General features: G+C 70.6%; 50 protein-coding genes and 1 riboswitch (1 of these 51 cut by a window edge). Of the genes, 26 read left to right on the top strand and 24 right to left on the bottom strand.

All coding sequences use genetic code 11. From position 1 onward, the window contains the following. Nucleotides 1-222 carry the 5' portion of a YibE/F family protein gene (locus ACFYMM_RS10115; protein WP_388385372.1) on the bottom strand. 1,242 nt of this gene lie to the left of the window's left edge, so the window shows 222 of its 1,464 coding nt (coding positions 1-222); the start codon lies at nt 220-222; its stop codon lies off the left edge, out of view. A 71-nt stretch (nt 223-293) separates the two neighbouring features. Then, nucleotides 294-472, top strand: a riboswitch (TPP riboswitch). Between ACFYMM_RS10115 and thiC the strand changes: the two genes are divergently transcribed. Beyond that, nucleotides 465-2,249, top strand: coding sequence for a phosphomethylpyrimidine synthase ThiC (gene thiC, locus ACFYMM_RS10110; RefSeq protein ID WP_388385371.1), 1,785 nt, complete (start codon nt 465-467; stop codon nt 2,247-2,249). Its footprint overlaps the riboswitch before it by 8 nt. Nucleotides 2,250-2,373: 124 nt before the next feature. Here thiC and ACFYMM_RS10105 read toward each other — a convergent pair whose 3' ends face one another. From ACFYMM_RS10105 to ACFYMM_RS10095, 3 genes are all read right to left on the bottom strand, one after another. Then, nucleotides 2,374-3,243 carry a hypothetical protein gene (locus ACFYMM_RS10105; protein WP_388385370.1) on the bottom strand — a complete coding sequence of 290 codons (870 nt, stop codon included), beginning with the start codon at nt 3,241-3,243 and terminating at the stop codon, nt 2,374-2,376. A 181-nt stretch (nt 3,244-3,424) separates the two neighbouring features. Continuing rightward, complete coding sequence (locus tag ACFYMM_RS10100) at nt 3,425-4,519, bottom strand: metallophosphoesterase (protein WP_388385369.1); 1,095 nt, start codon at nt 4,517-4,519, stop codon at nt 3,425-3,427. A 307-nt stretch (nt 4,520-4,826) separates the two neighbouring features. Then, complete coding sequence (locus ACFYMM_RS10095) at nt 4,827-5,939, bottom strand: LacI family DNA-binding transcriptional regulator (protein ID WP_388385368.1); 1,113 nt, start codon at nt 5,937-5,939, stop codon at nt 4,827-4,829. A gap of 419 nt (nt 5,940-6,358) precedes the next feature. Here ACFYMM_RS10095 and hisC point away from each other — a divergent pair, with 419 nt between their 5' ends. The 4 genes from hisC (at nt 6,359) to cydD (ending at nt 13,815) form a co-directional block, all read left to right on the top strand. Continuing rightward, nucleotides 6,359-7,438, top strand: coding sequence for a histidinol-phosphate transaminase (gene hisC, locus ACFYMM_RS10090; RefSeq protein WP_388385367.1), 1,080 nt, complete (start codon nt 6,359-6,361; stop codon nt 7,436-7,438). A 314-nt stretch (nt 7,439-7,752) separates the two neighbouring features. Beyond that, on the top strand, nt 7,753-9,261 hold the full coding sequence (locus ACFYMM_RS10085) for a cytochrome ubiquinol oxidase subunit I (protein ID WP_388385366.1): 1,509 nt from the start codon (nt 7,753-7,755) through the stop codon (nt 9,259-9,261). A gap of 26 nt (nt 9,262-9,287) precedes the next feature. Beyond that, complete coding sequence (gene cydB, locus ACFYMM_RS10080; protein ID WP_388385365.1) at nt 9,288-10,292, top strand: cytochrome d ubiquinol oxidase subunit II; 1,005 nt, start codon at nt 9,288-9,290, stop codon at nt 10,290-10,292. 22 nt (nt 10,293-10,314) lie between these two features. After that, nucleotides 10,315-13,815: a thiol reductant ABC exporter subunit CydD gene (cydD, locus tag ACFYMM_RS10075; RefSeq protein WP_388385364.1), complete on the top strand. Its 3,501-nt coding sequence runs from the start codon at nt 10,315-10,317 to the stop codon at nt 13,813-13,815. A gap of 30 nt (nt 13,816-13,845) precedes the next feature. Here cydD and ACFYMM_RS10070 read toward each other — a convergent pair whose 3' ends face one another. The 3 genes from ACFYMM_RS10070 to ACFYMM_RS10060 form a co-directional block, all read right to left on the bottom strand. Continuing rightward, entirely contained in the window at nt 13,846-14,733 is an 888-nt protein-coding gene (locus tag ACFYMM_RS10070; protein WP_388385363.1) for an HAD-IIB family hydrolase, read from the bottom strand. Between the two features lie 158 nt (nt 14,734-14,891). Next, nucleotides 14,892-16,790, bottom strand: a complete 1,899-nt coding sequence (locus ACFYMM_RS10065) for an ABC transporter ATP-binding protein (RefSeq protein ID WP_388385362.1) — start codon at nt 16,788-16,790, stop codon at nt 14,892-14,894. After that, a complete protein-coding gene (locus ACFYMM_RS10060; RefSeq protein WP_388385361.1) occupies nt 16,787-18,520 on the bottom strand; it encodes an ABC transporter ATP-binding protein in 1,734 nt (577 codons plus the stop codon). Before ACFYMM_RS10060 ends, ACFYMM_RS10065 begins: the two co-directional genes overlap by 4 nt. 369 nt (nt 18,521-18,889) lie before the next feature. On the opposite strand from ACFYMM_RS10060, the gene lxmK reads away from it, so the two are divergent. The 8 genes from lxmK to ACFYMM_RS10020 all read left to right on the top strand — a co-directional run bounded on the left by lxmK (nt 18,890) and on the right by ACFYMM_RS10020 (nt 26,912). Beyond that, entirely contained in the window at nt 18,890-20,002 is a 1,113-nt protein-coding gene (gene lxmK, locus ACFYMM_RS10055) for a class V lanthionine synthetase subunit LxmK (RefSeq protein WP_388385360.1), read from the top strand. Then, complete coding sequence (locus tag ACFYMM_RS10050; RefSeq protein ID WP_388385359.1) at nt 19,999-20,964, top strand: T3SS effector HopA1 family protein; 966 nt, start codon at nt 19,999-20,001, stop codon at nt 20,962-20,964. The genes lxmK and ACFYMM_RS10050 overlap by 4 nt, the downstream gene beginning before the upstream one ends. Before the next feature lie 148 nt (nt 20,965-21,112). Then, on the top strand, nt 21,113-21,322 hold the full coding sequence (locus ACFYMM_RS10045) for an LxmA leader domain family RiPP (RefSeq protein ID WP_388385358.1): 210 nt from the start codon (nt 21,113-21,115) through the stop codon (nt 21,320-21,322). A 100-nt stretch (nt 21,323-21,422) separates the two neighbouring features. Beyond that, on the top strand, nt 21,423-21,626 hold the full coding sequence (locus ACFYMM_RS10040; protein ID WP_388385357.1) for a hypothetical protein: 204 nt from the start codon (nt 21,423-21,425) through the stop codon (nt 21,624-21,626). 148 nt (nt 21,627-21,774) lie between these two features. Then, on the top strand, nt 21,775-22,737 hold the full coding sequence (locus ACFYMM_RS10035; protein WP_388385356.1) for an LLM class flavin-dependent oxidoreductase: 963 nt from the start codon (nt 21,775-21,777) through the stop codon (nt 22,735-22,737). Beyond that, nucleotides 22,734-23,351 carry a flavoprotein gene (locus tag ACFYMM_RS10030; protein WP_388385355.1) on the top strand — a complete coding sequence of 206 codons (618 nt, stop codon included), beginning with the start codon at nt 22,734-22,736 and terminating at the stop codon, nt 23,349-23,351. Before ACFYMM_RS10035 ends, ACFYMM_RS10030 begins: the two co-directional genes overlap by 4 nt. Beyond that, nucleotides 23,348-24,226, top strand: a complete 879-nt coding sequence (locus ACFYMM_RS10025; RefSeq protein ID WP_388385354.1) for a hypothetical protein — start codon at nt 23,348-23,350, stop codon at nt 24,224-24,226. Before ACFYMM_RS10030 ends, ACFYMM_RS10025 begins: the two co-directional genes overlap by 4 nt. A 67-nt stretch (nt 24,227-24,293) precedes the next feature. Beyond that, a complete protein-coding gene (locus tag ACFYMM_RS10020) occupies nt 24,294-26,912 on the top strand; it encodes an insulinase family protein (protein ID WP_388385353.1) in 2,619 nt (872 codons plus the stop codon). 45 nt (nt 26,913-26,957) lie between these two features. On the opposite strand, the gene ACFYMM_RS10015 is transcribed toward ACFYMM_RS10020, so the two are convergent. Both ACFYMM_RS10015 and ACFYMM_RS10010 read right to left on the bottom strand, forming a co-directional pair. After that, nucleotides 26,958-27,299 (bottom strand): transcriptional regulator, encoded by a 342-nt coding sequence (locus ACFYMM_RS10015; protein ID WP_388385352.1) that lies wholly within the window; start codon nt 27,297-27,299, stop codon nt 26,958-26,960. Beyond that, nucleotides 27,296-27,763, bottom strand: a complete 468-nt coding sequence (locus ACFYMM_RS10010; protein ID WP_388385351.1) for a hypothetical protein — start codon at nt 27,761-27,763, stop codon at nt 27,296-27,298. The genes ACFYMM_RS10015 and ACFYMM_RS10010 overlap by 4 nt, the downstream gene beginning before the upstream one ends. 219 nt (nt 27,764-27,982) lie before the next feature. Between ACFYMM_RS10010 and ACFYMM_RS10005 the strand changes: the two genes are divergently transcribed. Both ACFYMM_RS10005 and ACFYMM_RS10000 read left to right on the top strand, forming a co-directional pair. Next, a complete protein-coding gene (locus ACFYMM_RS10005; protein WP_388385350.1) occupies nt 27,983-28,924 on the top strand; it encodes an ABC transporter ATP-binding protein in 942 nt (313 codons plus the stop codon). Then, nucleotides 28,921-29,754: an ABC transporter permease gene (locus tag ACFYMM_RS10000; RefSeq protein WP_388385349.1), complete on the top strand. Its 834-nt coding sequence runs from the start codon at nt 28,921-28,923 to the stop codon at nt 29,752-29,754. The genes ACFYMM_RS10005 and ACFYMM_RS10000 overlap by 4 nt, the downstream gene beginning before the upstream one ends. Nucleotides 29,755-29,803: 49 nt before the next feature. Here the strand turns inward: ACFYMM_RS10000 and ACFYMM_RS09995 are convergent, their stop codons facing one another. Further along, entirely contained in the window at nt 29,804-30,502 is a 699-nt protein-coding gene (locus ACFYMM_RS09995) for a hypothetical protein (RefSeq protein WP_388385348.1), read from the bottom strand. A gap of 281 nt (nt 30,503-30,783) precedes the next feature. Between ACFYMM_RS09995 and ACFYMM_RS09990 the strand changes: the two genes are divergently transcribed. Together ACFYMM_RS09990 and ACFYMM_RS09985 are read left to right on the top strand one after the other, a co-directional pair. Next, nucleotides 30,784-31,095, top strand: coding sequence for a hypothetical protein (locus ACFYMM_RS09990; protein ID WP_388385347.1), 312 nt, complete (start codon nt 30,784-30,786; stop codon nt 31,093-31,095). A 91-nt stretch (nt 31,096-31,186) separates the two neighbouring features. Continuing rightward, nucleotides 31,187-32,089, top strand: a complete 903-nt coding sequence (locus ACFYMM_RS09985; RefSeq protein WP_388385346.1) for an LLM class flavin-dependent oxidoreductase — start codon at nt 31,187-31,189, stop codon at nt 32,087-32,089. Nucleotides 32,090-32,123: 34 nt separating this feature from the next. Here the strand turns inward: ACFYMM_RS09985 and ACFYMM_RS09980 are convergent, their stop codons facing one another. Together ACFYMM_RS09980 and ACFYMM_RS09975 are read right to left on the bottom strand one after the other, a co-directional pair. Then, complete coding sequence (locus ACFYMM_RS09980) at nt 32,124-32,687, bottom strand: RNA 2'-phosphotransferase (RefSeq protein WP_388385345.1); 564 nt, start codon at nt 32,685-32,687, stop codon at nt 32,124-32,126. A gap of 121 nt (nt 32,688-32,808) precedes the next feature. Next, a complete protein-coding gene (locus tag ACFYMM_RS09975; protein ID WP_388385344.1) occupies nt 32,809-34,563 on the bottom strand; it encodes an SDR family oxidoreductase in 1,755 nt (584 codons plus the stop codon). A gap of 305 nt (nt 34,564-34,868) precedes the next feature. Between ACFYMM_RS09975 and ACFYMM_RS09970 the strand changes: the two genes are divergently transcribed. The 5 genes from ACFYMM_RS09970 (at nt 34,869) to ACFYMM_RS09950 (ending at nt 38,676) form a co-directional block, all read left to right on the top strand. After that, entirely contained in the window at nt 34,869-35,834 is a 966-nt protein-coding gene (locus ACFYMM_RS09970; RefSeq protein WP_388385781.1) for an ABC transporter ATP-binding protein, read from the top strand. Next, nucleotides 35,824-36,732: an ABC transporter permease gene (locus tag ACFYMM_RS09965; protein WP_388385343.1), complete on the top strand. Its 909-nt coding sequence runs from the start codon at nt 35,824-35,826 to the stop codon at nt 36,730-36,732. Before ACFYMM_RS09970 ends, ACFYMM_RS09965 begins: the two co-directional genes overlap by 11 nt. Further along, nucleotides 36,732-37,643, top strand: a complete 912-nt coding sequence (locus ACFYMM_RS09960) for an ABC transporter ATP-binding protein (RefSeq protein ID WP_388385342.1) — start codon at nt 36,732-36,734, stop codon at nt 37,641-37,643. The genes ACFYMM_RS09965 and ACFYMM_RS09960 overlap by 1 nt, the downstream gene beginning before the upstream one ends. Before the next feature lie 10 nt (nt 37,644-37,653). Beyond that, the gene (locus ACFYMM_RS09955; RefSeq protein WP_388385341.1) at nt 37,654-38,373 is read left to right on the top strand and encodes an ABC transporter permease subunit; all 720 of its coding nucleotides are present in this window, start codon (nt 37,654-37,656) and stop codon (nt 38,371-38,373) included. A gap of 84 nt (nt 38,374-38,457) precedes the next feature. Next, nucleotides 38,458-38,676, top strand: a complete 219-nt coding sequence (locus tag ACFYMM_RS09950) for a hypothetical protein (RefSeq protein ID WP_388385340.1) — start codon at nt 38,458-38,460, stop codon at nt 38,674-38,676. A gap of 46 nt (nt 38,677-38,722) precedes the next feature. On the opposite strand, the gene ACFYMM_RS09945 is transcribed toward ACFYMM_RS09950, so the two are convergent. From ACFYMM_RS09945 to ACFYMM_RS09905, 9 genes are all read right to left on the bottom strand, one after another. Continuing rightward, nucleotides 38,723-39,526: an HAD family hydrolase gene (locus ACFYMM_RS09945; RefSeq protein WP_388385339.1), complete on the bottom strand. Its 804-nt coding sequence runs from the start codon at nt 39,524-39,526 to the stop codon at nt 38,723-38,725. Beyond that, a complete protein-coding gene (serS, locus tag ACFYMM_RS09940) occupies nt 39,523-40,800 on the bottom strand; it encodes a serine--tRNA ligase (RefSeq protein ID WP_388385338.1) in 1,278 nt (425 codons plus the stop codon). The genes ACFYMM_RS09945 and serS overlap by 4 nt, the downstream gene beginning before the upstream one ends. A 528-nt stretch (nt 40,801-41,328) precedes the next feature. Continuing rightward, nucleotides 41,329-42,261 carry a prephenate dehydratase gene (gene pheA / locus ACFYMM_RS09935; RefSeq protein WP_388385337.1) on the bottom strand — a complete coding sequence of 311 codons (933 nt, stop codon included), beginning with the start codon at nt 42,259-42,261 and terminating at the stop codon, nt 41,329-41,331. Between the two features lie 80 nt (nt 42,262-42,341). Continuing rightward, complete coding sequence (efeB, locus tag ACFYMM_RS09930; protein WP_388385336.1) at nt 42,342-43,640, bottom strand: iron uptake transporter deferrochelatase/peroxidase subunit; 1,299 nt, start codon at nt 43,638-43,640, stop codon at nt 42,342-42,344. Between the two features lie 8 nt (nt 43,641-43,648). Next, entirely contained in the window at nt 43,649-45,721 is a 2,073-nt protein-coding gene (locus ACFYMM_RS09925) for a copper resistance CopC/CopD family protein (RefSeq protein ID WP_388385335.1), read from the bottom strand. Between the two features lie 13 nt (nt 45,722-45,734). Beyond that, nucleotides 45,735-46,199: a copper chaperone PCu(A)C gene (locus ACFYMM_RS09920; protein ID WP_388385334.1), complete on the bottom strand. Its 465-nt coding sequence runs from the start codon at nt 46,197-46,199 to the stop codon at nt 45,735-45,737. Continuing rightward, nucleotides 46,196-46,849 carry an SCO family protein gene (locus ACFYMM_RS09915; protein ID WP_388385333.1) on the bottom strand — a complete coding sequence of 218 codons (654 nt, stop codon included), beginning with the start codon at nt 46,847-46,849 and terminating at the stop codon, nt 46,196-46,198. The genes ACFYMM_RS09920 and ACFYMM_RS09915 overlap by 4 nt, the downstream gene beginning before the upstream one ends. Nucleotides 46,850-46,973: 124 nt before the next feature. Beyond that, entirely contained in the window at nt 46,974-47,717 is a 744-nt protein-coding gene (locus ACFYMM_RS09910) for a YcnI family protein (protein WP_388385332.1), read from the bottom strand. A 145-nt stretch (nt 47,718-47,862) separates the two neighbouring features. Further along, nucleotides 47,863-48,783 (bottom strand): hypothetical protein, encoded by a 921-nt coding sequence (locus tag ACFYMM_RS09905; RefSeq protein ID WP_388385331.1) that lies wholly within the window; start codon nt 48,781-48,783, stop codon nt 47,863-47,865. Between the two features lie 222 nt (nt 48,784-49,005). On the opposite strand from ACFYMM_RS09905, the gene ACFYMM_RS09900 reads away from it, so the two are divergent. Both ACFYMM_RS09900 and ACFYMM_RS09895 read left to right on the top strand, forming a co-directional pair. Then, nucleotides 49,006-49,452, top strand: a complete 447-nt coding sequence (locus tag ACFYMM_RS09900) for an ATP-binding protein (RefSeq protein ID WP_388385330.1) — start codon at nt 49,006-49,008, stop codon at nt 49,450-49,452. Between the two features lie 66 nt (nt 49,453-49,518). Beyond that, nucleotides 49,519-50,100: a GNAT family N-acetyltransferase gene (locus tag ACFYMM_RS09895; RefSeq protein WP_388385329.1), complete on the top strand. Its 582-nt coding sequence runs from the start codon at nt 49,519-49,521 to the stop codon at nt 50,098-50,100. A 102-nt stretch (nt 50,101-50,202) separates the two neighbouring features. Here the strand turns inward: ACFYMM_RS09895 and ACFYMM_RS09890 are convergent, their stop codons facing one another. The 3 genes from ACFYMM_RS09890 to ACFYMM_RS09880 all read right to left on the bottom strand — a co-directional run bounded on the left by ACFYMM_RS09890 (nt 50,203) and on the right by ACFYMM_RS09880 (nt 54,780). After that, nucleotides 50,203-51,567: a PLP-dependent aminotransferase family protein gene (locus tag ACFYMM_RS09890; protein ID WP_388385328.1), complete on the bottom strand. Its 1,365-nt coding sequence runs from the start codon at nt 51,565-51,567 to the stop codon at nt 50,203-50,205. A gap of 96 nt (nt 51,568-51,663) precedes the next feature. Further along, the gene (locus tag ACFYMM_RS09885; protein WP_388385327.1) at nt 51,664-53,157 is read right to left on the bottom strand and encodes an aminopeptidase P family protein; all 1,494 of its coding nucleotides are present in this window, start codon (nt 53,155-53,157) and stop codon (nt 51,664-51,666) included. A 204-nt stretch (nt 53,158-53,361) separates the two neighbouring features. Beyond that, nucleotides 53,362-54,780 (bottom strand): PP2C family protein-serine/threonine phosphatase, encoded by a 1,419-nt coding sequence (locus ACFYMM_RS09880; RefSeq protein WP_388385326.1) that lies wholly within the window; start codon nt 54,778-54,780, stop codon nt 53,362-53,364. A gap of 638 nt (nt 54,781-55,418) precedes the next feature. Between ACFYMM_RS09880 and ACFYMM_RS09875 the strand changes: the two genes are divergently transcribed. Both ACFYMM_RS09875 and ACFYMM_RS09870 read left to right on the top strand, forming a co-directional pair. Next, entirely contained in the window at nt 55,419-56,084 is a 666-nt protein-coding gene (locus ACFYMM_RS09875) for a bifunctional DNA primase/polymerase (RefSeq protein WP_388385325.1), read from the top strand. Between the two features lie 55 nt (nt 56,085-56,139). Beyond that, nucleotides 56,140-56,706 (top strand): hypothetical protein, encoded by a 567-nt coding sequence (locus tag ACFYMM_RS09870; protein WP_388385324.1) that lies wholly within the window; start codon nt 56,140-56,142, stop codon nt 56,704-56,706. The last annotated feature ends 331 nt before the right edge of the window (nt 56,707-57,037 follow it).

The raw sequence follows: 57,037 nt of genomic DNA, 5'->3' as shown, positions 1-57,037 counted from the left end.
CAGGTGCTTGGAGACCGGCGCGGACGGTCCATGACTGTGACTGTGCGAGTGGCCGTGGCCCCCACCCTGCCGATGGCCGTGCTTCTCGCCTGGTCCATGGTCATGGTCGTGTCCCCGACCGTGGCTCTGATGCTGCTCATGGCCGTGTCCGCCGCCCTCTCCCGGGCCGTCCCCGCGCGGCGGCTCGGGCGGCGGATACGGGTACTGCTGTGTGGTGGTCACCGCCAGATCATCGCAACAACGGCGGGGGCCCCCTGTTCACCGCGCCCGAATTGACGCTAGCGTGGAGGCACCTTTGCACACGCGGGAGCTCGGAGCACCGGGCTGAGAGGGCGCTGACCTCCGTATTCGCGATGTTTCACGTGGAACGAAGTGATGTTTCACATGAAACGCCGCCTGACGGAAGCCGCTGCGTCGACCGCCGAACCTGTTACCGGGTAATGCCGGCGTAGGGAGTAGGTCTCATGACCAACAAGGACGTACGCACGCCTGCCTCCACGCAGAACGCGACCAGCGAGGAGGCCGGGAAGTCCATCGGCTGGCACAAGGGGTATGTCGAGGGTTCACGCCCCGATCTGCGCGTGCCGGTCCGCCAGGTGCACCTCACCAACGGGCAGTCGGTCACGTTGTACGACACATCCGGCCCGTACACCGATCCGCTCGTCGACACCGACGTCCGCAGGGGCCTGTCGCCGTTGCGGGAGAACTGGATCATCGCCCGCGGTGATACCGAGGAGTACGCTGGCCGTCCCGTCCGTCCCGAGGACGACGGGGTCAAGCACACCTCACCGCGCGGGGGCCTGCGCAACCTCGACGCGGTCTTCCCCGGACGGCCCCGTCAGCCGCGCCGGGGCCGGCCCGGAACAGCGGTCACCCAGCTCGCGTACGCCCGCGGGGGCGAGGTCACGCCCGAGATGGAGTTCGTGGCCATCCGGGAGAACGTTTCCCCGGAGGTCGTCCGCGAGGAGATCGCGGCCGGCCGCGCGGTGCTGCCGGCCAATGTCAACCACCCGGAGATCGAGCCGATGATCATCGGCAAGCGATTCCTGGTGAAGGTCAACGCGAACATCGGCAATTCAGCGGTCACGTCCTCCATCGAGGAGGAGGTCGAGAAGATGACCTGGGCGACCCGCTGGGGCGCCGACACGGTCATGGACCTCTCCACCGGCCGGAACATCCACACCACCCGGGAGTGGGTGCTGCGCAACTCCCCCGTCCCCATCGGCACGGTGCCGCTCTACCAGGCACTGGAAAAGGTCGACGGCAAGGCCGAGGAACTGACCTGGGAGATCTACAAGGACACGGTCATCGAGCAGGCCGAACAGGGCGTGGACTACATGACCGTTCACGCGGGCGTCCGGCTGCCGTACGTCCCGCTCACCGCCAACCGCAAGACCGGCATCGTCTCGCGTGGCGGCTCGATCATGGCGGCCTGGTGCCTGGCGCACCACAAGGAGTCGTTCCTGTACGAGAATTTCGAGGAACTGTGCGAAATTCTCGCCACGTACGACGTGACGTACTCGCTCGGTGACGGCCTTCGGCCGGGCTCGATCGCGGACGCCAACGACGAGGCACAGTTCGCGGAGTTGCGCACCCTCGGGGAACTCAACACGATCGCCAAGCGTTTCAACGTACAGACCATGATCGAGGGCCCGGGCCACGTCCCGATGCACAAGATCAAGGAGAACATCGACCTTCAGCAGGAGATCTGCGATGAAGCTCCGTTCTATACGCTCGGCCCGCTGACCACCGACGTCGCGCCCGCGTACGACCACATCACCTCCGGCATCGGCGCCGCGATGATCGCCTGGTGGGGCACGGCCATGCTCTGCTACGTGACGCCCAAGGAGCACCTTGGCCTGCCCAACCGGGACGACGTCAAGACCGGCGTGATCACCTACAAGATCGCGGCCCACGCGGCGGACCTCGCCAAGGGACATCCGGGTGCGCAGCAGTGGGACGACGCGCTGTCGGACGCCCGCTTCGAGTTCCGGTGGGAGGACCAGTTCAACCTCGCCCTCGACCCCGACACGGCACGGGAGTTCCATGACGAGACCCTGCCGGCCGAGCCCGCCAAGACGGCGCACTTCTGCTCCATGTGCGGGCCGAAGTTCTGTTCGATGAAGATCTCCCAGGACATCCGCCGCGAACACGGCGGAAACCGGGCCGAGATCGAGGAGGGCATGGCTCAGAAGTCGAAGGAGTTCGCCGCCGCGGGCAACCGGGTCTACCTGCCTCTCGCGGACTGACTCCGTCGCACCTGGCGGCCGCACAGGCCCTGTCGGGCGTCCGGCCTGGGCCTGTGTGCCTGGGCCGGACGGGGCGCCGGAGCCCCCGAGGAGGGGCACGCGCCCGTGGGTGGGGCGCGCGCCGTCACTCCGGCTGGTGTTCCGGCCCTCCGAACTCCGGGCTGGTGTAGTCCGGGCTGGTGAAGCTGGGGCGCGAGCCGGTCCCGGAGCCCTCGTCCGGGCTGCTGAAGCCGGGGCGGTCGTAGCCGAGGCGCGGCATACGGCTGGTCGGGGCCGGCGAGGCCGGGTGGTGGTGCAGTGTCGTCGTGCCGGGGTCGGCGAGCGCCTCCCGCAGGAACGGCAGGATGCCGCGCTCCAGCAGGGCCTCCCGCCAGGCGTCCCTGGCCCTGGCCACATCGCCGCCCTCCTCGCCGTAGGGTCCGGTCTCCAGCGAGGGGTGGTTGTGCAGGGCGGTGAGCAGCAGACCGACGGCGGCGACCAGGATCGCGGCGGCGGTCACGGCACCGAACACCCAGCCGGCGGTCAGCATGGTCTGGGCGAACGCCGGCTCGGGGTCGAGCATCTTCAGGATGTAGCCGACGAGCAGGAAGATCGCCGCGGCGGTTCCCGCGAGGACGGGGGCGAGGACGGCGAGTACGGCGACGACGCCCGCGCCGCTGGTCTCGGCTGCCTCGCTCAGGGTGGTGGCGAGCCCCATCGCGCCCGTGCCCGGTTCCGTGGAGCCGGACTCGTCGGCGGTCGGCAGGGTGGACGACGCCGGGCGGCGCAGTTCCTCGCGGACCTTCACATAGTGCTGGTACTCGGTCGCCGCGGCCGCCGTGATGAGTGCGGTGGCGTTGAGCGCCATGGTGCGCAGCTGTTCTGAATTGAGCCGCTGTCCGACACCGGCCAGTTCCGGACGGTGTGGTGCGGAGCGCAGCGCCTCACCGAGGATCCGCTCGTATTCCTGGCGGTCCTCGCTCAGCAGGTGCTGCGGAACGCTGTTCATGTGCATCCCCCGATGCTCCGTAGGGCTAGGGCTCGCACGCCGGCGAGCCGTCGGGCAGAAACGGAGGGGAGCCTGCTACGGATAAGCCGATGGTAGAGCCGTGACGGCACGCGGTGACAGGGGGTTGCCGGAAATTGCGTGCCGACCTGCGCGGACCTTCGCGGGGACGACTCTGTCCGGGGAAGCCTCAGCTGTCCAGCGGCAGTTGCTGGACCAGCAGCTTTCCGGCCATGGTCACTCCGCCGTCCATCGCGATGGCGAGCCCCTCGGCGTAGACGTGCGGTCCTTCGACCACCGGGCCGCCGGTGTCCTCCCCTTCCTCGGAGCCGACTTCGCCCAGCAGGTACGGAATGGGGCTGTGGCCGTGAACGACACGGGTGCCGCCGTACGTATCGAGAAGGGAGCGAACGGCGTCTGCGCCGCCCTCGTCGCGGAAGGAGAAGCGCTTGGTGAACTTGCGGAACAGGTCCCAGCACTCGTCCGCGTCGTTGCGGGTGAGCGTCTCGCGGACGGTGTCGTTGACCGCCTCGATCGAGTCGCCGTAGTCGAGGTAGGCGGTGGTGTCGGAATGCACGAGCAGATAGCCGTCGACCATCTCGACGGCGTCGAGCCGGGCCATCCACTGCAGATGGTGGTCCTGGAGGCGGTCCATGTCGGTCTTCTGGCCGCCGTTGAGGAGCCATGCCGCCTGGAACGTGGCCGTACCCGCACCGGAGTTGACGGGGGTGTCGCCGAACCGCTTGGCGCCGAGCAGCAGCAGCTCGTGGTTGCCCATCAGGGCCTTGCAGTAGCCGCCGGCCGCGGCTGCCTCCGCCGACAGCCGCATGACCAGGTCGATGACGCCGATGCCGTCGGGGCCGCGGTCGGTGAAGTCGCCCAGGAACCACAGCCGAGCGGTGCCGGCGCACCACTGGCCGGCACCGTCGATGAGCCCTTGCTCCTGGAGGGCGGCGACCAGCTCGTCGAGATAGCCGTGGACGTCCCCGACGACGTACAGCGGGCCGGGGCCGGTCACGGGCTGCTGGGGCACGTGCGGGGCAGCAGCCGGTTCGACCGGGACCTGCACCGTGTCACCCCGATTGATGACGGGCAGGTCGCGCTGAGTGGGTGTGTACCCCTCCGGGTACGGCTCGGGGTACGCCTCCTCGACGGGCGGGGCGGTGTCGCCGGGGTGGGTGCCGTGGGCGTACGGACCGGTCTCGTGGACGTACGCGGGCACCCGGAAGTCGCGCAACGTCGCCGTCCGCTCCGCCTCGGGTCCCTGACCGGCCCCCTGAGTCATCAGACCCCTCCACCATCGCGCCGCATCTGCACCGCTTCGGACTGCCTGGTCGCAGCGGCCCGCGGTGTCGTGCGCCCATCATAGGAATCCGCGTCGCGCCGTGTGATGACCCAGGGGTGGTGAATCGGAGCAAGACTCCGGTTCACCGCGGCTTTCGCCCCGTTTGGGCAGGGGTTCGACCCCGTGCCGATCGGCTGACGGCGATCCGCCGACCACCGTCACCGTGTCTGGCGACCACCGTCACCGCGTCCGTCGGCCGCTGTCACGTCGTCCGCCGGCCGCCGATATCCGGCGGCCGGCGGGTGGACTATCCCTTTTCCGGGGTTCGTGGCGGGCTCACCGTCGTACGCGGCGGCCGGCGCTGGGACGAGGTGCGCACGATCAGTTCGGTCGGTATCACCTGCTCGACCGGCCGGTCCGAATCGACCCCCTCGATGGCGTCGATGAGGAGCTGGACCACCGCCGTCCCGATGCGGCGCGGCTTCAGCGAGAGGGTGGTGATGGGCGGCTCGGTGTTGGCGTAGACCGTGGACTCGCTGCAGCACACCAGCAGCAGGTCCTCGGGGACGCGCAGTCCGTAGCGGCGGGCGGCGGCGAGCAGGTCGGTGCCGTTGGGGTCGAAGAGGCCGTAGACGGCGTCCGGCCGGTCCGGGCGGGCGAGCAGCCGGTCGGCGGCCACGGCGCCCGCGCACGGGTCGTGCGCCGGGTATGCCTCGTACACCGGATCCTGGCCGACGCGTTCGCACCAGTGCAGGTAGGCGGTGGTCGACAGATGGGTGTACGTGTCCGTGGTCGTGCCCGTGAGCAGGCCGATCCGGCGGGCGCCCGCGTCGGCGAGGTGGTCGAGGATGCCGAGGACCGCGGCCTCGTGGTCGTTGTCCACCCACGCGGTGACCGGGAGCGAGCCGGCCGGGCGGCCGTCGGAGACGACCGGCAGGCCCTGCCGGACGAGTTCGCTGACCACCGGGTCCTGGTCGGAGGGGTCGATGACGACCGTGCCGTCCAGGGCGACGTTCGACCACACGTCGTGCCGCGAGGTCGCGGGCAGGATGACGAGGGCGTAGCCGCGGGCGAGCGCGGCCGAGGTGGCGGCTCGCGCCATCTCGGCGAAGTACGCGAACTCCGTGAAGGTGAAAGGTTCATCCCCGTACGTCGTCACGGTAAGGCCGATCAGGCCCGACTTGCCGGTACGGAGGGTGCGGGCGGCGGCCGAGGGTCGGTACCCCAGCCGGTCGGCGACCTCGCGGACGTGGCGCCGGGTGGCATCCGGGAGCCGGCCCTTGCCGTTGAGGGCGTCGGAGACGGTCGTGATGGAGACTCCGGCGGCGGCGGCCACGTCTCTGATGCCCGCCCGACCCGGTCGGCTGCCTCGACGTGAGGTTTCCGCGCGGCTCACCTGGTGCTTCCCTGCTGCTGTCATGGCGAGCCGATAGTAGGGCTCATGCGGTGGGGTAGGGCGGACGCATATGCACGCGTTGACAGGCACGTTTCTGCATGGTCATTCCCCAGCAACTGCCTTTGAATTCAAGGAAGTTAAGCGCTCCCATGGCAGGACGTGACGTGTCGACGCACACGAGCCTGCCAACCGTCCGATGTTTCGAAGAGGTCTCAACTCACCTGCACGGGGGATGCGCGCCAGGGCGTGAGCCACCGGCGCGTAGATATATGTATGGCACGCCCCCCGATACGTACGCCTTCGTACGGTCATGCCCTCGATGCCCCTGGGGGCGATCGGGTTCGCTGCACACCTGTACGCACTGGGGCCGAATCCTCATAAGGTGAGCAGCATTGGATGCCGGCGGCGTTGACGGTCCGCCGGTGGTCGCGAGGAGGACTGCGGTGAGCGAGACGAGCCCCAAGCTGCGCGCGGAGCTGGAGGGTATCCCCACCTACAAGCCGGGCAAGCCTGCCGCGGCCGGCGGCCCCGTCGCCTACAAGCTGTCCTCCAACGAGAACCCCTATCCGCCGTTGCCCGGCGTGATGGAGAGCGTGACCGCGGCGGCATGCGTCTTCAACCGCTACCCGGACATGGCGTGCACCGGCCTGATGAACGAGTTGGCGGAACGCTTCGCCGTCCCGCTCTCCCACCTGGCCACCGGCACCGGTTCGGTCGGCGTCGCCCAGCAGCTGATACAGGCGACCAGTGGGCCCGGCGACGAGGTCATCTACGCATGGCGGTCGTTCGAGGCGTACCCGATCATCACGCAGATCAGCGGCGCCCGGTCGGTGCAGGTGCCGCTCACGCCCGGCGATGTGCACGACCTGGACGCCATGGCGGACGCGATCACCGACCGGACCCGTCTGATCTTCGTCTGCAACCCCAATAACCCGACGGGCACGGTCGTGCGGCGGGCGGAACTGGAACGCTTCCTGGACCGGGTGCCCAGTGATGTCCTGGTGGTGCTGGACGAGGCGTACCGGGAGTTCATCCGCGACATCGAGGTGCCTGACGGCGTCGAGCTGTACCGGAACCGGCCCAACGTCTGCGTCCTCAGGACGTTCTCCAAGGCGTACGGGCTCGCTGGTCTGCGCGTCGGTTTCGCTATCGCACACGAGCCGGTGGCGGCGGCGCTGCGCAAGACGGCGGTGCCGTTCGGTGTGAGCCAGATCGCACAGGAGGCGGCGATCGCCTCGCTGCGTGCCGAGGACGAGCTGCTGGGCCGGGTCGGCTCGCTGGTGTGCGAGCGCACCCGTGTGGTCGACACGCTGCGGGCCCAGGGCTGGACCGTGCCGGAGACCCAGGCGAACTTCGTGTGGCTGCGGCTGGGGGAGCGGACGGCCGCGTTCGCGGCGGCCTGTGAGGAGCACGGTGTCGTGGTCCGGCCGTTCCCGGGCGAGGGTGTGCGGGTCACGGTCGGGGAGACCGAGGCGAACGACATCTTCCTGAAGGTCACGGAGGGGTTCCGCAAGGAGCTGTAGCTGTGTAGCGCTCGTCGTAGTGCTCGTCTTCGTCCAGCTTCACGCGTACGGGGGTGCCGCCCCGGCACGGTCGCCAGACCGCCCGGTCCGGCGCCCCCGTCCATGCGCCCAGGCGCACTGTCGACCCGGAGCACCAGGGCACCCAGAGCGCCGCAGCGCCAGCTCGATGACCTGCCACGCGCCTGTTTCACGTGAAACAGGCGCCCGCGACAGCGGCCCGGCGACCCCCCGTTTCCATGTCGAAAATCGGTAGGTCATAATGGCTTGTGAATGTGAACGCATTCACAAGCCTGTCGAGTAAGGAGACTGGCGACGTGGAGTTGGCTTTGGCGCCAGAGACACTGGCACGCTGGCAGTTCGGCATCACCACCGTCTACCACTTCCTGTTCGTTCCGCTGACGATCTCCCTGGCCGCCCTCACGGCCGGCCTGCAGACCGCCTGGGTGCGCACGGAGAAGGAGAAGTACCTCAGGGCGACGAAGTTCTGGGGCAAGCTCTTCCTGATCAACATCGCGATGGGTGTGGTCACCGGCATCGTGCAGGAGTTCCAGTTCGGCATGAACTGGTCGGACTACTCCCGCTTCGTCGGTGACATCTTCGGCGCCCCGCTCGCCTTCGAGGCGTTGATCGCCTTCTTCTTCGAGTCCACCTTCATCGGCCTGTGGATCTTCGGCTGGGACAAGCTGCCCAAGAAGATCCACCTGGCCTGCATCTGGATGGTGTCGATCGGAACGATCCTGTCGGCCTACTTCATCCTCGCGGCCAACTCGTGGATGCAGCACCCCGTCGGCTACCGGATCAACAAGGCGAAGGGACGCGCGGAACTCACCGACTTCTGGGCCGTCCTGACCCAGAACACCGCCCTCAGCCAGGCCTTCCACACGCTCTCCGCGGCCTTCCTCACCGGTGGCGCGTTCATGGTCGGTATCGCCGCCTACCACCTGGCCCGCAAGAAGAACATCCGTGAGATGAAGACCTCACTGCGGCTGGGCCTCATCACCGTGGTCATCGCCGGACTGCTCACCGCGGTCAGCGGTGACACCCTCGGCAAGGTCATGTTCAAGCAGCAGCCGATGAAGATGGCCGCCGCCGAGGCGCTGTGGGACGGTCAGAAGCCGGCACCGTTCTCGATCTTCGCCTACGGCGATGTGGACAAGGGCCACAACACGGTCGCCATCGAGATCCCGGGCCTGTTGTCCTTCCTCGCCAACGACGACTTCACCTCGTACGTCCCCGGCATCAACGACGTCAACAAGGCCGAGCAGCAGAAGTTCGGACCCGGCGACTACCGGCCCAACATCCCGGTCGCCTTCTGGGGTTTCCGCTGGATGATCGGCTTCGGCATGGCGTCCTTCGCCATCGGCCTGGCCGGACTCTGGCTGACCCGCAAGAAGTTCATGCTGCCCCAGCACCTGCGGGTCGGCGACGACGAGGTGCCGCACCTGGTCCTGTTCCGGAACAAGGCACTGGGCCCGAAGCTCACCACCTGGTACTGGCGCATCGCGATCTGGACCCTGGCCTTCCCGCTGATCGCCAACTCCTGGGGCTGGATCTTCACCGAGATGGGCCGCCAGCCCTGGGTCGTCTACGGCGTCCTGCAGACCCGGCACGCGGTCTCCCCCGGTGTCTCCCAGGGCGAGGTCATCACCTCGATGATCGTCTTCACCTCGCTGTACGCCATCCTCGCCGTCGTCGAGGTCAAGCTGCTCGCCAAGTACGTCAAGGCCGGCCCGCCCGAGCTGACGGAAGCCGACCTCAACCCGCCCACGAAGATCGGCGGCGACACCCGTGACGCCGACAAGCCGATGGCCTTCTCGTACTAGGCCCCGGGTCAAGGGAGCGCACTGTCATGCAACTACACGACGTCTGGTTCGTCCTGATCGCCGTCCTGTGGACCGGCTACTTCTTCCTGGAGGGCTTCGACTTCGGGGTCGGCATCCTCACCAAGCTGCTGGCCCGCGACCGGCCGGAGAAGCGGGTGCTGATCAACACCATCGGACCCGTCTGGGACGGCAACGAGGTCTGGCTGCTCTCGGCGGGCGGTGCGACCTTCGCCGCCTTTCCCGAGTGGTACGCCACCCTCTTCTCCGGCTTCTACCTGCCCCTGCTGGTCATCCTGGTCTGTCTCATCGTGCGGGGCGTCGCCTTCGAGTACCGGGCCAAGCGGCCCGAGGAGAACTGGCAGCACAACTGGGAGACGGCGATCTTCTGGACCTCGCTGGTCCCGGCGTTCCTGTGGGGCGTCGCCTTCGGGAACATCGTGCGGGGCGTGAAGATCGACCAGCACTTCGAGTACACCGGCGGCTTGGTGGACCTGCTCAACCCGTACGCCCTGCTCGGCGGCCTGGTCACGCTGACGCTGTTCACCTTTCACGGTGCGGTGTTCACGGCCCTCAAGACCGTCGGGGACATCCGGCTGCGGGCGCGCAGGCTCGCTGCCCGGACCGGTCTCCTCACCGCCGGGCTGGCGCTGGTCTTCCTGCTGTGGACACAGGCCCACAGCGGTGACGGCAAGAGCCTGGTCGCCCTGATCATGGCGGTCGCGGCACTGCTCGCGGCACTCGTCGCGAATCAGGCGGGACGCGAGGGATGGTCGTTCGCCCTGTCCGGGATCACCATCGTGGCGACCGTGGCGATGCTCTTCCTGTCGCTCTTCCCGAACGTCATGCCCTCCACGCTCAACAGTGACTGGAGCCTCACGGTCACCAACGCCTCGTCGAGCCCGTACACCCTGAGGATCATGACCTGGTGCGCGGCGATCGCCACGCCGATCGTCATGCTCTACCAGGGGTGGACCTACTGGGTGTTCCGCAAGCGGATCGGTACCCAGCACATCGCCGAAGCCGCGCACTGAGTCCGCCAGGGGTGTGTTTCACGTGGAACCAATCGATCCGCGGCTGCTGCGATACGCCCGCGCCACCCGGCTCTTCCTGGTGGCGGTCGTCGGCCTGGGTGCCGTCGGGGCGGGACTCCTCATCGCCCAGGCCATGCTCATCTCCGAGGTGGTGGTCGGAGCCTTCCAGCACGGCCACCCGGCAGCGGAGTTGCGCACCCCCCTGCTGTTGCTGGTGGCCGTGGCGGCCGGCCGGGGCCTGGTCTCCTGGCTCACCGAACTCGCCGCGCACCGGGCGAGTGCGGCGGTGAAGTCCGAGCTGCGCGGGCGGCTCCTGGACCGTGCGGCAGCGCTCGGCCCGGGCTGGGTGAGCGGCCGGCGGACCGGTTCGCTGGTCACCCTGGCCACGCGGGGGGTCGACGCCCTCGACGACTACTTCTCGCGCTACCTGCCGCAGCTGGGACTCGCGGTGGTCGTGCCGGCGGCGGTACTGGCACGGATCGTCACCGAGGACTGGGTGTCGGCGGCGATCATCGTGGGCACCCTGCCGCTCATCCCCCTCTTCATGATGCTGATCGGCTGGGCCACCCAGTCCCGGGCCGATCGGCAGTGGCGGCTGCTGTCCCGGCTGTCCGGGCACTTCCTGGACGTCGTCGCCGGGCTGCCCACGCTGAAGGTGTTCGGCCGGGCCAAGGCGCAGGCCGAGTCCATCCGCCGGATCACCGGTGAGTACCGGCAGGCGACCATGCGGACCCTGCGCATCGCCTTCCTGTCCTCCTTCGCGCTGGAGCTGCTGGCCACGCTGTCGGTGGCGCTGGTCGCCGTGACCATCGGCATGCGGCTCGTCCACGGGGACATGGACCTGTACACCGGACTGGTCATCCTGGTGCTGGCACCCGAGGCGTATCTGCCGCTGCGCCAGGTGGGCGCGCAGTTCCACGCGGCGGCGGAGGGGCTGGCCGCGGCCGAGGAGATCTTCGCCGTGCTGGAGACGCCCGTTCCGGCGTCCGGCTCGGGCGCGGTGCCGACGGGAGCCCTGACCTTCGAGGGAGTGCGGGTGCGGTACCCGGGGCGGTCCTCGGACGCGGTCAGCGGCGCGTCCTTCACCGTCGCCCCCGGTGAGACCGTCGCGCTGGTCGGACCGAGTGGTGTGGGCAAGTCGACGCTGCTGAACGTCCTGCTGGGATTCGTACGGCCCACCGAGGGCCGGGTGCGCATCGGCGCGGCCGATCTCGCCGACGTGGATCTGGAGCGGTGGCGGGCCCGGATCGCCTGGGTGCCGCAGCGACCGCACCTGTATGCCGGGACGATCGCCGAGAACGTCCGGCTGGCCCGGCCCGACGCCGCCGACGACGCCGTACGGCAAGCGCTGCGGGACGCGGGGGCGCTGGACTTCGTGGACGCCCTGCCCGAGGGCGCCGGCACGGTGCTCGGGGAGGACGGGGCCGGACTGTCCGCCGGTCAGCGCCAGCGGCTCGCGCTGGCCCGGGCGTTCCTGGCCGACCGGCCCGTGCTGCTGCTCGACGAGCCGACGGCCGCGCTGGACGGGGCGACCGAGGCCGACATCGTCGCGGCGGTGCGACGGCTGGCGGTGGGGCGCACGGTCCTGCTCGTGGTGCACCGGCCGGCGTTGCTGGACGTGGCGGACCGGGTGGTCCGGCTGAAGGAGACCGGCTCTCCCGCCTCGGCGGCCGCGGTCTCCCGTCCCGGCCTTCCGGGCACGCGCTCCGTCGAGGTGGCGTCGGACGGCGGCCCTCTCGCGGCCGGGTCCGGCACCGACGTCGCGAAGTCACACCGGGGCGTCCTCGCCCGCGTCCGGGCGCTGTCCGGGCCCCGGCGTGGCCGGCTCCTGCTCGCGCTGCTGCTGGGAAGTCTGGCGCTGGGCAGTGCCGTAGGGCTGATGGCCACCTCCGGATGGCTGATCTCGCGGGCCTCGCAGCAGCCGCCCGTGCTGTATCTGATGGTGGCCGTGACGGCGACGCGGGCCTTCGGGATCGGGCGCGCCGTCTTCCGGTACGCCGAGCGGCTGGTGTCGCACGACGCGGTGCTGCGGATGCTCGCCGACACCCGGGTCGCCGTGTACCGGCGGCTGGAACGGCTGGCGCCCGCCGGTCTGCGTACCGCCCGCCGGGGTGATCTGCTGACCCGGCTGGTCGCCGACGTGGACGCGATCCAGGACTACTGGCTGCGCTGGCTGCTGCCCGCCGGGGTCGCGGTGGCCGTCTCCGCCGCCTCCGTCGCCTTCATGGCGTGGCTGTTGCCCGAGGCAGGTGCCGTCCTCGCGGCGGGTCTGCTGGCGGCTGGCGTCGGTGTGCCGCTGCTGACCACCGGGGTGGCCCGGCGCGCCGAACTGCGGCTGGCGCCCGCCCGTGGGCTCCTCGCGACCCGGGTGACCGACCTGCTCACCGGTACCGCCGAACTGACGGTCGCGGGCGCGCTGCCCGCCCGTACGGACGCGGCCCGGCGGGCGGACGGGACGCTCACCCGCATCGCCTCGCGTTCCGCGGCCGCCACCGCGCTCGGCGACGGGCTCACCGCGCTGCTCTGCGGCCTGACCGTCGCGGCCACCGCGCTGGTGGGCGCACAGGCGGTCGCCGGGGGCCGGCTGAGCGGAGTGGCGATGGCCGTTCTCGTCCTCACCCCCCTGGCCGTCTTCGAAGCCGTGCTCGGTCTGCCGCTGGCCGCGCGGTACCGGCAGCGGGTGCGCAGGAGCGCGGAACGCGTGTACGAGGTGCTGGACGCCGCCGAGCCCGTGCGCGAGCCGGAACGGCCCCGGCAGGCGCCCGCCTCGCCCTTCCCGGTCGCGGTCAGGGGTCTGGCCGCCCGCCATGCGGGGCAGCACCGGGAGGCGGTCGCCGGGATCGACCTCACGCTGACGCAGGGCCGCCGGGTCGCCGTGGTCGGGCCGTCCGGGTCCGGTAAGACGACCCTCGCGCAGGTGCTGCTCAGGTTCCTCGATCCGGACGCGGGCTCCTACACCCTCGCGGGCGTGGACGCGTGCGCGCTCGACGGTGACGACGTACGACGCCTGGTGGGCCTGTGTGCCCAGGACGCGCACCTCTTCGACAGCTCGGTCCGCGAGAACCTGCTGCTCGCGAGGAGGGATGCCACCGAGGCCGACCTGCGTGACGCACTGGGCCGGGTCCGGCTGCTCGACTGGGTGGACGGGCTGCCCGACGGGCTGGACACGTTCGTCGGGGAGCACGGGGCGAGGGCGTCCGGCGGACAGCGGCAGCGGCTGGCGCTGGCCCGCGCACTGCTCGCGGACTTCCCCGTCCTCGTCCTGGACGAGCCCGCCGAGCACCTGGACCTGCCCACGGCCGACGCGCTCACCGCCGATCTGCTGGCCGCCACCGAGGGCCGTACGACGCTGCTCATCACCCACCGGCTGGCGGGACTCGACGCCGTGGACGAGGTGATGGTGCTCGACGAGGGGCGGGTGGTGCAGCGGGGGCCGTACGCGGACCTGGTCGCCGTGGACGGGCCGCTGCGTGCGATGGCGGAGCGGGAGGCGGAGGCGGAGTCGCTGGTGGGGGCGCGGTAACGGGGGGAGCGGGCGCTGCGCCCACGGGCGCTACACCCGTTGGGCCAGCATCCGCTCGATCACCACGGCCACGCCGTCGTCGTTGTTGGCGACCGTCCGGCCGGAGGCGGCGGCGATCACGTCCGGGTGGGCGTTGCCCATCGCGTAGGACTGGCCGGCCCAGGTCAGCATCTCGACGTCGTTGGGCATGTCGCCGAAGGCGACGACCTCTTCGTGCGAGATGCCGCGTTCGGCGCAGCACAGGGCCAGCGTGCTGGCCTTGGAGACGCCGGGCCCGCTGAGTTCGAGCAGGGCGCTGGGGCTGGACCGGGTGACGTTGGCCCGTTCGGCGACGGCCAGGCGGGCGAGGGTGAGGAAGGCGTCGGGGTCGAGATCCGGGTGGTAGGCGAGGATCTTGAGGACGGGCTCGTCGGCGCCGGGGCCGCCGGCCGCGAGGAGTTTCTCGGCGGGCAGGAGGTTGTCGGGTATCTCCATGTGCAGCTTGGGATAGTCCGGCTCCTGGTGGAAGCCGTATGTCTGTTCCACGGCGAACACCGTGCCGGGCGCCGCCTCGCGCAGCAGGCGTACGGCGTCGAGCGCGTTCTCGCGGGCCAGCTCGCGGATCTTCACGAAGCGGTGGGCGCCGGGGCCGCCGTGCAGGTCGACCACGGCGGCGCCGTTGCCGCAGATGGCCAGGCCGTGTCCGTGCACATGGTCGCTGACGACGCCCATCCAGCGGGCCGGGCGGCCGGTGACGAAGAAGACCTCGATGCCCGCCTCCTCGGCGGCGGCCAGCGCGGCGACGGTTCTCGGGGAGACGGACTTGTCGTCGCGCAGCAGGGTGCCGTCGAGATCGGTGGCGATCAGCCGTGGCGGGAGGGCGGCGGCCGGGGTCTCGGGCTGTCGAGTCGCTGAGGTCACCGGGCCATTCTCGCGCATATGCCCGCACGGTCGTGCGGGAGTTCGCACAGATGAGTCACAGTGGCGTCACGCATCGCGTCCGGACCGGCTCAGCGCGGCCGGGTCGGCCGCCGCGTATGCCTCGGACCCTGCGCATGCCGTCGGTGTCATGCACCGCCCCCGGCGGCGCCCCCCGCTCAGACCACCGCTCGACCTGGTGGCTGTGCGAACTGCGCTTCGTGGAGCCGCGCGTATGCGCCTCCCGCCGAGAGCAGCATGTCGTGAGTGCCGTGTTCGACGATCCTGCCCGATTCCATGACGAGGATGACGTCCGCGTTGCGGATGGTCGACAGCCGGTGGGCGATGACGAAGCTCGTGCGTCCCGTTCTCAGTTCGGCGAGGGCCTGTTGGATGAAGGCCTCGGTGCGGGTGTCCACCGAGCTGGTCGCTTCGTCCAGGACGAGGATCTCGGGCTCGGCGAGATAGGCCCGGGCTATGGTGATCAGCTGCTTCTCGCCGGCGGAGACATGGGAGCCTTCGTCGTCCATGACGGTGTCGTAGCCGTCGGGCAGCGTGCGCACGAACCGGTCGACGTGCGTGGCCTTGGCCGCCTCGACGATTTTGTCGATGGGGGTGTCCGGGGCGCCGTAGGCGATGTTCTCGGCGATGGTGCCGCCGAAGAGCCAGGTGTCCTGGAGGACCATGCCGATGTGTGAGCGCAGTTCCTCGCGTGGCATCGCGGCGGTGTCGACGTCGTCGAGGGTGATGCGGCCGCTGTCGACCTCGTAGAAGCGCATCAGCAGATTCACCAAGGTGGTCTTGCCCGCGCCCGTCGGACCGACGATGGCCACCGTCTGGCCGGGGCGCACGACGAAGGAGAGATCCTCGATCAGCGGCTTGTCGGCCTCGTATCGGAAGGAGACGTTCTCGAAGGCGACCTTGCCGCGGACGGGCTTGCGGAGCACCGTGCCGACCACGTCGGCAGCCTGTTCGTCGGCGTCGAGGAGTTCGAAGACGCGCTCCGCGGAGGCCACGCCGGACTGCACCATGTTCGCCATCGACGCCAACTGTGCGAGTGGCTGGCCGAACTGCCGTGCGTACTGCACGAACGCCTGCACGTCACCGATCGACAGCGCACCGGCGGCGACCCGCAGGCCGCCCACGACGGCGACCATCACGTAGGTGAGGTTGCCGATGAACATCATCGCCGGCTGGATCAGACCGGAGGTGAACTGGGCCTGGTGACTGGCCCGGAAGAGCTCTTCGTTCTCCTCCCGGAACGTTTCCGCCGCTTCCCGCTGCCGGCCGAAGACCTCCACCAGCATGTGGCCGGTGTACATCTCCTCTATGTGGCTGTTGAGTCTGCCCGTCGACTGCCACTGCGCGACGAAGTGGGGCTGTGCCCGCTTGCCGACCTTGGCGGTGAGCACGACCGACACCGGCACGGTCACCAGTGCGACGAGGGCCAGCAGCCAGGAGATCCAGAACATCATCGCCAGCACTCCGACGAGCGTCAGCAGCGAGGCGACGATGTGGCCGAGGGTCTGCTGCAGCGTCGTGGCGATGTTGTCGATGTCATTGGTCGCGCGGGAGAGCACCTCACCCCGCGGCTTCGTGTCGAAGTAGCTCAGTGGCAGCCGCCCGAGCTTCCCCTCGACCTCCTCGCGCAGCCGGAACACCGCCCGCTGCACCACCGTGGTGACGGTACGGGCCTGGATGTAGCCGAGGACCGACGCCACGGCGTAGATCAGCAGCGCCCACAGCAGGATCCGGCCGAGCGCGTCGAAATCGACTCCGTGGCCCGGTACGACGTCCAGCCGCCCGATCATGTCGGCAAGGGTCCGCTGCCCGTGCGCACGCAGGGTTCCGACCGCCTGTTCCTTGGTGATCCCGGCGGGCAGCCGCCGTCCCACCACTCCCGCGAAGATCAGGTCGGTCGCACGGCCGAGGATCTTCGGCCCGACGACGGAAAGGGCCACGCTGCCGGTGGCCAGCGCCAAGGAGCCGACCAGCAGCGGCCGTTCGGGACGCACTGTGCGGACGAGCCGTTCGAGGGTTCCGAGTGTCCGGGGCGTGCCCTGCGCCGGATGGCTCATGCGGCTTCCTCCTCGGTGAGCTGGGAGAGAACGATCTCTCGGTAGGTCTCGTTGGTTTCCCTGAGGGCGCAGTGGGTTCCGGTGCCGACCACGCGTCCCTCGTCGAGCACGACGATGCGGTCGGCATCGCGGATGGTCGCCACGCGCTGGGCGACGATCAGCACGGTCGCGTCACCGGTTTCACGGGCGAGAGCGGCCCGCAGGCGAGCGTCGGTGACCTGGTCGAGCGCGGAGAAGGAGTCGTCGAAGAGGTAGATCTGCGACTTGCACACCAGGGCCCGGGCGATGGCCAGCCGCTGGCGCTGGCCACCGGAGACGTTGGAACCGCCCTGCGCGATGGGCGCGTCGAGCCCCTTGCCCGTCGCTTCGACGAAGTCGCGTGCCTGCGCGACGTCGAGGGCGTGCCAGAGTTCCTCGTCGGTGGCGTCCGGGCGGCCGTAGCGGAGGTTCGAGGCGACGGTCCCGGAGAAGAGGTAGGGCTGCTGGGGCACGATGGACACGGCCGCGGAGCGTGTGGCGGAGTCCAGTTCACGTACGTCCACGCCGTCGATACGGACGGTGCCGGATGTGGCGTCGAACAGACGCACCGCCAGGCCGACCAGCGTGGACTTGCCGCTGCCCGTCGAGCCGATGACGGCGGTGACCTCCCCGGGCCGGGCGTCGAAGGAGATGTCCTTGAGCACGGGCTCGTCGGCCCCCGGATAGCGGAACCCGACGCCGGTGAACTCCAGACGGCACGGCCCCCGCAACTCCGTGACCGGTACGGGGGGCGGCTGGACGCTGGAGTCCGTCGACAGGACCTCGTGGATGCGCTCGGCGCACACCTCGGCGCGCGGCACCATCATGAACATGACGGTGGCCATCATGACCGCCATGAGGATCTGGCTCAGATAGCTCAGGAACGCCGTGAGCGCACCGATCTGCATGTGCCCTTCGTCGATGCGGCGGCCGCCGAACCACACCACGGCGATGCCGGCGCCGTTGATCACCAGCATGACGGCGGGGGACATGAGTGCCATGAGCCGTCCGGTGCTCAGGGACATGTCGCGCAGGCCGGTGTTGGTGCCGGTGAAGCGTTCGCGTTCGTGCCGGTCCCGGACGAAGGCCCGGATCACCCGGACGCCGGTGATCTGTTCCCGCAGCACGCGGTTGACCTGGTCGATCTGCTCCTGCAGCCCGCGGACCAGCGGGCGCATGCCGCGAAGAACCAGCACCACGACGACGGTGAGCACCGGCACGACCAGCAGGAGAAGAGCGGACAGCGGCACGTCCTGACGGAGTGCCATGACGATGCCGCCGACGCACATGACGGGCGCCGTCACCATCAGCGTGAGCGCCATGAGCACCAGCATCTGGACCTGCTGGACGTCGTTGGTGGTCCGGGTGATCAGGGAGGCGGCCCCGAAGCGGCTCAGCTCGGCACCGGAGAAGGACTGGACACGCCCGAAGACGGCGGCACGCAGGTCGCGACCGACAGCCGCGGAGATGCGGGCACCGAGCAGGACGGCACCGAGAAGACAGACGATCTGCAGCAGGGTCACCGCGGTCATGACCCCGCCGGTACGCAGCACGTACGCCGTGTCGCCCTTCACGATGCCTTTGTCGACGATGTCCGCGTTGAGGGACGGGAGGAAGAGCGTCGCGAGAGTCTGGGCCAGCTGGAACAGCACGAGCAGTGTCATCGGCCGGACATAGGGCTGTAGATGGGGCCGTGCGAGTCTGATGAGCACGCGAATACTTTCAGGATCGGATGGATCGGACCTGAGCGCCGATGTGTGGACGGTGGCCGGACGCAGGCGTCTCATCGGCTCCGGCACGGGGCGTTCCCGTCGCCGGATGCCACGTTAAATTGCCCGGGCTGCCCAGGAAACGGGAATCCGCGCCGTATGGCTGGCATTGCGGTGCCACGCGGTGGCAGCGACATGCCAGCCTGGAATGTGGCGCAGCGGTGCGGGCAGCTGACAGTGTTGTCCGTGCACGATGGTGCACGGGGGATATTCATGGGGGCTCTCGCGCATGGTGCGGCCGACGCTGCTGCCATGCGACTTCCCCGACCCTCGCATGATTCGGCTGCAGGTGTCTGTAAGCGCTCGGGGGAAATGATGGCGAAGGTCGGGTACGCTCCGTCGGACCTCGATTCCGTTCCGGAAGTGGATTCGCTGCTGGAGCGTCTTGGTCTCGGGGCGTTCGACAGGGGGACGCTCGCGTCCGCACCGGGACGCAACGATGCGTGGACCGGGACCACGACCGGGGGACACAAGGTCTTCGCCAAGCGGCTCCGGGGCCCCGAGGACGACGTACGCGGACGCCTGGCCAGACTGCTCGCGTTCGAGAGCTTCGCAGGTGGCGGGCGACTGGGCGCCCTGAACCACCCCGTCATGCTGGGCAGCGACCTCGCCGCCGGGCTGGTCGTCTTCGAGTGCGTCGACGGTGCGCGCAACGGCGCGGAGCTGATGGTCGACCAGACCTTCGACGACGCCCTCGCGTTTTCCGCCGGTCAGGCGATCGGCAGTGTGCACGCCACTGATCCCGGTGCCGCGGAGTTGGAGACCGAACCGCCCTCCCTTCCTGCCCCGCATCTTCTTCGCGGAATTCCGGAGAGCATTTTCGGCAATATGAGCTTCGGGCAGATTTCGGCGTGGACTCTGATGCAGAACGACCCAGAGCTGATCGAGGGGGTGGAATCGCTCCTCGATGCGGAGCGTCGTGCGGAAAAGGTACCGGCACACTGCGATCTGAGAGTGGACCAGTTCCTTGTCCGTAATGACGTGCTGTATATAGCAGACTGGGAGGAATTTCGCCTCGCGGATGCCGCCCGCGATGTCGGCGGGTTCGCTGGAGAATGGCTCTACCGGTCGATCCTCGACATTGTCACGACACGTGGAGAGGCGGAGGGCGGCTCGGCTTTCGTGGACTTCGAGCTGACGCACGATCTGATCGTCAGCCGCGGTGTCGAGAAGCTGGAGCGACTCCGTCCGCGTATCGAGCACTTCTGGCGCGGTTATCGCAGCGTACGCCCGCAGGCCGGTGCCGGCCTGCGGGAACGCGCGACGGCCTTCGCCGGCTGGCACGCGCTGGACCGGCTCATGGCAAGTGCGTCCCGGACCTCCCGTCTTTCCGGGATCGAGCGGGCCGCCGCCGGAGTGGGGCGGGCTGCCCTGCTCGCCCCCGCGAGGTTCGCCACCACTCTTGGACTGGAGGAGACCGTATGACGGCCACGGACACCCTGTCGCTGCCCGGGCAGCTCCACCGGGTACTGGACCAGGTGCGGATCGCCGAAGAAGTCACGGCCGCCACCGTGGGGGACCGGGAGATCGAGGCGGACAACGCACGCGATCTGCAAAGGCTGCTCTCGGCCGCGCTGTACGACGTTCTCCATGCCGGCATGGACGCCGAGCCCGGACCACTTCCGTTCCACATCCGGTCACCGGAGTTCGAAAGGCGGCTCGCCGGTGCCGTTCCCCACCGGTCGACCCAGGCGCCGGCGGTCGTCTGCGCCACTCCCGGGGCAGGGGACGACTCGGTTCTCCTCCGGCGCGACGGCGTGCGGGTGTGGACGGCACGGGACAAGGTGCTGACTCCCGGCCCGCTGGTCGAGGGGCAGCACGTCATGGTCTCGGCCGCGGCGGCCAGGCCCGCCCTGTCTCCGGGGTTCTTCCTGGTCGACGGCTCGCAGCCGGTGCTGCGACGTGGCCCGGTGCTGCGGGTCTACGTCCATCTCACCGATCCGGAAAGTGCCGTGGAAACGTGGCGCGCCGCTCTGCGGCTCCTGGAGGACGGGCAGGCGCACTACCGGGCGAAGGTCTTGTCCAGCGGGCGGTTGTACCCGCGCCGGGATGCGCTGGTGGTGTACCTGCGGGACGGATCGTGGGACCTCGCGGGAGTCCTGGCGGAAGCGCTGGACGGCCGGCCGGGCATCGGAGACGGCGTCTCGCTGTTCGCCCGCCCGCTGGCGAAGGGCGTCGCCGCGGCCTGGGAGCCCAGCGACCGGCGCACGGGCATGCAGGGGCTGAGTTTCGGCCAGCACCGGGCGGGCGTGCTCGCCCACGCCCTGATCGACCATGCGAAGGGCGCGGGCCCGCTGCACGAGAAGGTCGCCGAACGGTTCGCCGAAGCCGGAATCGCCTTGGGGGACCTGGCGGCCAATACCGATTCACCGGAGGGCGTCATCTGACGCGTCCGTATCGGTCACACCGTTCGCCATCACTGTCGGCACAGAACCGGCTTGGAGCGGTTGCAGGGAGCGAGTGCACGCGCTGCCTGCTTCCGGCCCAAACGGGTCCGGAACGAAAAACACAAGTGATCAACAAAAGGGGACGACAATGAACCACAATGCCGCCACCATGGAGCTGGTCGCCGGTTACGGCGCGTACGCCGACGTCGCCGAGCTGAACGCCGCCGCGGCCTCGGACGCGCCCGCGACCACCTTCGTCTGCGTCTCCGTCATCTCCCTGGAGAGCTCGGGCGCGTGCGCCAGTGCGGCCTCCGCCGCCGCGAGCGTCATCACCTCCACCTTCGACAAGGGCTGCTGACACCCCGTCGAAGAACACCTCGCCGGCGTGCCACGCGCCGAGGGCGAGGAACCCATTACCCCCTGCCGGTCGCCCCGGCTTCACGAAAGCAGGTTTCACCATGACGCAGAACACGATCGCCATGGAGCTCGTGTCCAGCTACGGCGCGTACGTCAGCGCGGACGGCCTGGCCGCCGACGCCCTGACCGACGCCCCGGCCACCACGCCGGCCTGTGTCGCCAGCGTCGTCTACACCGTCGAGAGCGCCGCCGCGGGCTTCTCGGTCTCGCAGGCCGTCACGGCCACGTTCGACCACGGCTGCTGAACGGACCGTTGCCGGACAGATGCTGGTGAGCCGCAGCGGGTGCCGGTGGAGACGGCGCCCGCTGCGGCGGTCTGCGTGAGTTCAGGGCTTCCCGGAAAACTCTTCCTCAAGCCACGCGGCCGACGCCAGAAATACTTGGAGAACTTCCGTGGCTGTGATTTCCGTACTCGTTCCCTTTGTGCCGCACCGGCCCGAGCATATCGTTCCGTATGCGGCATACCTGCAGTGGAGCCCGGCGCACCGCCTGTGGCAGGGACAATCGACGCTGGTGGAGGCCGGTCAGGCATTCGCCTTTGCGGCGGGCGCGGGGTTCCGGGTGCCGGTCGGGACAGGCGTGACCCTGATGCCGCTGCGCCACCCCTATGAAGCCGCGCTGCAGGCCAGGTCACTCGCCGCCACGACGGGCCACCCGGTGGTGGCGGGATTCGGGCCCGCCGCGGCGGTGTTCCAGCAGGGTCTGATGGGCGCCCCCTATGCCAGCCAGTTGACGGCCGTCGCCGAATACGTGTCCGCGGTACGGGGCCTGCTCGGAACCGACGGTGTCGAGCAGCAGGGCGAGTACTTCCCGATGCGTACGGGTCTGCATCCCCTGCCGACACCGCCGGTGGAGGTGGGGCTCGGCGTGCTCCGGCCCCGCATGGCGCGCGTCGCCGGGGAGCTCGCCGATGTCGCGATCACCTGGCTGACCCCCGCGGACTATGTCCGGGACGTGGTGTCGCCCAGCCTGCGCGAAGGTGCGGAGCGCGCGGACCGCAAGGCTCCGCGTGTGGTGTCGATCGTGCCGATGGCGGTGAGCCGTCCGGACCGCGATCCGGTACGGCTCGCCCGCGCCAGCAACACGGGCCACCTGACCATGCCGCACTACCGTGACATGCTGCGCAGGGCCGGTATCGAGACGGACCCCGCCGACCTCGTCGCCGGCGCCAAGGGACTGCTGGACGGAGGGGCCTTCCTCTACGGACCGGTCGAGGAACTGGCCGAGCGCATCCGGTACTTCTGGGCGTCCGGAGTCGACGAGGTCGTCGTCAACCTCACCGGGGTGTACGCCACGTACGGTCCCCAGACCGCGCTCCACGAGCTCGACGAGATCGTGCGGGAGGCGGCTCCGTGACCGTCGCCGGAGCGGCGGGCCTGTCGCCGCTGGGCCTGTCCCGGCTCCTTCTGGTGGTCACGGGGTCCTCGTCGGCCGCGACCATGCCCTTCTGGCTCAACTGGCTCGGCGAGATCCACCCCAAGACCGAGGTCAAGGTCGTACTGACGCGCAGCGCGCAGCGGTTCGTCACCCGGCAGGGCATGTCGGGCCACCGGTCGGGAGAGGCACTCGTCGACGTCTGGCCGGACGACGACGGCTGCGCCCGGCACGTCGAATGGGCCGAATGGGCCGAAGGGTTCCTGGTCTACCCGGCGACCTTCCACTTCCTCGCGAGGCTCGCGCTCGGCCTCGCCGACAGCCCGGCCCTGCTGGCCGCCCAGTGCACCACCGCGCCGCTGGTCGTGGCACCGGCCCTGCCGCCGGGCGGCTGGCAGAGCCCCGCGTGCGTCCACCATGTGACGGCCCTGTCGGCTCGCCCCGACACGGTCGTGCTCCCGCCGCGTCCAGGGATCAGCAAGACCACCGGACGCCCGGACGCCTGGGCTCCGGGGCTCTTCCCGCACGCCATGGACGAGTTGCAGCGCCTGCGCCATGAGCGGGCCGCCCGTCCCGGTGAGGAGGCGGACGGATGACGCCCGCGGAGGCGGGCGCCCGCAGCCCTGTCCGCTCGTACGGCACGGGGCTGCTGCGCACCACCGTACGACCCGGCCCCGAGGGCGGATGGCTGTGGCGCCGTCAGCCCGGGCCGCAGGCGCCGCGGGCCTTCGCCGCCGTGCCGGCCGCCCTCACCGGGCCGATCGCGGACCTCGGCGGCAACGGTCCGGACCGGCTGGTCCCGGGCCGGGAGGACGGCGCCGGACGCCGCTACCTGGTGACCGGCGAGGAGTCGCTGGCCGCCCGGCTGCTGCGGGACGGTCCCACGGCGGAAGCGGAGACAGCACTGCAGGGCGTCGGCACCCTGCTCGCCCGCCTGCACCGGCTGCCCCCTCCCGTCGGCGTCCCGTCCGATCGACAGGCCGGCCTGGACCGCCTCGCCCACTGGCTGTCGCGAGAGGCGGACGCGGGCCCGGCACGCGAACTCCTGCGCACGTCCCTCGGCGAGGACCGGTGGGGCGTCCTTCGCGCGTGGTATTCCGAGACGGTCGCCGACACCCGGCACGTGCTCTCCCACGGCGGCCCCTCCCTCGGCGCGGCCGTCATGGGCACGGCAGGGGTGGAACTGCTGACCGGCGAGGACCTGTGCCTGGCCCCGTGGTACGCGGACCTGGGCTGGGTGGCCGGAGAGCTGGTGGAACTCGCCTGGCAGCAGGGAGGCGACCACACACGCTGGCAGGCACTGCTGACAGCCCTCTACACCGGCTACGGCCGCGATCTCGGAGCCCGCTGGAACCGGGCCGCGGCCCTGCGCACCGCGCTTCACCTGTACGACTTCAGCTCCTACGTGGCGTGGCGGCCACAGCAGGTCCGTCGCTACGCCGGATTCCTGTCCTTTCTCATCGACCTGTGATGACGAGGCCCGAACTGTGACGACGAGACGCCAACCGACAGCCGACGAGCCGGGTGCACCGGGGCCGGTGCGCACGGTCCTGCCCAACGGACTGCGGCTCCTGCTGGCGCCCGCGCCCGAGCTGCCCCGCGTGGCCGTCTGTGTCACCTACGGGGTGGGTTTCCGCTCGGAGCGCCCCGGCGAGGAAGGACTGGCCCACCTCTTCGAGCATCTGATGTTCCGGGGCAGCGCGAGCCTGCCCGACGGCCGGTTCTACGAGCACGTCCGCCGGCTGGGCAGCGAAGCCAACGGAACCACGCACCAGGACTACACGGACTACTACCAGGTGGTCCCGTCGGCCGGCCTGGAACTCGCGCTCTTCAGCGAAGCGGACCGCATGCGCGCACCGCGGTTCACGGCACGCGTCCTCGCCGAACAGCTGGAGGGCGTCGAGGCCGAGATCAGGGAGCGCACCGTCGACCGCCCGCTCGGCGGATTTCCCTGGCCGCTGCTCCCCCAGGCCCTCTTCAGCACGCACCGTGACGCCCATGACGGATACGGCGACCCCGAACGGCTGAAGCGGACGACACTGCAGGACTGCGCCGACTTCTTCGACGCGCATTACTCCCCCGGCAACGCGGTTCTCACCCTGGTGGGCGGATTCGATCCCGGGGAAGCGCTCCTCCTGGCCGAACGGCACTTCGGTGGTATACCGCCGCGCCCCCGTCCGCCGCGCCCGGAGCCGGCCGAGCGGGCCGAGCGGGCCGAGCGGGCCGAGCCGGCCGCCGGCAGCGGCTCCGTCCTGACCTGCGCCGAACCGGGGATACCCGGCACCGCGGTCGCCCTGGGGTATCAGCTCCCAGGGCCGGAAAAAGGCCTGGACCGGTACCTCGCCACCATGGTCGTCGCCGGAATGCTGAGCGGGGGCGGCGCGCGCGACGACGCGGGACGCGCCTGGAGGACGAGCGGCAGCTGCGGTTTCTTCGGCCCGTTCGACGCCGTGAGCCCGGACGCGCTCGTCGTCGCCGGGCTGCTGCCGGGCGCAGCGGCGCCCGAGGAGTTCACGACGGCCGTGCGGTCGTCCCTCGCACGGTGGGCCGACGGGGACGTCTCCTGCGAGGACGTGGACGCGGTGCGCCGCCGCCTGCGCGTGGAGCACGTGCGGTCCCACAGCGATCTGCGCGCCCGCGGTCGCGCCCTGGGGCGTCTGGAACTCCTGTACGGGCGGGCGGAACTGCTCGACGAGATACCGGACCGCCTCGCGACCGTGCGCGCCGATGACGTGGCCGGCGCCGCGCGGGCTCTCGCGACGGCGCGGCAGGGGCTGCTGGTGATCGAGCCCGCACCCGTGCGGAGACGGCCGGCACCCTCCGGTGCGATCGGGGAGCCGGACGGGCGGCGGGGACTTCGGGCCGGCCGTGCGGCCGGGAGGGCGGCAGGGCGGGCGGCGGCCGGTGAGGGCCAAGGGCCCCTTCCGGTACCTGCGATGGGGAAGTTCCGGCACGCCGTGTTCCGCTCCGCCGGGGACGAGTTGCTGCCCGACGGGCTGCGCGTCGTGGCCGTAGAAGACCCCCGGGGAACCGTGGCCGAGGTTCGGCTGCGGGTTCCGCTCGGCTCACTCGGCCTGACCGGACCACATGCCGTCAGGGACCTCCTGGGCCACCTCGCGGGACCCGCCGTCCTGGGCGCCCTTCCCCCCGCGTCCGGCGCGGCATGTGTGGTGCGGACGAGCCCGGACGGGCAGTGGCTGGAGGCCCTGGCCCATGCTCCGCATGACGAGCTGGAGGCGGGGCTGGCAGCGGTCGCGACCGTGGTGGCGGCCGTCGCCGCGGACGGGCTTGGGCCGGTGACTGACGCGGGGGACGTCGCGGCGGCATCCGGTGCCGAGTTCGGGCAGCTCTTGGAACGGGCCCTGTGGGAGGGGGGACGGAACCAGGACGGGCCGAACGAGGCCGTCCGTCCCGGCCTTCACGGCGGCTGTCTTGTCGTCGTGGGCGCACTGTCCGCGGGCGCGGCGCTGAGCCTGGCGAGGCGGCTGCTGCCCTCGTCCCGCGCCGCCGGTTCCGCTCGTGCCCGCACCCGAATGCCCTGGAAAACCGGCGAGTTGGCCGAGACGGACCAGCCGGGCTCGGCGCAGGCCGGTTTCCTCCTCTGCTCCCCGGAAACGGCCGGCGCCGAGGAGGAGGCCGCGCGCTATCTCACCACCGCCCTCTTCGGCGGCTACTACGGATCACGGCTGGCCGCGGCACTCGGCGGCCCGGGAACGCCTGCCGGGGAGATTCTCGTCGGGCGCGATCGCTTCGTGGGCCTGCGGCGAGCTTGGGTACGGGGGCGCGCGACGGGTGCGGAGGCGGCGAGGCTGCTGGACGTCGTATGCCGCGAGACGGACCGTTTGGCGCACGAACCTCCCCGGGCGGCCGAGCTCGCACAGGCGGCGGAGTTCTGTGCCGCGCAGATGACGTCCGCCTTCGACTCCCCGGGGGCGCTCGCCGATGCCCTCGCCCGGTTCGGAGCACTGGGCTGGCCGCCCGAGTCGATCACCACGCTTCCCGGAAGACTGCGCACGGTCACGCCCCAACAGGTCTGCGAGGCGGCTCAGCGGCTCTTTGGGCACGAGTCGCTCGGCGGAGCCGTGCTGGGCGACCGCACGGCCCGGGAGGAACTGAACTCCGTGTGGGCACGGTGGCACCGTGGATGGAGCGCATGACGTACGGAACGCCCCCGGCCGCTGCAGGCGTCCGGAGGACGCCTTCTAGCCGCCCGCCGCGGAGTCCAGGGACGCTCCGAGCGCCGCCGCGCCGGCTGCGATCTCCTGCAGCGCGGCCAGATGGCCGGTGAGCGCCTCCCTGCCCTCGGCGCTCAGGCGAAGCCAGGTTCTGGCCCGCTTCCCGACGTAGCCCTTGCGCACGTGGATGTACGAGGCCGCCTCCAGACGGGCGACCACTTTGCTCAGGGCGGATTCGGACATCCCGCACCCCTCGCGGACGGCCCGGAACTCCGCCTCCGCGCAGCCGGAGAGGAACGCCATCACCGCGAGCCGGGTCGGGTGATGAATCAGCTCGTTGAGCACCGGAGGGCGTGGGCCGGCGTTCACGCGGGCCTGGCCATGGAGCGCTCCCGGTGCAGCACCAGCCAGTTCACCAGGCCGCCGCTGACGCCGACGGTGATGAGCAGACCTCCCGGTCCGAAGGCGAAGAACAGCACGAAGGCCAGGACGAGCGGCGCGAGGTACGCCGCCGCGAGACGGCGCCCGCTGGTGCACCGGGGGACGGTCTGGATGATTCCCGGCCGGCGTTCGATCCACTGGGCGAGGACGCACTGGACCGCGAGCAGCAGGGCGCCGGCGAACTGGAACCCCGTGGTGAGCTGCCAGGGCGCGGTGCGGACGACCCACTGCAGGCCGATCAGGACGAACCCGGCGGCGAACAGCAGGCCGTTGGCGGCCGGATACCACGCGGGGATCGGCCGGGGCCGTTCCGCGGCCGCGGCCCTGGCGGTCTCGGCGATGCGCAGTGCCGCCGCGGCGCTCGCGGCACTGTGGGCGGGTGTTTCATCCATCGGCAAGCCTCCGAAGTCCGGTGCGGGACTGACACTTGCAAGACTGACATTTACATTCCTGCTAGGCAAGTACTAGCGTGACAGGCATGCAGGTTGGTGCGCAGCCACGACCAGGCGTGCGCACAGCCGCACCGCACCAGGAGACGCAAGCAAAATGGGGGATACACCTATGTTCCACGGGCTCGACAAGGGCACCGGTCACAGGCCGGGACACGGGGCATGACGGTGCCCGCGGACACCGCTCCGCCGACCGACGACACCACGTACGACCTCGCGATACGCACCGCCGGGCTGCGGATGCGGTACGGACAGCGCGATGTACTCGACGGACTGGATCTCGAGGTCCGCCGCGGTGAGCTGTTCGCGCTGCTCGGCCCGAACGGCGCGGGCAAGAGCACCACGATCGAGATCCTCGAAGGCTACCGACGCCGTTCCGCGGGCACCGTCGAGGTGCTCGGACTGGACCCGGAGCGGGACGTCCCCTCTTGGCGGGCGCGGATCGGCATCGTGCTCCAGTCCAGCCGGGACCACGGCCGCTGGCAGGTCGGGGAGATGCTCGACCACTTCGCCCGGCACTATGCCGACCCCTTCGACGCGCCGGAGCTGATGGAGCGGGTGGGCCTGGCGGCCCAGGCCCACCAGCCGCTGAGCACGCTCTCCGGCGGTCAGCGCCGGCGGCTGGACGTCGCCATGGGCATCATCGGCCGCCCCGATCTGGTGTTCCTGGACGAGCCGACAACGGGCTTCGACCCCGAGGCACGCCGCGACTTCCACGAGCTCATCGCGGAACTGCGCGACGAACGCGGCATGACCATCGTGCTCACGACGCACGACATGACAGAGGCCCAGACGCTCGCGGACCGCATCGGCATCCTGCAGACCGGCCGCCTCACCGCCGTCGGCACGCTCGGCGAACTCGCGGCGGCGGCCAGCGCCAGGTCCGAGGTCCGGTGGACGGACAGGGACGGAGTGGCGCGACGGCGGCTCACCGAGGACCCGTCGCGGACCGTCTGGGAACTGCACCAGCACTTCGACGGCCCGATACCCGGAATCGAGGTGCGGCGTCCCACACTCGAGGACACCTACCTCGGCATGGTCGGTACCGATCTGCCCGAGGCGGCCGACACCGCCGTCACCGCCGCTCGTACGGAGGCATCGTGAACACCTTCCGCCTCGGCCTGCAGCGCGGCGCGATCGAGCTGCGCCAGATACTGCGCACCCGCAAGGACTTCTACGCGTACCTGTCGACCCCCGCGCTCTTCCTGGGCATCAGCTATTGGCGGTCCGGCGGCCACCAGGGAGGGATGACGCAACTGACCCTGGCCGGCGGCATCGCCTCGACCATCTTCATGTTCGGCCTGATGACGGTGCCGCAGTTCCTCTTCGGCGACCGCGAGGACGGGACCCTGCTGCGGCTGCGCGGCATCCCCGGAGGGATGACGGCCTACCTGGTGGGCAAGGCGCTGTTCGTCCTGGTCAATCTGCTCGTCTCGGTCGTGCTGCTGCTCGTGGGCGGCGCCCTAATGCTGGGAGCCGATCTGCCCGGCGGTCCGGGGCAGTGGGTCACCCTGTGCTGGGTGGTGTTCCTGGGCATCGCCGCCGTGGTGCCGATGGGCACGGCCATCGGGGCCGTACTGCCCGCGGCGCGGGAGGCCCTGGCTCTCTACATCATGCCTGTCATGGGCCTGATGTTCGTCTCCGGCGCCTTCTCACCGCTGCGGAACCTGCCGTCCTGGCTGCAGGACTTCGCCTCGGTCTTCCCGCTGCGCTGGATCGCCCAGGGGGTGCGCTCGTCCCTGCTGCCCGACAGTGCCAAGGCCATGGAGCCGACAGGGAGCTGGCAGCACCTGCCCATGCTCGGCGTGCTCGCCGTCTGGGTTGCCCTGGGCTTTGTGCTGGCTCCCCGGTTGCTGCGCCGGATGACCAGCCGCGAGTCCGGCAGCCGGCTCTCGGAACGCGAGCAGAGGCGACTGGCCAAAACGGCCTACTGACGAAGCGGCCGGTCCCGCACAGAACAGTGCAGGACCGGCCGATTCATCATCAGGCGCTGATGTACTCACGCGCGACGAGTGCGGCTTCGGTACGGCTCGACACACCGAGGCGCTCATAGAGGTCGGCCACGCGCCGGTGGAACGTCCGAAGCGAGACGCCCAGCTCACGGGCACGGGCCAGGTCCTTGCCCGGCTTGAGGATGAGAGCGAGGAGTTCTTGGTCGGCGGGTGTCAGACAACAGGACTCCTCCGCGACCTGCCCGAGTCCGCCGGCCTGCTCCCACGCCTGCGAAAAGAGGTCCCGCACGACGGTCACCAGATCGGGCTCCCTCGTCACCACCGCGCCGTCCTCCGGATCTTCGGAGTTCGTACAGAAAACGGCTGAACGGTTGTCGCAGATCAGCAGATTGCTTTTGAGTTCCGCAGCGATCCGCACCCCGGCGCCGGCGGCGCTGATCTGGCGGGCGTACGCGAGAGCCGATGCGTCCTTCAGCACGCTGGGGTCAAGCAGATAACGTATCCTCACGCCGCGTCTGAGCCACCGGAACGTCAGGTATTCATAAAGCTCCCAGCCGGTAGGTGTCAGCCGGTCCAGCCGGAGAGCGCCGAGCACTTCGTAATGGGTGACGAAGGCCACGTTCTCGATATGGTCGCGTATTTCTGCGGATCCCCTCAGGCGGTGTACCCGTACACCGCCTTGGTGACCCTCTGTCGGCACTGCAGCGGTATCCGCATAAAGCGGTTCCATGACAGACATTGTTCCCCCTGAGGCCCGTTGGGGCCTTGAATGCGACTCGGTCTGGTCAGGACCCTTCCGCTCGATCGCAATGAGCCGGAATCAGTCTCCGGGATCATACCGAGTCATCGATCGTCCTTCCAGTGTTCCCTCCTGTGGTTCACAGGTATTTGACCGTTTTGCGCGCAGTGTCGCAGGTAAGTATGTGTTGCGTACCGTTGTTATCCAGGTCGAACGGTCGGGAGATGGCCTATCATGCCGACTGTTCCCGAATGAGTGAAAGGATTCCGTCAGTGATCTATCTGCCATTGCCGAACCGCCCCACGCCGCCCGATCTCACACCCGTCGTAAAAGCCATTCAGGATGCGCTCAACAACGCCGACGACACAGAGCGTCCGGGATTGCGAAAGGCGCTCGACATCGTGGACGAGTTCGCCTCGGCCGACCGGTCCCCGGCCACGGAGGAATGGGCGCGAAAGGCACTTGCCGTCGCCGGGGTCGACCCTTCCACCAAGGAGATCAAGGCGGTTCAGGCGCTCCGGGCGGCACGGCCGAGCCTGGGAATCAAGGAAGCCACCGCTCTGGTCCGGTCTCTGAGGTCGTAGTTCCCCCGATTCGGCATCGAGCCGGCCTTCCTGAACCCCCGCTGCCGGACCCCGCGACGAGCACTCCTGATACCGACGTAGGCTCGGTGGCATGAGCCTGCGCCTGAGCACCGTGATCCTCCCCGTCGACCGTTGGCACCAGGGCGGACGCGCCGCATGGCAGCGTGCCGAAGAGCTGGGTTTTCACGCCGCGTACACCTACGACCACCTTTCCTGGCGCAGCTTCCGGGACGGCCCTTGGTTCGGCGCGCTGCCGACCCTCACCGCCGCCGCCACTGCCACGGACCGTCTGCGCCTGGGCACTCTCGTCACGTCGCCCAATTTCAGGCACCCCGTGACGCTCGCCAAGGAACTGATCACCCTGGACGACATCTCGGGCGGCCGGATCACGCTCGGCATCGGGGCCGGCGGCAGCGGCTTCGACGCCACCGCGCTCGGCCAGGAGCCGTGGACCCCGAAGGAGCGGGCGGGCCGCTTCGGCGAGTTCGTGGCGCTGCTCGACCGGCTGCTCACCGAGGACGCGGTGTCGGAGCAGGGCACGTTCTACTCGGCCGGCGAGGCCCGGAACATACCCGGCTGCGTCCAGCACCCGCGGTTGCCGTTCGCGGTGGCGGCGACCGGGCCCCGCGGGCTGAAGCTGGCCGCGAGGTACGGACAGGCGTGGGTGACGACCGGCGACCCGAAGCTGTACGAGGACGGGACCCCGGAGCAGTCGGTGGAGGCCCTGCGCGGTCAGGTCGAGAAACTCGGCGCGGCCTGCGAGGCGAGTGGCCGGGACGCGGCGGAGCTGGAGAAGGTCCTGCTCACCGGCTTCACCCCGGACCGGAGCCGTCCGCTGGAGTCCGTGGACGCCTTCGTCGACTTCGCCGGACGCCACCGCGAGCTCGGCTTCACCGAGATCGTGATCCACTGGCCGATCCCGGACTCCGACTTCGCCGCCGACCAGGCTGTCTTCGAGAAGATCGCCACCGAGGCCGTCACCCAGCTCGGCTGAGCCGGCATCGCCGCCGGCGGACCCCTGCGGCCTCTCAGCGCGGTGCGGGAAACCGCAGGTACCGGGCCGGTACCGCTTGGGTCAGCCATACCCCGTTCGCGCTGACGTGGAAGACATGGCCGTCGCGGTGCATGGCACCGGCGTCGACCGCGAGGACGACCGGCCGGCCGCGCCGGGCGCCGACCCGGGACGCGGTCTCGCGGTCCGTCGACAGATGCACGTCGTGCCTGTTCATGGGCCTCAGGCCGGTGACCCGGATCGAGTCCAGGTTGCGGGCGACGGTGCCGTGGTAGAGGTACGGCGGCGGGGTCGCCGGGGGCAGACCGAGGTCGATCTCGATGCTGTGCCCCTGGCTGGCGCGGATCCGGGTCCCCTCGACGGCGAAGCGCTGCTTGTCGTTGGCGGCCACCACGTGGTCCAGCTCCTCGCGGGTGAACGGGAAGCCGTGTGCGGCGGCAGCGGCGATGAGGGTGTCGATCTCCACCCAGCCGCCCGCGTCGAGGGTGAGCCCGATGCGTTCGGGCTGATGGCGCAGGTGCTTCGAGAGGTACTTCGACACCTTCACGGTGCGCCTCTCCTCGCGGTTTCTCTCGTTCATCCCATCAGAGTGCCGGGAGCGATGTGAATCACGCAGATATTTTTCCCCGGAGGTTTGATCCACAGGCAAGTCCTGTTATCCACAGGCGAATTGACGAAGCTGTGGACAAGTCACGGGCTCCTCACCACCTCGGCTCCACCCGAGCCAGCGCCCTCACCGCCCCCGGCACGAACCGCGACAACAGCCGCGCTCCCCTCGCTTCCGGCGTCACCGGTACCACCGCCCTGTTGTGGACCACCGCCTCCAGAACGGAGTCCGCGACCTTCTCCGGGGGGTAGTTGCGCAGACCGTAGAGGCGGGCGGAGTTCCTCCGGCGGCGCTGTTCCTCGGCCGCGTCGACGCCGGCGAAGCGGGCCGTGGAGGTGATACCGGTGTTGACGATGCCGGGACAGATCGCGGTCACCCCGATGTCCCGGCCGGCGAGTTCGGCGCGCAGGCACTCGCTGAGCATCAGGACCGCCGCCTTGGAGGTGCTGTAGGCGGGCAGCACTCGCGAAGGCTGGTACGCGGCCGCCGACGCGATGTTGACGATATGGCCGCCCTGGCCGCGCTCGGCCATGCGCCGGCCGAACAGACGGCAGCCGTGGATCACGCCCCACAGGTTGACGTCCAGGACCCTGCGCCAGTCCTCCGAGGTCGTGTCGAAGAAGGAGCCCGACAGTCCGATGCCCGCGTTGTTGACCAGCACGTCCACCACGCCGTACGCGCGGTCGACCTTCTCGGCGAGCTTCTCCATGGCCTGCTCGTCGGAGACGTCGGCCGTCTCCGCCCAGGCCTGGTGTGCGCCGGTCAGGCGGGCCAGCTCCGCCGTGCGGGCCGCGGCCTCGGCGTCCCGGTCGACGGCCACCACGCGCGCACCGGCCTTGGCGAAGGCGACCGCCGTCGCCCGTCCGATGCCGCTGCCCGCGCCGGTGACCAGCACGAGCTGTCCGGCGAACCGGTCGCCGTGGCGGCCGGTCGCCTGCGGTTCGGGACCCCCGCCCTCGACGCCGGTGACGAACTCCTCGATCCAGGTGGCGAGCTGGTCGGGGCGGCTGCGCGGGATCCAGTGCCTGGCCGGGATCGTGCGCCGGGTGAGCCGTGGCACCCACCGCTCCAGGTCGTCGTACAGCCGCCGGGACAGGTAACCGTCCTCCAGGGGCGTGATGAGCTGCACGGGCGCGTGCGCGTACGCGTCCGTGCGTGGACGGCGCAGTCTGGAGCGGACGTTGTCCCGGTACAACCAGGCGCCGTTCGCCGCGTCCGAGGGCAGGGACGAGGTGGGGTAGTCGCCGCCGGTGAGCTTCTCGGCCCGCTCCAGGAGCTTCGGCCAGCGCTTGCCCAGGGGGCCGCGCCAGGCCAGCTCCGGCAGGACGGGCGTGTGCAGCAGGTAGACGTACCAGGACTTCGCGCCCTGGCCGAGGAGCTGGCCGACCCGGCGGGGCGTCGGGCGCTTCACGCGCGCGCCGATCCAGTGCCCGAAGTGGTCGAGGGACGGCCCGGACATCGAGGTGAAGGAGGCGATACGGCCCTCGGTGCGGGCGACCGTCACGAACTCCCAGGACTGCACCGACCCCCAGTCGTGGCCGACGAGGTGCACCGGCCGGTCCGGGCTGACCGCGTCCGCCACCGCCAGGAAGTCGTCCGTGAGCTTGGCCAGGGTGAAACCGCCGCGCAGCGGCTGCGGCGCGGTGGAGCGGCCGTGTCCGCGGACGTCGTAGAGCACCACGTGGAAGTGGTCGGCGAGACGGACGGCGACCTCGGACCACACCTCCTTGCTGTCCGGGTAGCCGTGCACCAGCACCACCGTCGGCCGCTCGGGGTCGCCCAGCTCGGCCATGCACAGCTCGACCCCGCCCGTCCGCACCCGGCGCTCACGCGCACCTCGCGGCGTCACCTCTCCTCCGCGCACCGGTAGGAGTGGCGCCGAACCCTTCCGAACCCCCGCAGCCGTGCCGCGAGTTCGCCGTTCACTGCCGTCGTCATGCCGTCCCGTCCCGTCGACCGCCGTACGTGTCCGTAACTTGACTCCGGCGAATGTGACAGCTGTTAGAGAAAGCGTCAATAGGCGGGATCAAGAGCTGTGGACAACTCTCGGCCACGGAATCCCTTAGGGCCCCGTAATACTCGAGTCTGACGTCGAAACGGCTCTGAGGTCTGACGACCGGCGTGGGCAGCGTCACTATCGTCGAAGGCGTGACTGTGATCGCGACCGAAAGCCTGAGCAAGCGGTTCCCCCGGGTAACCGCGCTTGACCGGCTCTCCGTGGACGTCGGACCCGGTGTGACGGGGCTCGTCGGGGCCAACGGAGCCGGCAAGTCCACACTGATCAAGATCCTGCTGGGTCTGTCCCCCGCCTCCGAGGGCCGCGCCGAGGTGCTCGGCCTGGACGTCGCCACCAAGGGCGCCGCCATCCGTGAGCGGGTCGGGTACATGCCGGAGCACGACTGCCTGCCGCCCGACGTCTCGGCCACCGAGTTCGTCGTCCACATGGCCCGCATGTCCGGTCTGCCGCCGGCCGCCGCCCGCGAGCGCACCGCGGACACCCTGCGCCACGTCGGTCTGTACGAGGAGCGCTACCGCCCGATCGGCGGCTACTCCACCGGCATGAAGCAGCGCGTGAAGCTCGCCCAGGCCCTGGTGCACGACCCGCAGCTGGTCTTCCTCGACGAGCCGACCAACGGCCTCGACCCGGTCGGCCGGGACGAGATGCTCGGCCTCATCCGCCGCATCCACACCGACTTCGGCATCTCCGTCCTGGTCACCTCGCACCTCCTGGGCGAACTGGAACGCACCTGCGACCACGTCGTCGTCGTCGACGGCGGCAAGCTGCTGCGCTCCAGCTCGACCACCGACTTCACCCAGACCACGACCACTCTCGCGATCGAGGTCACGGACAACGACGAGCACCCGGACGGCACCCGCGCGGTGCGCGAAGCGCTGCACGCGCGCGGGGTGGACACCCAGGACGAGGGCAGCGGCCTGCCCGGCGCCGGGCACATCCTGCTGCTCACCGCCCCGGGCGAGGAGACGTACGACCTGGTCCGCGACGTCGTCGCCGACCTGGGACTCGGCCTGGTCCGCATGGAGCAGCGCAGGCACCACATCTCCGAGGTGTTCACCACCAGCGACGAGCAGCGCAAGGAGGCCGTCGGTCATGGCGGTTGAGCATCCCCTGGCGACGCCGGCCGGCGACCAGACCCGCATCCACAACATCGGCTACCGCAGCTACGACGGCCCCCGCCTGGGCCGCGCCTACGCCCGCCGCTCCCTGTACTCCCAGTCACTGCGCGGTGCCTACGGCCTCGGCCGCTCGGTGAAGTCCAAGGTGCTGCCCATGCTGCTGTTCGCGGTGATGTGCGTGCCCGCCGCCATCATGGTCGCCGTCGCCGTCGTCACCAAGGCGCACGAGCTGCCCGTCTCCTACAGCCGCTACGCGCTCCTCCTGCAGGCCGTCATCAGCCTGTACGTCGCCTCGCAGGCCCCCCAGTCGGTCTCGCGCGACCTGCGCTTCAAGACCGTGCCGCTGTACTTCTCGCGGCCCATCGAGACCGCCGACTACGTCCAGGCCAAGTTCGCCGCGCTCGCCTCGGCGCTGTTCGTCCTGACCGGCGCTCCCCTGCTGGTGCTGTACGTGGGCTCGTTGCTCGCCAAGATGGGCTTCGCCCACCAGACCAAGGAATTCGGCCAGGGGCTGGTCACCGTGGCACTGCTCTCGCTGCTCTTCGCCGGTATCGGCCTGGTCATCGCCGCCGTCACGCCGCGCCGCGGCTTCGGCATCGCGGCCGTGATCGCCGTACTGACCATCTCCTTCGGCGCCGTCTCCACGCTCCAGGCCATCGCCAACGCGCAGAACAGCGCCGGTGCCATCCCGTGGATCGGACTGTTCTCGCCGGCCACCCTGATCGACGGGGTGCAGTCGTCCCTGCTCGGCGGCAAGTCCGGCTACCCCGGAGGGGTGGGGCCGTCCGGCGGTGAAGGCCTGGTGTACGTGCTCGTCACCCTGGGCGTGACCGCCGCCAGCTACGGCCTCCTGACGCGCCGCTACAAGAAGGTGGGCCTGTAATGACCACGCTCTCCATCGACCATGTCTCCCGCTGGTTCGGCAACGTGGTCGCCGTCAACGACATCACCATGACCATCGGCCCCGGCGTCACCGGCCTCCTCGGTCCCAACGGCGCCGGGAAGTCCACCCTGATCAACATGATGGGCGGCTTCCTCGCCCCCTCCACCGGCTCGGTCTCCCTCGACGGGCAGCCGGTGTGGCGCAACGAGGACATCTACCGGCACATCGGCGTCGTCCCCGAGCGGGAGGCGATGTACGACTTCCTCACCGGACGTGAATTCGTCGTGGCCAACGCCGAGCTGCACGGCCTGGGTGCCAAGGCCGCCCAACGCGCCCTGGCCACGGTCGAGATGGAGTACGCGCAGGACCGCAGGATCGCCACGTACTCCAAGGGCATGCGGCAGCGGGTGAAGATGGCCAGCGCCCTGGTCCACGACCCGTCCCTGCTGCTGCTCGACGAGCCCTTCAACGGCATGGACCCGCGCCAGCGCATGCAGCTGATGGACCTGCTGCGCCGCATGGGTGACGAGGGCCGCACGGTGCTGTTCTCGTCGCACATCCTCGAAGAGGTCGAGCAACTCGCCTGGCACATCGAGGTCGTCGTCGCTGGCCGGCACGCGGCCAGCGGTGACTTCCGTCGGATCCGCCGCCTGATGACCGACCGCCCGCACCGCTACCTGGTGCGTTCCAGCGACGACCGTGCCCTCGCGGCCGCGCTGATCGCCGATCCGTCCACGTCCGGCATCGAGGTCGACCTGACGGAGGGCGTGTTGCGCGTCCAGGCCGTCGACTTCGGCCGCTTCACCGCACTGCTGCCGAGGGTCGCCCGTGACCACGGCATCCGGCTGCTGACGGTCTCGCCGTCCGACGAGTCCCTCGAATCCGTGTTCTCGTATCTGGTCGCGGCGTAGGAGGCCGAAGATGTACGACCCCACTGTCGCCCGACTCACCTACCGGGCCCTGCTCGGCCGGCGCCGGGCCCTCATCCTCGGTGCGCTGCCACTGCTGCTGATCGTGATCTCCGTGGCCGTGCGCGGCCTGACCGGAGCCGACGACCAGACGGCCTCCGACGTCCTCGGCGGCTTCGCGCTCGCCACCATGGTGCCGATCATCGGCGTCATCGCGGGCACCGGAGCGATCGGGCCGGAGATCGACGACGGCTCGGTGGTGTACCTGCTGTCCAAGCCGCTCAAGCGGCCCACGATCATCTTCACCAAGCTGATCGTGGCCATTGCCGTGACCATGGTGTTCTCGGCACTGCCGACGCTGATCGCGGGCTTCATCCTGAACGGCAACGGGCAGCAGATCGCCGTCGCCTACACCGTGGCCGCGCTGGTCTCCTCGATCGCGTACGCGGCGCTGTTCCTGCTGCTCGGCACGGTCTCGCGGCACGCGGTCGTGTTCGGCCTCGTCTACGCGCTGGTCTGGGAGGCGCTGTTCGGCTCCCTGGTGCCCGGCGCCCGCACGCTGAGCGTTCAGCAGTGGTCGCTGGCCGTCGCCCACAAGGTGGCCGGCGGGGACCTGGTGACCTCCGCCGTCGGGCTGCCGACGGCCACGGTGCTGCTGGTGGTGGTCACCGTGCTGGCCACCTGGTACGCGGGGCAGAAGCTGAGGTCGCTGACGCTGGCGGGCGAGGAGTAGGCGCCGCCGGCCTTGACTTGACGGGGGTTTCACCTCCGTCCGGGCACACTGAGCCCAGGGGATGCACCGCTAGGAGGCACCGGAATGACGGAAGAGGCGCCACGGTACGACGACTGGGACGGCATCGTCCTGGACGACGAGTTCATACGGTCCGCCGGGACGACCGAGCCGTCCGCCCGGGCCCGGATGCTCGCCGCCCGCTGGCGGGCCGAGTCGCCGGAACCACAGCCGTGGCGCTCCGACGAGCCGCCGGCCGGCTGGTTCTTCAGCAAGAGCCGCCGTCGCAAGTGGCGCCGCCGGTAACCCCGTGGGGCGTGCCGGGGCGGCTGCCCTCCTCGGCCACCCGCCGTCAGCCCAGCAAACGCTCCAGGACCACCGCGACCCCGTCCTCCTCATGGGAGGCGGTGATCTCGTCGGCGATCGCCTTCAGGTCGTCGTGGGCGTTGGACATGGCCACGCCTCGGGACGCCCAGGCGAACATCGGGATGTCGTTGGGCATGTCGCCGAAGGCGATCGTGTCGGCGGCCTTCAGGCGCAGTCGGCGTGCCGCCAGCGAGAGGCCCGTGGCCTTGCTCAGGCCCAGCGGGAGCAGTTCCACGATGCCCTCGCCGGCCATGGCGACGGTGACGAAGCCGCCCGCGGCCCGGCGGGCCGCCTCGGCCAGCTGGTCGTCGCCCAGCGTCGGGTGCTGTATGTAGATCTTGTTCAGCGGGGCGGTCCACAGGTCGGACGCGTCCGTGAAGGGGGTCGCCGGAAGCGCGCCGGTGACGGCGTACCCGGGGCCCACCAGCACCTCGCCGTCCAGGCCGTCACGGCTCGCGGCCAGGTACAGCGGCCCGACCTCCGCCTCGATCTTGGCCAGGGCCACCCCCGCCAGCTGCCGGTCCAGCGTCACGCTCGTCAGCAGGCGGTGCGCGCCGGCGTCGTAGACCTGTGCGCCCTGCCCGCAGACGGCGAGGCCGTGGTAGCCGAGGTCGTCGAGGATGTGCCGGGTCCAGGGAACCGCGCGGCCGGTGACGACGATGTGCGCGGCGCCCGCCGCGGTGGCCGCGGCGAGCGCGTCGCGGGTGCGCCGCGAGACCGACTCGTCGGAACGCAGGAGCGTTCCGTCGAGGTCGGTCGCGATGAGGGGGTAGGGGAAACCGGTGCTCACCTGGAGACCGGCTCCAGGACCTCCCGGCCGCCCAGGTAGGGACGCAGCACCTCGGGTACCCGCACCGAGCCGTCGGCCTGCTGGTGGTTCTCCAGGATCGCCACGATCGTGCGCGGTACGGCGCACAGGGTGCCGTTGAGCGTGGCCAGCGGGCGCACCTGCTTGCCGTCGCGCATGCGGATCTGCAGGCGGCGGGACTGGAACTCGGTGCAGTCCGAGGTCGAGGTCAGCTCGCGGTACTTGCCCTGGGTCGGGATCCAGGCCTCGCAGTCGAACTTGCGGGCCGCCGAGGAGCCGAGGTCACCGGTGGCCACGTCGATGACGCGGAACGGCAGCTCCAGCGAGGTCAGCCACTGCTTCTCCCACGCCAGCAGGCGCTGGTGCTCGGCCTGCGAGTCCTCGGGGGAGACGTAGGAGAACATCTCGACCTTGTCGAACTGGTGGACGCGGAAGATGCCCTTGGTGTCCTTGCCGTGCGAGCCGGCCTCGCGGCGGAAGCAGGGCGAGAAGCCGGCGTAGCGCAGCGGCAGCCTGTCGGCCTCGATGATCTCGTCCATGTGGTACGCGGCCAACGGCACCTCGGAGGTGCCGACCAGGTACAGGTCGTCCTTGTCGAGGTGGTAGACGTCCTGGGCCGCCTGGCCGAGGAAGCCGGTGCCCGCCATGGACTGCGGCCGGACCAGCGCCGGGGTCAGCATGGGGGTGAAGCCGGCGGCCGTCGCCTGGGCGATCGCCGCGTTGACCAGCGCCAGCTCCAGCAGGGCCCCGACGCCGGTGAGGAAGTAGAAGCGCGAGCCGGAGACCTTGGCGCCCCGCTCCACGTCGATCGCGCCGAGCAGCTGGCCCAGCTCCAGGTGGTCCCTGGGGTCGAAGCCCTCGGCGCCGAAGTCGCGGATCGTGCCGTGCGTCTCCAGCGTGACGAAGTCCTCCTCGCCGCCGACGGGCACGCCGGGGTGGACGAGGTTGCCGAGCCGCAGGAGGAGGTCCTGGGTCTCGGCGTCGGCCGCGTCGCGCTCGGCGTCGGCGGCCTTGACGTCGGCCTTGAGCTGCTCGGCGCGCTTGAGCAGCTCGCTCTTCTCGTCGGCCGAAGCCTTGGGGATGAGCTTGCCGAGCTGCTTCTGCTCGGCGCGCAGTTCGTCGAAGCGGACGCCGGAGGACCTGCGCCGCTCGTCGGCAGACAGGAGGGAGTCGACGAGCGCGACGTCCTCTCCACGGGCGCGCTGGGACGCGCGCACACGGTCGGGGTCCTCACGAAGCAGGCGAAGGTCAATCACGCGCTCAAGGCTACCGGTGCCGGGTTGTACGCAACGACTCACTATTGCACTCCGCGCCTTACGTACCGTTATGGGGTAATTGCGCAACGTGTCAATAAAGATGTCCCATTCCCTGGAACGAGCCGGTCGGCGCGTGACCGGTTGACTGGATTCGGCTGGTGAAGGCGGGACTTGAGCCCCTCCAGGCCTCCGTTGTCCACAGGGATCGATGCCTTCCGGAGAGTTATCCACAGGCTGTGTGGAAGGTCTGTGGATTTCGGAATTGATCACTCCGGAATCTTCCGGCAGGCTGCGGAATTCCCGGTGGGAAGTGCCACGACACCCACTTTCGAGTGGAAATGCGTCACCCCGAAAGATGAACCAAAGGAAACGGGTGGACGAAGGGTGACCTGCCGGGCGGTAGCCCCGTCCGGGGCTTCCAGGGCGATTTGTCGACGGAGTGGCACACCGTTGTCGACTTGTCCCCAGGTCGAGAAGCCAACCTGTGGATAACTCCTGTGGATAACGACAATATGCTGGTGGGACTGGCTAGAACCGGCCGTCCTGGCATCGCGCCACCCAGTCCGACGCGGCCACGAACTCCTCGTCCGAGGTCCCCCTCAGCGTCGGCCGGGCCTCGCCGGGGCCGATGTCCGCGCGCGGATAGGAGCCGAGGAAGCGCACCTGGAGGCAGATCCGCTTGAGCCCCATCAGCGTCTCGGCCATCCGACGGTCGGAGATATGGCCCTCGGCGTCGACGCAGAAGCAGTAGTTGCCGATGCCGGCCCCGGTCGGCCGGGACTGCAGCAGCATGAGGTTGATGCCCCGGCTGGCGAACTCGCCGAGCAGATCGCGCAGGGCACCGGGATGGTCGTCCCGCTGCCACAGCACCACGGAGGTCTTGTCCGCGCCGGTCGGGGCGGCGGGCCGGGCCGGCCGGCCCACCAGCACGAACCGGGTCTGCGCGTTCTCCGCGTCGTGGATGCCGGTCTCCAGGGCCTCCAGCCCGTACCGGGCGGCGGCGAACTCGCCCGCGAAGGCGGCGTCGTAGCGGCCTTCCTGGACCAGGCGGGCGCCGTCCGCGTTGGAGGCGGCCGACTCCCAGAGTGCGTCGGGGAGGTTGGCGCGCAGCCAGTTGCGGACCTGCGGCTGGGCGGCCGGGTGAGCGGTGACGGTCTTGATCTCCGACAGCTTCGTGCCCGGCCGGACCAGCAGGGCGAAGGTGATCGACAGCAGCACCTCGCGGTAGATCATCAGCGGCTCGCCCGCGACCAGCTCGTCCAGGGTGGTGGTGATGCCGCCCTCGACGGAGTTCTCGATCGGCACGAACGCGGCCTCGGCCTCACCGCCGCGCACCGCGTCCAGCGCGGACTGCACCGACACATACGGGAGCAACTCCCGCGTGGCCGCCTCCGGAAGCGTGCGCAGGGCGACTTCGGTGAAGGTGCCTTCAGGACCGAGATACGCATAGCTCGCTGGCATGCACTCACCCTAACGGCCGCGCGGAAGGGCGGCGCCCGCGTCTCACGTGAGCGCCCCCCCGGCGGGTGAACCGGGTGGTTTCACCCCTCCAGCAGCCGCTGCCCCACGTACTCTCCCGCGGCGGCCCCGCCCGGCACCGCGAACAGACCGCTCGCCTCGTGCCGGATGTACTGCGACAGCGCGTCCCCCCGGTCGAGCTTGCGCTGCACCGGTACGAAGCCGCGCAGCGGGTCCGCCTGCCAGCAGACGAAGAGCAGCCCGGCGTCGGGCGTGCCGTCCGCGTCGATGCCGTCGTGGTAGGAGAACGGTCGCCGCAGGAGGGCCGCGCCCCCGTTCTGGTCGGGCCGGGTGATCCGGGCGTGCGCGTTGATCGGGACGACGTAGTCGCCCTGGGCGTTCGTCTTCTCCAGGTCCATCGCGGTCGTCTCGGTGCCGCCCGACAGCGGCGCCCCGTCGGACTTGCGGCGCCCGATGACCTGCTCCTGCGCGGCGAGCGAGAGCTTCTCCCAGTCGTCGAGGAGCATGCGGATGCGGCGTACGACGGCGTAGGAGCCGTTCGCCATCCACGCCGGGTCGTTCGAACCCGAGGCGGGCACGAAGATCCGCCGGTCGAAGTCGGACTCCGTCGGCTTGGGATTGCGGGTGCCGTCGAGCTGGCCCATGAGGTTGCGCGCGGTCATGGGATGCGCCGTGGCGCCCGGCGTGCGGTTGAAGCCGTTCATCTGCCAGCGGACGCGGGCCGCGCCGCCGGCGTCCCTCTGGATCGCGCGCAGGGCGTGGAAGGCCACCAGGGCGTCGTCGGCGCCGATCTGCACCCACAGATCACCGTCGCTGCGGGCCTTGTCGAGATGGTCGGAGGAGAAGTCGGGCAACGGGTCGAGGGAGGCCGGGCGCTGCTTGTCGAGCCCGGTCCTACCGAAGAAGCCGTACCCGAAGCCGAAGGTGACCGTCAGCGAGGACGGGCCGGCGTCCCGGGCCACGTCCGTGTCGTCGTGCGGAGCCGCCTCCCCCGCCATCAGCCGCTCGGCCGTCGCCGACCAGCGGCGCAGCAGGGCCGCCGCCTCCTTGCGGCCCGCGCCCGCCGCCAGGTCGAAGGCGACGAGATGGCCGCGCGCCTGGAGGCCCTCGGTGATGCCGGGCTGATGTTTCCCGTGAAACATCGCCCGCCCGGAGCCGACCGAGGTCAGCGGCGTGGCCCCGGCGGGCGCGGCGGCGTATCCCACCGCCGCGCCCGCCGCGCCGAGCACGAGCCCGGTGGCACCGGCGGTGCCGAGCAGCGCCCGCCGTGAGACGCCCTCCCTGGAGCGGCCTTTTGCGGAAAGGGGCTCCCTGGAGGGGGCCTCGGGAGTGCGAGCCTCCGGGATGGACTGGTCAGCCATGGTCTCGTTCAGCCGATCTGCGCGTTCTTGGAGACGGTCACCTGGTCGATGTCGGAGGTCCGGACGGTCACGTCGATCTTCCAGTCGCCGGCCATCGGAATGGTCACTCCGGTCGCCGCCCAGTGCCCGGTGGTGATGTGGTCGGGGGTCACGGGCAGGGGCCCGATCTTCTTGGCGGTGAGGGTGAAGGCCACCTTCACCTCGGGGATGTCGAAGGCCCGGCCGTTGGGCCGCTGGACGTAGAGGTGCATCTCGTTGCCGCCCACGCGTGCCGGGTCGAAGTCGAGCCGTACGACGCCCTTGCCGTCCGTGCCGCCGGTGTCGAACGGCATGTCCAGGGTCAGTGCCCCGGAGGAGGAGGACGAGGCGGACGAGGACGACGCCGAGCCGGCGGCCCTGGCCTCCTGCTCGGTACGGCCCGGCTCGGTCTGTGTCAGCACCGTGGTGACCGCGAGCAGGACGACCGCGACGCCCGCTTCCGCGAGCACCGAGTGGCGCAGCCCGAAGCGGTGCGGGTCGGCGTCGCGCAGCCGCTTCTGCCGGGCGGTCTCCCGCGCGGCCTGCTGTCGGGCGAGCTGGGCGGCACGCTCGGTGCCCGCGGCGGAGGGCCGTTCGGGGTCGGTGGCGTGCTGCTCGCTCCTGCCCTTGCCCTTGACTTCGCCCTCGCCCTTGCCTTCGCCCTCGCCCTTGCCGAGCCCGGACTCCGCCCCGGCCCCTCGCGCCGCGCTGACGTGCTCCTTCTCGCGCTCGGGTGCGTTCGCCCCAGCCTCCGCGTCCACATCGGCCGCCGCCCCGGCCGCCGGCGCCGTGACCGCCGTGCTCGTCGTATGCGCCGCGTCCGCCGTGACCGCCGTATCCGCCAGCCGCGCCGTCCACCGTCGCGAGATCGACGCGATGCCGACCATGAGCAGCACGAGGCCGATCTTGACCAGCAGCAGCTGTCCGTACCGGGTGTCGGTGAAGGCCGACCAGGAGCCGAGCTGGCGCCACGACTGGTAGGCGCCGGTCGCGATCAGTGTGAGGACCGAGCCGAAGGCGAGACGGGAGAAACGGCGTACGGCGACGGCGTCGACCGGTGTCTCGGCGGGCGCCCGGTACAGGGCGGTGAGCAGCGCGACCAGACCGCCCAGCCAGACGGCGACGGCCAGCAGGTGGATCACGTCGACGGGCATGGCGACACCGGCCTGGAGGCCGACCGAGGCGTGCTCGGCCATCGCCCAGCTCGCCGCGATACCGGCGGCGACCACGGTTCCGCCGATCGCCAGCCCGAAGGTCAGGTCCCGCTTCTCCTCGTCGTCCCGCTTGTCGTAGGCGCCGAAGAGGACGGCGATGAACAGCGCGGCGGCGGCGAGCAGCAGCAGCCGGGAGACCAGGGCGGCACCGGACTTGGTCTGCAGGACCTGGCCGAGCAGGTTCAGGTCGAAGATGTCGCCGACCTTGCCGGAGCTGGTGTACGAGCCGCGCAGCAACAGCAGCCAGAGCGTGGCCGCGGTGAGCGCGAGCCAGCCGCCGACGACGAGCCGCTGCAAGGCCCGCACCCCGGAGCCGCGCTGCCAGCAGGCGAGGACGAAGGCGGCGCCGCCCGCCAGCACGATGAACCCGGCGTACGCCACGTACCGCCCGAAGCCGTAGAGCCAGCCCACCACCCCGCCGCCCGCGGTCTGCCCGGAGAGGGAGACGGTGGTCTGCGAGGGCTTGCCGACGGAGAAGGTGTAGGCGCCGGAGACGGGGTGGCTGTCCGCCGAGACGACCTGGTAGGTGACGGTGTAGGTGCCGTCGGCCAGGCCGCTCTTGACCTGCACGGCGTACGTCGTCCCGCTCACGTTGGAGGGCTTGCCGACGTCCACCTTCTTGCCCTTGGGGTCGAGGACGTGCAGGGAGTCGTCGTTCATGGCGACCTTCTCGGAGAAGGTCAGCGACACCTGGGTGGGCGCCTTGTCGACCACCACCCCCTGGGCGGGGTCGCTGCCGGTCAGCGCGGCGTGCGCGGAGGCAGGCCCCGCCCCGGCCAGCAGCGCGCCGGTGACGGCCAGGAACAGCAGCACCAGGGTGCGCAGGCGGGGGGTGATGGTCCGCGTCAAGATGGTCCCTCCCTCAGTGTCCGGTCGACGGGTTGTACGTGGCGGACTTCACCGGCATCTCGACGGTGAGGGGTCCGGACTTGGCGAACTTCAGTTTCAGGGTGATCGTCTGTCCCTGCTGTGGCTTGCGCCTCAGCTTCTCGAACATCAGATGGTTGCCGCCGCTTTTGAAGACGAGTTGACCGTGGGCCGGTACGGCGAAGGAGGTGACCTCCTGCATGGCCCCGCCGACGGTGTCGTGCATGGTGATCCGACCGGCGACATCGCTGGTGACGGAGGTCAGCGCGTCCTTGGCCGCGCCCTTGTTGGTGATCGTCAGGAAGCCTGCGGCCATGTCGGCGGAGACCGGCTGGGGCATGTAGGCCGAGCTGACCGAAAGCCCGGCCTTCCCGTCCCCGGAGCCGGAGCCGTCTCCGGAGCAGCCCGTCAGGGCCAGCGCGCCGGTCGTCGCCGCCGCGGCCAGGGCGAGACGCCTCACGGGGTCGCCCCCTTGATGATCTTCGGGAGGTCCTTGGTGTAGTCGTCGACCGTGGCGCTCTCGCCGTAGAGCAGGTAGCCGCCGTCGGTCTTCGGGGAGAAGGCGATGACCTGGGTGCCGTGAACGGAGACGATCTTGCCGTCCTTGTTCTTCTTGGTCGGCTCGATGGAGATGCCCAGCGACCGGGCGCCGGCCTGGATGGTGGCGAAGTCGCCGGTCAGGCCGATGAACTGGGGATCGATGCCCTTGAGCCACTTGCCCAGTTCGGCCGGGGTGTCGCGGCCGGGGTCCGTGGTGACGAACACGACCCGCAGCTTGTCCTGGTCGGCCTTGGGCAGCGCCTTCTTGGCGACCGCGAGGTTGTTCATGGTCAGCGGGCAGACGTCGGGGCAGTGCGTGTAGCCGAAGTAGACGAGCGTCGGCTGGCCCTTGGTCTGTGCGCGCAGGTCGAACTTCTTGCCGTGCGTGTCCGTGAGGACCAGGTCCGGCTTCTCGAACGGCTGGTCGAGGATGGTCGCGGCCTTGGCCGAGCCCGACTCCTCCGAGACCACGGCGATGGGCGACTTGCCGTCGTCGCCACTGCCGCAGGCGGAGAGGGTCAGAGTGGCGGCGGCGAGCAGCGTGGCCGCGGCGAACGTCTTCTTGCGCATAGAAAAATGTCCCAGATGTGAGAACTCCGGCGCGCACCGGGGTCGTACGACGGCTGTACGACGGCGGTTCGACGGCTGTGGGACAGCGTCGCACGAACCCCTGTGCGCGAGGCGGGCATGAGGATCAGACGGCGGTCCGGCGACGGCCCGCGAGCACCCCGTAGGCCACACCCGCGACGCCGACGACGATGCCGACCACGCCGAGCACGCGCGCGGTGGTGTCGCTGCCGCCGGTGGCGCTGTCGGAGGCGGCCGTCGCGGTCCCGGCCTTCTTGCCGGTGGTGTCGTCGGCGGTGTCCTGAGCGGTCGTCGAGCCGTGGGAGTGCCCGTCGGAGGCGGCGGTCAGCTCCAGCACCGGGGCCGGGTTCTCCGGTTCGGCCCGGCCGCTTCGCGGCACCTCGATCCAGCGCACGACCTCCTTGTCGGAGTAGGTCTGGATCGCCTTGAAGACGAGCTGGTCGGCGTCCTCGGGCAGCGCGCCGACGGAGAGCGGGAACTTCTGGAAGTAGCCGGGTTCGACGCCCTTGCCGTCCGCGGTCCAGGTGACCTTGGTGACGGCCTCGTCGATCTTCCGCCCGTGCATCTCCAGCGGTTTGTCCAGCTTGGACTTGGTGATCTGCACCTTCCAGCCGTCGATCGGCTGGGCCATCACCGAGGCGAGCGGGTGGTCGGTGGGGAAGTTGACCTCGACCTTGGTGGTCGAGGCGGTGTCGCGCTCGTTGGGGACCTTGAAGTCGATGACCGCGTAACCGCCCTTGGCGGCGGTGCCCTCGGGCTGCACGGTGACGTGCGCGAAGGCGGGCGCCGACAGGGCGAGGACGGACGTACCGGCGACGGCGACGGCGGCGGCGAGACGGGAAGCCTTCATGGCAGGAAGCACTCCACTGTGAGTTCCGGTGATGAGGAAGGGATCCGCGCGCGGGGTTCGGAGAACGCGCACGCGCGCGTGCCGCGCGACGGCGGCCGTCCCTTCCTCCCCGGACGGGTGAGGTCAGTGGTGTGGTCGCGTCGCGTCAGGCGGCGAGGGAGAAGGCGGCGGCGGGCGGGCCGCGCCGGATCACCGTGTGCTGGAGCGCGGTGGTGTGCGGGGCGGGCGGTTCGTCCCGGGCGGTACGACGGCCGCACGAACCCTGCGCCGCGGCCGGCAGGAGACCGGCGCACAGGGCGCACGCCAGGGCGAACGCTCCGCGCAGGGACCGGACGAGCGCCCCCTCGGCGACTCCGTGCGCCGACAGCTCGATGAGGCGCAGCAGGGCCAGGTCGCCCCGGCGCAGCAGCCAGCCGACGGCCAGGGCCGCGAGGAGGTGCCCGAGCAGCATCGACAGCGAGGGCAGCGGCGAGGGGGAGGAACCGGTGACGCCGGCCGCGCCGGTGGCAGCGGCCACGTGGCGTACGGCGGCCGGGTCCGTGGCCGAACTGTTGAGGACGTGCGCGGCGACGAGGATGCGGTAGGCGTGCGACGGGCTGATGGCCGCCGCACCGGAGCCGCAGACGAGCTGGGCGGCCCGTTCCACCAGCGAGGCGTCACTCAGCCCCGTGACGTGCGCGACGCCCGCGGAACCCATGGAACCCATGGAACCCACCGATCCCATGGAGCCCGTCGCGCCTGCCGTCGTGGCGCCGGAGCCGGAGGCCATGCCCGCCATGCCCGGCATACCGCGTTGTCCCAGTTCGAACAACGTGTGCAGCGCCAGTTGGCCGAGCGCGAGCAGCGTGACGATTCCCGGCAGCGAGCGGGCCCGCCCGGTGAGCGGCGCCATGAGCACGAGGGAACCCACGAACCCCGCGCCGAGTGTCCACAGCGGGACGGTCGCGCAGGAGGCCAGCGCGTGCCCCGAGGCGGCCAGCACGACACAGACCGCGGCGAACACCGCGGCCCGCAGGATCCGGAAGCCGGGTCCGGAGCGCGCCGTGCGTGGGTGGGGGGCAGTCATGGCGGCCCCATCATCGCACTGGGCCCGCCGACTCCCTGCGGCAGGTCCGCAAGATTCCGCCGCGACCCGAAGATCATCATCTGTCGGGGCCGCCCCGCCATACACCGATTCCTCCCGCACCGCATCCCCCGTACGGGCGGCGTCACGCCAACTGTGTGCTTATAACCGCCCACGGGCGGCAATACGTAACGGTATGTCGAGCCGCGGCCAGGAGGCTGGAGCATGAGCATCTGGTGGTCACTCCATCTGCGCCGCGAGGCCGCGAGCGTGCCGCTCGCCCGGCGACTGCTGATCGGCACCATGGAGACGGCGGGCGTCGACCCCGACATCTCCTACGACCTCTCCGTCGCCCTCAGCGAGGCCTGCGCGAACGCCGTCGAGCACGGCGGGGACGCCACGCACGGCGGCTCCTCGGAGGCGTACCGGGTGACCGCCTACCTGGATGGCGAGAAGTGCCGTATCGAGGTGACCGATTCGGGGCCGGGATTCACCCGTGCGCCGGGCGTCCGGCCGGCCCGTACGGACGCGGAGCACGGCCGGGGCCTGTGTCTGATCCGCGAACTGGCCGATCACGTCCACATCGGCAGCAAGCCCGGCCGGAGCGGGACGGTGGTCAGCTTCGACAAGATCCTCAAGTGGCGCAAGGACGCGCCGCTGATGGCGGTGTAGCGCCGATCCTTCTCCGCTTCCGCCATGAGGGCCCCGACGGGATAACGGCCGCGCTAGGGTGCGCGCATGATTGCCGAATTCACAGAGCGTGTCGAAAAAGCGGAAATAGCCGCCGGTGTGCTGCTGCGGCCGCTCGCCGCCGTCGATGCCGAGGCGCTGTGCTCCGCCTATGTGGAGAACCGGAAACACCTCGAACCGTGGGAGCCGGTCAGACCCGAGTACTTCTTCACCGTCGAGGGTCAGAAGGAGCGGCTCGGGGGCCTGCTGCGGCAGTTCGCGGAGGGTGCCGCCGTGCCCTTGGTGATGGAGTCGGCCGACGGGCGGATCGTGGGGGCGATCACCCTGTCCGGGGTCTCACTGGGACCTTTCTGCAGTGCTCAGGTCGGGTACTGGACCGCCGCCGACCAGCAGAAACGCGGTCTGGCCCAGGCCGCCCTGCACGCCGTGTGCCGGATGGCGCGGGACACGGTCCGGCTGCACCGGATCGAGGCGTCCACGCTGATCGAGAACATCGGGTCGCAACGCGTGCTGGAGAAATGCGGATTCGAGTCGATCGGTCTCGCTCCGAGTTATCTGCACATCAATGGAGAGTGGCGGGACTGTCGTCTGTTCCAGCGGATTCTGCACGATCGTCCGCCAGTCATGTGATTTCGGGCGTACGTTTCTTCACAGATTTTTACCAGCTCTTGCTCATGTCTCTTACAAACGGTGTTTTCGCGGCTTTCCCGGTCGGCTGAACGATCCTGCGGCTCAGGCGTCCAGCACCTTCGCCAGTACCTCCAGCGCCTGCGGGTACACCCGCTCCCGAGGCGTGCCGTAGCCGACGACCAGCCCCTGCGGGCGGCCCGGGCCGGGGGTCTGCCAGTGGTCGCCGAGGCAGCCGACGGCCAGGCCCTCGGCCTCCGCCCGGGTCAGCGTCTCGGCCTCGTCGTCTACGTCGATCAGGGCGTGCAGCCCGGCCGCGATCCCGCGCACCACTCGCCGGGAGCCGAGCCGGTGCAGCAGCTGGTCCCGGCGGCGCCGGTATCTGAGGCGGCAGGCGCGCACATGGCGGTCGTAGGCGTGGCTGTCGATCAGTTCGGCGAGGGCCAGCTGGCCGATGGACTCGGTGTGGTGGTCGCTGTGCAGCTTGGCGTCGGCCACCGCGTCGATCAGGTGCGGGGGCAGCACCATCCAGCCGAGCCGCAGCGCCGGGCCGAGGGTCTTGGAGGCGGTGCCCAGGTACACCACCCGGCCCGGTGCCATGCCCTGGAGGGCGCCGACGGGCTGGCGGTCGTAGCGGAACTCCCCGTCGTAGTCGTCCTCGACGATCAGCCCCTCACGCGCGCGTGCCCAGTCGCCGAGCGCCCGCCGCCGCTCGGGATGCAGGGTCACCCCGGTCGGGTACTGGTGCGCCGGCGTGACCACCACGGCCTCCGCCTCCCCCAACTCCTCGGTCCGGATCCCGAGTTCGTCGACCGGTACCGGCACCACGGTCCCGCCGTTGCGCCGCACCACCTCCCGGTGGAAGGGCAGCCCGGGGTCCTCCATGGCGACGGCCGCGCCGTCCAGCACGCGGGTGAGGAGCGCGAGTCCCTGCACATACCCGGAGGTGATCACGATCCGCTCCGGCGGCGCGACCACCCCGCGCGCCCGCCCGAGGTAGCCCGACAGGGCCGTGCGCAGCTCGATCCGGCCGCGCGGGTCGCCGTAGTCGTACGCCAGGGAGGGCGCCGTGGCGATGGCCCGGCGCAGCGCGCGCAGCCAGGCCGCCGCCGGGAACGCCCCGACGTCCGGGCTGCCGGGCCGGAGATCGAACCGCGGCGCACGCGCGTGTGCCGCGGCCCGGGGCGCGTCGGTCTCCACGGAGGGCAGCGCGGCCACCCGGGTGCCCGAGCCCTGCCGGGCCGTCAGGTATCCCTCGGCGACCAGCTGGTCGTAGGCCGCCTTCACGGTCCCCCGCGAGACTCCCAGCTCCGTCGCGAGCCGCCGGGTGGCCGGCAGCCGGGTTCCGGGCGCGAGCCGCCCGTCGCGTACGGCGTCCCGCAGTGCCCGCTCCATACCCACCCGGCGTCCGTCCGCCGCGTCCGGTTCCAGATGCAGGTCGACCCCGACACCGGACCAGAAGTCGTCCACGAAGACCCTCCCCCTAGGCACGTGAAGCCGTGCACGCGAGCGCCCGTGCACGTGAATGGCCGGGCACCACTCGGGTGCCCGGCCATCAGTCTCTTATCAGCCCCTCAGCGAAGCCATCCACGACTCGACCTCGTCCGAGCGGCGCGGCAGCCCCGCCGACAGGTTCCGGTTGCCGTCCTCGGTGACCAGGATGTCGTCCTCGATGCGGACGCCGATGCCCCGGTACTCCTCCGGGACGGTCAGGTCGTCGGCCTGGAAGTACAGCCCCGGCTCGACGGTCAGCACCATGCCGGGCTCCAGCGTGCCGTCGACGTAGGTCTCCACCCGCGCGGCGGCGCAGTCGTGGACGTCCATGCCGAGCATGTGGCCGGTGCCGTGCAGCGTCCAGCGGCGCTGCAGACCCAGCTCCAGGACCCGCTCGACCGGGCCCTCGACCAGGCCCCACTCGACGATCTTCTCGGCGAGCACGCGCTGCGCGGCGTCGTGGAAGTCGCGGTACTTGGCACCCGGCCGGACCGCCGCGATACCGGCCTCCTGGGCCTCGTACACGGCGTCGTAGATCTTCTTCTGGATCTCGCTGTAGGTGCCGTTGACCGGCAGCGTGCGCGTGACGTCGGCGGTGTACAGCGTGTGCGTCTCCACTCCCGCGTCGAGCAGCAGCAGGTCCCCGGAGCGCACGGGGCCGTCGTTGCGCACCCAGTGCAGGGTGCAGGCGTGCGGCCCGGCCGCGCAGATGGAGCCGTAGCCGACGTCGTTGCCCTCCACGCGCGCGCGCAGGAAGAACGTGCCCTCGATGTAGCGCTCGCTGGTCGCCTCGGCCTTGTCGAGGACTTTCACCACGTCCTCGAAGCCGCGCACGGTGGAGTCGACGGCCTTCTGCAGCTCGCCGATCTCGAACTCGTCCTTGACCAGCCGGGCCTCGGAGAGGAAGACGCGCAATTCCTCGTCGCGTTCGGCGGTGACCTTGTCGGTCAGCGCCGCCTCGATGCCGGCGTCGTAGCCGCGCACGACCCGCACCGGGCCGGTGGCCTCGCGCAGCCGGTCGGCCAGCTCGCGCACGTCGGCGGCCGGGATGCCGTACAGCGCCTCGGACTCGGTGAGCGAGTGGCGGCGGCCGACCCACAGCTCGCCCTGGCCCGACAGCCAGAACTCGCCGTCCTCGCGGTTGGAGCGCGGCAGGAGGTAGATCGTCTCCTGGTGGCCGTCACCGGTCGGCTCCAGGACGAGGACGCCGTCCTCGGTCTGGTTGCCGGTGAGGTACGCGTACTCGACCGACGCCCGGAAGGGGTATTCGGTGTCGTTCGAGCGGGTCTTCAGGTTGCCCGCCGGGATCACCAGGCGCTCGCCCGGGAAGCGGGCGGAGAGCGCGGCACGGCGGACCGCGGTCTCGGCGGCCTGCGGGACCGGCCGCAGGTCGCGCAGCTCCGTGTCGGCCCAGCCGGACGTCATGTTCTCGGCCAGCTCGTCGGACACGCCCGGGTACAGGCCGTTCTTGCGCTGCTTGATCGGCTCTTCCGACTCGGTTTCCGGGCCCGCTGCGGTAGCAGCAACATCTGATACCGCCGGGTTGAGCTCGTCGGACACGGTCATCCTCCTCGACACTGCGCTGGATCCCGTCCATCGTACGGTCGTGTCGAACGGGTGCCTCAGGGGTGGAAGACCTTGTTATGCCCGGTCATGCCAGTCCGGCCCGGCCCGGCCCGGCCCGGTCCAGCCCGGTCCGGCCCGGTCCAGCCCGGCGCGGCGGGGCCGAGTTCGGCGGTCGGGGCGGCCCGGCGGCCGGGCCGGCCGGTCCTAGTCGAAGCGCGCCGCCAGCAGCACCACGTCCTCCTCCCGGTCGGCGGCGTCCAGCCCGGCCGGCAGCACCGTGCGCAGCACGTGGTCGGCGATGGCCCCGGGGTCGCGGCGCAGCGCGCGCGGGATGCTCGCGGCGGCCGAGTGCAGCCGGGCGAAGGCGCGGTCCATGGGGTCGCCGGTACGGTGCAGCAGGCCGTCGGTGTAGAGCAGGACCGTCTCCCCGGCCTCCGCCTGGATCTCCACGCTCGGCGCCTCCCAGCAGGCGAGCATGCCCAGCGGCGCGGAGACGGAGGTCTCGGCGAACTCGGTGCGCCGCTCGCCGATGAGCAGCGGCGGGCTGTGTCCGGCGCCTGCCAGGGTGACCTTGCGCAGGGCGGGTTCGCAGTAGGCGAACAGCGCGGTGGCGGAGCGGGCGGGCTCGGTCAGCCGCAGCAGCAGCTCCAGATCGGACAGGACGGCGACCGGGTCCTCGCCCTCCATCACGGCGTACGCGCGCAGGGAGGCCCGCAGCCGCCCCATGGCGGCCACCGCGCTGGGTCCGGAACCGGTCACCGAGCCGACCGCGAGGCCGAGCGCGGCGTCGGGCAGCGGCAGCGCGTCGTACCAGTCGCCGCCGCCGCGCGGGCCGGTGCGGTGCCGGGCGGCGAGCTGGACGCCGGCCACCCTGGGCAGCCGGGAGGGGAGCAGTTCCTCGGTGATGGTCGCCATGCACGCGCGCGTGCGCTCCACCTCCAGCAGCCGGGCCAGGTGCTCGGTGGCGTAGCGGACGTACAGGCCGACGAGGTGGCGGCGGCGCTCGTCCGGCTCGGCGGGCTCGTCGTAGAGCCATTCGGCGGCGCCCAGACGGCCCGCGGCCACCGTGCTCAGGGGGAGGGCGTAACTCGCGGCGTAGCCGAGGCGGGCGGCCACCTCGCGGTGGCGGGGGTCGAGGCCGTCCTCGGCGAACAGGTCGGGGTGGACGCTCTCACCCGTCTGGCCGTTGCCGCCGGGGAGGCCGGCGGCGGTGTCGAGCAGTTCGCCGTACGGCAGTGATCCGCGCGGCACGGTCTCGATGTGGCCCAGATCGGCGCGGCCGAGACCCAGGCCGATGGTGGTGTGCGGGCCGAGTCCGTCGCCCGGCTCCAGGACGACCAGGCCGCGGCGGGCGCCGACGAGGGCGGCTCCGGCGCGCAGCAGTTCCTGGAGGGCGGCATCCAGGGTGCTGGTGCCGGCCAGCCGCTCGGTGAGTTCGTGGAGGGTGGTGAGGTCCGAGACCCAGCCGGCCAGTCGGTCCTGCAGGAGGGCGCCGGGGGCGGGGGTGTGGGGGGCCGGGACGGAAGCGGCGCCCGGAGCGGGGGGCGTGGGCGGGACAGTGTGTGCGGGGGTGGGGACCGTCGAATCGATTCCAGCCACTTTCGGAGGGTGCGGGGCGTTCATGGCGCTCGGCCTTCAGACCGGTGCGTATTGCTCAAAAGCATCGCAAACCCCCATGTCATTCTGCGCCGCTAGCAGTGTCTCCACATGTACACGCACTCGTGAGGGGATGTCCAGCATTGTCCTGCGGGGATTCCTGGTGTCCATGGGGCCTTCGGGGTTTTCCCTCAGACCCCTTGCGGTGAAGCAAAGTTGGCTTAAAACTGACTCAGGTATCGCCCTATTGCGGTCGACTGGGCTTGCTCCACGGAGCGTCACAGCGGTCGTGATGGGTACGTACTCGGAGAAGGCCAGGGGTGGTGGGGGACTACCCGGAACCTGGCGACGGACCCGGGCGTCTTAGCCACCGACGACCGTGCCCCATCCTCCCGCGGCGGAGGCGGAGAGAAATACGCGCGACGGCAAAACGCCAGACTTCGCCACCCCCGCGCCGCGGCCGTGCTTTTGATGGATGCGGCATGGACGCGGACGCGGTCCATGCTCGACCCCCCGGGGTTCCCCTTGCTGCGAGCAGGGGTGTGATGCGCCAACAGGTACGCACAGTGAAGTGATCGACACATGGTGTGATGTGGTCCTCGGTGTTGCCAGCGGTGCAACTGATGTGGTGTTGCCCGCGGTGCAACGGAAAGGAACGAGCGCTCATGCGCGAGATCCTCAAAAGGCGACGCAGGTTCCTCTCCAGGCGAAACGGCGGGGGGCCCGAGCTGCTCGGCTCGGCCCTGACCTTCGCCACCCAATGGCAGTGGCCCGTACTCCCGGGCGTGTCCCCGGACGCGCAGGGCCGGGCCCGCTGCGGCTGCCCCGACCCGGAGTGCACGGTGCCCGGTGCGCACCCCTTCGATCCCGGTCTGCTCGCCGCCACCACCGACGAGCGCATGGTGCGCTGGTGGTGGGCCAACCGGCCGAGCGCGCCCATCATCCTCGCCACCGGCGGCCGGGCCCCCTGCGCGGTCAGCCTGCCGGCCCTCGCCGCCTCCCGCGCCCTCGGCCTGCTCGACCGGCGGGGCATGCGCCTCGGGCCGGTGATCGCCTCGCCCACCCGCTGGTCACTGCTCGTGCAGCCGTACTCCATGGAACAGCTGGGCGAACTGCTGTACGCCAAGGACTTCGTCCCCGGCTCACTCCACTTCCACGGCGAGGGCGGCTACATCGCCCTGCCCCCGTCCGAGACCGGACAGGGTGCCGTCCGCTGGGAGCGCGCGCCGCTGCCCGGCTCGGCCTCCCCCTGGGTGCCCGGTGTGGAGGCCGTGGTGGACGCCGTGGTCGACGCCCTCACCCGTACGGGTGTGAGCGCGCCCGAGTTGTAGGGGTGTCGGGCGCGCGTAAGCGTGTTGGCGCGCCCGGATCGTTATCTTCCGCTACATGAACGTTCGTCTGCTCGCCCTCGTGGGCGTCGTGGCGTGCGCTGTCGCGCTGCCGCTGGCCGTTGCGTCCGCCGGGCAGGTGGGCGAGGCGGGACCGGCGGTCGCGCATGACACGCCGGGCGACCGGACGGGGCAGCGCGCCGACGCCAAGGACCCCTCCGCAACGCCCGATCCCGCCGGCTCCCCGCTGCTGCTCGGCCTGGGCCTGGCCACCGCCGCCCGCTGCGGTCCCGAACTCTCCTCCCCCGACGGGGTGGAGGCGCAGACCTGTGTGCTGACCCAGGGTGCCGACACCTGGGCGCGTACGTACTACCGCAACACCACCGGCAAGGAGCTGGACTCCGTGCTGAGCCTGATGGGGCCGGGCGGCCGCTCCGTGGAGACGCGCTGCGCCACGGGCACCGACGACGAGCCCGCCACCTGCGACACACCCCGCGAGCACACGCGGGGCTCGCTGGACGGCTACACGGCCGTCAACGAGTTCGCGGCACGCGGCACGGGCGGCGGGTCCGGGCGGCTGCTGCTGCGCTCGGGCAGCAACTCCGCTACAGCGCACGGGAGTTGACTCAACACCGCGCCGTGTACACCAGGTGCGGACACCGGAAGCGGACATGGAAAGACCCGGTTGCTGGCGACGGGGGATGCACCAGCAACCGGGCTACTGGAACGGTAACAAGAGATCGGCGGTTCGCAAATTCGGTCTCGGCTATTCGGACACCGATTTCCGTGCCCCGTCCGGGAGTTGTGACAGGAGTCACCCGAATCGGCGGGCCTGTCGCGGGGGGCCCGCCGGGGGGGCCCCCCCCCCCGGGGCCCCGGGGGGGGGGGGGGGGGGCCGGGGGGGGGGGGGGGGCGCCGCCCCCCCCCCCCCCCGCGCCCCCGCCCGGGCCCCGCCG

Origin of the sequence: Streptomyces sp. NPDC006739, from assembly GCF_042869815.1 — a bacterium.
Taxonomy (GTDB): domain Bacteria; phylum Actinomycetota; class Actinomycetes; order Streptomycetales; family Streptomycetaceae; genus Streptomyces.
This window is presented reverse-complemented; position numbering and strand designations above follow the sequence as displayed.

Excerpts from the sequence above, each read along its gene's own strand:
- ACFYMM_RS09985 (WP_388385346.1), top strand. The coding sequence starts at position 31,187 with ATGAGCCTGCGCCTGAGCACCGTGATCCTCCCCGTCGACCGTTGGCAC.
- ACFYMM_RS10045 (WP_388385358.1), top strand. The coding sequence starts at position 21,113 with ATGAACCACAATGCCGCCACCATGGAGCTGGTCGCCGGTTACGGCGCG.
- pheA (WP_388385337.1), bottom strand. The coding sequence starts at position 42,261 with ATGCCAGCGAGCTATGCGTATCTCGGTCCTGAAGGCACCTTCACCGAA.
- ACFYMM_RS09965 (WP_388385343.1), top strand. The coding sequence starts at position 35,824 with ATGGCGGTTGAGCATCCCCTGGCGACGCCGGCCGGCGACCAGACCCGC.
- ACFYMM_RS09955 (WP_388385341.1), top strand. The coding sequence starts at position 37,654 with ATGTACGACCCCACTGTCGCCCGACTCACCTACCGGGCCCTGCTCGGC.
- ACFYMM_RS09880 (WP_388385326.1), bottom strand. The coding sequence starts at position 54,780 with ATGAACGCCCCGCACCCTCCGAAAGTGGCTGGAATCGATTCGACGGTC.
- ACFYMM_RS09885 (WP_388385327.1), bottom strand. The coding sequence starts at position 53,157 with ATGACCGTGTCCGACGAGCTCAACCCGGCGGTATCAGATGTTGCTGCT.
- ACFYMM_RS10050 (WP_388385359.1), top strand. The coding sequence starts at position 19,999 with ATGACGGCCACGGACACCCTGTCGCTGCCCGGGCAGCTCCACCGGGTA.
- ACFYMM_RS10095 (WP_388385368.1), bottom strand. The coding sequence starts at position 5,939 with ATGACAGCAGCAGGGAAGCACCAGGTGAGCCGCGCGGAAACCTCACGT.
- ACFYMM_RS09915 (WP_388385333.1), bottom strand. The coding sequence starts at position 46,849 with ATGCGCAAGAAGACGTTCGCCGCGGCCACGCTGCTCGCCGCCGCCACT.
- efeB (WP_388385336.1), bottom strand. The coding sequence starts at position 43,640 with ATGGCTGACCAGTCCATCCCGGAGGCTCGCACTCCCGAGGCCCCCTCC.
- ACFYMM_RS09895 (WP_388385329.1), top strand. The coding sequence starts at position 49,519 with ATGATTGCCGAATTCACAGAGCGTGTCGAAAAAGCGGAAATAGCCGCC.
- lxmK (WP_388385360.1), top strand. The coding sequence starts at position 18,890 with ATGATGGCGAAGGTCGGGTACGCTCCGTCGGACCTCGATTCCGTTCCG.
- ACFYMM_RS10040 (WP_388385357.1), top strand. The coding sequence starts at position 21,423 with ATGACGCAGAACACGATCGCCATGGAGCTCGTGTCCAGCTACGGCGCG.
- ACFYMM_RS09980 (WP_388385345.1), bottom strand. The coding sequence starts at position 32,687 with ATGAACGAGAGAAACCGCGAGGAGAGGCGCACCGTGAAGGTGTCGAAG.
- ACFYMM_RS09870 (WP_388385324.1), top strand. The coding sequence starts at position 56,140 with ATGAACGTTCGTCTGCTCGCCCTCGTGGGCGTCGTGGCGTGCGCTGTC.
- ACFYMM_RS09875 (WP_388385325.1), top strand. The coding sequence starts at position 55,419 with ATGCGCGAGATCCTCAAAAGGCGACGCAGGTTCCTCTCCAGGCGAAAC.
- ACFYMM_RS09900 (WP_388385330.1), top strand. The coding sequence starts at position 49,006 with ATGAGCATCTGGTGGTCACTCCATCTGCGCCGCGAGGCCGCGAGCGTG.
- ACFYMM_RS10005 (WP_388385350.1), top strand. The coding sequence starts at position 27,983 with ATGACGGTGCCCGCGGACACCGCTCCGCCGACCGACGACACCACGTAC.
- ACFYMM_RS10010 (WP_388385351.1), bottom strand. The coding sequence starts at position 27,763 with ATGGATGAAACACCCGCCCACAGTGCCGCGAGCGCCGCGGCGGCACTG.
- ACFYMM_RS10070 (WP_388385363.1), bottom strand. The coding sequence starts at position 14,733 with ATGCGCGAGAATGGCCCGGTGACCTCAGCGACTCGACAGCCCGAGACC.
- ACFYMM_RS09995 (WP_388385348.1), bottom strand. The coding sequence starts at position 30,502 with ATGGAACCGCTTTATGCGGATACCGCTGCAGTGCCGACAGAGGGTCAC.
- ACFYMM_RS10025 (WP_388385354.1), top strand. The coding sequence starts at position 23,348 with ATGACGCCCGCGGAGGCGGGCGCCCGCAGCCCTGTCCGCTCGTACGGC.
- ACFYMM_RS09950 (WP_388385340.1), top strand. The coding sequence starts at position 38,458 with ATGACGGAAGAGGCGCCACGGTACGACGACTGGGACGGCATCGTCCTG.
- thiC (WP_388385371.1), top strand. The coding sequence starts at position 465 with ATGACCAACAAGGACGTACGCACGCCTGCCTCCACGCAGAACGCGACC.
- ACFYMM_RS10100 (WP_388385369.1), bottom strand. The coding sequence starts at position 4,519 with ATGACTCAGGGGGCCGGTCAGGGACCCGAGGCGGAGCGGACGGCGACG.
- ACFYMM_RS10065 (WP_388385362.1), bottom strand. The coding sequence starts at position 16,790 with ATGAGCCATCCGGCGCAGGGCACGCCCCGGACACTCGGAACCCTCGAA.
- cydB (WP_388385365.1), top strand. The coding sequence starts at position 9,288 with ATGCAACTACACGACGTCTGGTTCGTCCTGATCGCCGTCCTGTGGACC.
- ACFYMM_RS10105 (WP_388385370.1), bottom strand. The coding sequence starts at position 3,243 with ATGCACATGAACAGCGTTCCGCAGCACCTGCTGAGCGAGGACCGCCAG.
- ACFYMM_RS09910 (WP_388385332.1), bottom strand. The coding sequence starts at position 47,717 with ATGAAGGCTTCCCGTCTCGCCGCCGCCGTCGCCGTCGCCGGTACGTCC.
- ACFYMM_RS09960 (WP_388385342.1), top strand. The coding sequence starts at position 36,732 with ATGACCACGCTCTCCATCGACCATGTCTCCCGCTGGTTCGGCAACGTG.
- ACFYMM_RS09905 (WP_388385331.1), bottom strand. The coding sequence starts at position 48,783 with ATGACTGCCCCCCACCCACGCACGGCGCGCTCCGGACCCGGCTTCCGG.